The following is a 48,163-nucleotide window of genomic DNA, read 5'->3' on the forward strand; positions in this document are numbered from 1 at the left end:
TACGGTGGCTCAGGTTCCGGTTCCGGTTCCAGCCTGCGTTGCGGCAGGACCACCACCTCCGGTTCACGCTCCGGCAAGGATTCCAGCCTGTTTTCCATCTCCGGGTCGGTTTCCTTTTGCTCATCCGCCTTGCCGGCTATCTCCAGGTCCAGCGTGCAATCGGCCAACCGCACCCCGTATCTGGTGTCGTAGGTGAGCACTTTGCCGATCACGATGACCTCCTGTCCTGCGCTAAGCCCGGAAAGGGTGGCCAGGGCCTCTTCGCCGGTGAACATGCAGGAAACGAATTCCCCCAGTGTTTCCCTGCCCGTGAGGCGCAGGATCGCCCGGCCCCGTTCCCGGGGTTCCAGGTAACCCAGTTGACCAGCGATCTTGCCGGTCTGGTCCAGATATTTCGCTTCCGCCGCCGCGCGGTTGTCGCGGTATTCGCCCAAAATCCCGTCCGCAGTCACCGCGAAACTTAGGCCGCCCCGCCCTTTGCCGCAGGCGCTTAAAACCAGCAGCAGCGCCAGCAACACCGCCAATGTCCAAGTAACCCGCCGGGTCCACATCATCCTGGCTGACATCATCGTTCTTCCCTCGTATCTTTGTGGCAAAACGCTCCCGGATGGGAACGCCCGCCCAAATTCAGGCTGCGCGTGGGTGATTTTTTGTCAATCTCTTTGTTGCCGTTCTGAACCTGTGCCGGGTACATTTGCCGGGGTTCAGCACCCTCAAAGCGTTATGGGGCAACGCTTGCGAACAAAGCATCACCTGAAAGGAATTTGAAGCGTCCATTCCCTCCCTGGGTGAGAGGCAAGCTGATTATGGTGTGGAAAGATTTCCACACCTTCTTAAAAAGCTTCAGAAATGACGCTAGTCCTGTAATGATGAGGACTCGATCGCATCCCCGGCCTTTGCATAAAAAGGAGATGGATGAAAATGCTTGGATTTTTTTATTGACATAAAAATTGGGATATATAAATCTAGATTGCGTAGCTAAGAGGTTCAAAATGAAAATTGTATCTAATTTGACATATTCATATTCTGTTTTGGCGTCAGCGGGAAGAAGCAACCGGAGACTTTTCCTTTTGGAACCAAGCCAGGCCGCAAGGTCTTTGTTCCGATCGGCCGGATACAACCGCCACGTTTACAGAAGTTAGGAGGTATCGTGCAATCGATCCATACCAACAAAGCACCGGCAGCCATCGGGCCCTATTCCCAGGCTGTGCTGCGTAACGATTTACTGTTTGTATCCGGGCAGATAGGCATCGACCCCAACACCGGGCAATTGCCGGGAGGTTTTGAACACAGACGCATCTGGTCTTCGCCAATCTGAAGGCCATCCTGGATGCCGCCGGCAGCAGCTTCACCCATGTGGTGCAAGTGACCGTCTACCTTAAAGATGTCAACGATTTTGCCGCTCTGAACCAGATCTATGCCCGGAACTTCTGTGAGCCTTACCCGGCCCGGGAAACAATTCAGGCGGCCCGCATCTCCAAGGATGCCCTGATCGAAATCTCCCTCATCGCCATGAAATGAGCCACGCGCGAAATCAGCCACCTTGGTCCGGGGCGCAAATTCACCTTGACAGCCGGAGGCGTAAGCACCAAGTGGTGGCGTCCGGGTGTTCCGGCGGAGAACACCTGCCCCCGGAGGCCAAGGCGAAAACATGGCCGGAATTTGCCGGGGGCGGCTACCCACTGCCGTTCCAAAGCGGTTTGAGCCAGGTCATGAACAACGGCGGCCCGGAACCTCAACTACACCAAATGGAGAAACATATGCGTAAACTGGGAGTTTTGCTGCTTTGCCTGCTGCCCCTGTTGCTGGCGGTGCAATCTGTAGGCCTCCACACGGTTCAGAAAGGGGACACGCTTTACAGCATCAGCAAGGAACACGGCGTGACCGTGGAACAGATACGAATGCTTAACGATCTACCGGACAATGATATAAGGGTAGGACAGAAGTTGCTGATACACGAGCTCAGGGCAGGGGACGAAGAGGATGGCTTGGAGATTACGGAGTATCGAGAGGAAGAATCCTTCGGACCCCGCCGAACTGTCACCCCCGGGCAAGGCAACGCCATCTGGAAAATCGAGTATCATGTGCCCTACGGGTATGAACTTGGCGAAACGGATTTCACTGCTCCGGTTTATATCAACGGTAAACTTGTCACCGACCAGATCCGCAATCGGTTGGATTATTTCACCGCGGAGTATCTGTTCGAGGTACGGGAAGGCGATGTGGTGGAGTATCGGATCGCTGATCCCTGGGAAGCTAACTTGACTTTTGTGCTTCGCGACCATCACGACCGCGTGCTGGCCCAGCGCAACCCCTGTTCTTCCTTCGCGGGAACCTCTCCGGCACCGCAGGTGGTGAGGCTCAACCCTGGCGACCTGCCCGGCCCTGCCCATTACTCCCTTCCGGTAAACGGCGGCACCGCTCATCCCGTATCGGGCCGGCTGGAATGGCTTCAGCCCGCGGGTAAAGTGAACGGATACAGGGTCTGGTGGGGAAAAACCGGCCACCTGGACTCGTGGCCGACCAGACCCAGATGTTTTGGGCCCCACCGCAGCCGCAGGAATACAATACCGGTTACGAATGGCGGATCGTGCCCTACAATGAATACGGCGAGGCAACTGACTGCCCCGTATGGCGTTACCGTACCGCCCTGTTCACGTTTGCAGCCGCAACTGCCAGCCTTGGCGGGATCGCGGATTTCGATGACGACGGCACTCCCGACTTCCTCAATGTCGATCTGGACCAGGATTCGGATGACGGCCTGTATCCGCTTACGCTGTTCCGTGGTTTCTCCGGAATCCAAACGCCCCTTGGGATGAGGTCGGACGGCTATCCGGACTCTGGACCCTGCTGGCTGGATTGCGACCGCGACGGCGACCTGGATATCGTGCTGCTATCATTTGAGGATGAGGAATTCAGCCATCGGGTGTTTCTCAACACCGGGGGAAAGTTCTCCTCCCAACCGCTGCCGCGCAATCTTGGACCCCAACTGCCGCAAACCGAAACGGAGCGCAGGATATGGGCTTCCGAGCCTTCTTACGCCTACTTTCTGGACTCGTCCGGAGAGCCAGCGGCCTGGCTTGTGTTGGACGCCGACGGAGACGGAGACACGGACCTGCTGCCCAGCCCGCCAGCCTGGAAGCTCGATTTTATGCCGAAAACTGCCCCGAACCTGCCCGAGAATTATTCCCCGTATCCTTTGGAAATGGAGAACTCAGCCCTGACTGTGATGCTGCGCGACGGCAGCAGCTTCCCGCCAGCAACCAATGATCTTCCCAGCTACGATCATTCCGGCCTTCTGGGCTATTACTGGTGCGATTTCGATCTGGACGGGGACGCCGACCTCCTGAAAACCCTCGAAATGGGCAATTATGGCGTTGGCCTGGCAGAGATCTTCCGCAACGATTCCGGAAAACTCGTTCCCACCGGACAGGCCTTGAACGGATACCAGCCGGGCAAGCCTGAATCCGCTTTTTGGGTGGGGTCTTACCTGGATGAAGTCTGGTGGCACGACATCGATGCCGACGGCGACCCCGACCTGTTGGCCAGGCCTTATTCTGAAGGACCCAGCAACTTCAGGGTATATCTGAACCAGACCATACACAACTAATTACTGCAGACCCAGGTCCATGCATGGGCAAGATTTAGCGGAGTCATGCTCAAGCTGCCAGTTCGTGGCTTTCCTGCAAATCCCTGGCAACAGGTGCGCCCCCAAACTGATTCCTGCTGGCCTGGTTGTATCAATCCTGTCTGGAGGATTTGGCCGTACCCCTCCCTAAGCCGCCTCCCCTTCACATCCCCTTCACTTCCCGCTGACTTCCCAATGGTTCCATGGGAACTCTGGGGGAGGCGGGCAGGGGGCGGATAGGCTGGGAGAAAGGGCGGATCAGGTTTTTTTGCGGGTCTTGAGGATGCCGTTCGCGGCCAGTTTTCCTGTGAGGATGGACATGGGTACGCCAGCGGGGCTGTAGGCCCACTGGCCGGCCTGGTAAACATCCGGCAGGGGGGTGAAGACGGAACGGTCGGCGCGCTGGATCTGGTTGATCACGGGCAGATCCGGCGAAAATTCCCAGCCCACGATGGCTCCTTCGGAGCTGGCAATGCGGTTGTGGATGCTGAGCGGGGTAAAGGAAAAGCGGCCCAGCAGCTTGTCTTTCAGCATGGGATAGACCGAATCGGCCAGCACTTTGATCACCCGCTCCTCGATGGCGGCGACGAATTCCTCCAGCCAACCTGCCTCCTCCACCTTGTGGAACAGCTCGTATTCAGCCAGGAAGCTTACAATGAGCCCGGTTTTGCCTGGCGGGGCGGTGCTTGGGTCCTTGAGGCCGGGGATGGAGATCTCGAAGGTGTTGAGGGCGATGAAGCGGTCCAGCCAGGCCAGGATTTCAGCCTTGCCCAGCCGGTCGAAGTCGCGCAGCAAGTCCCGTAGTTCGCCGCGGTGCGTTTCGCCCAGGCCCCGGCGTGAGGGGGTGTGGAAAAAGTGGCCGTGGGCAACGCGGCCAAAACTTTCCAGGGGCGCGTCCACTTTCAGGAACAGCGTGAAGACCGATTCGCCCCCCCTGTGGCTCAGCATCTTTTCTTTCGCGGCGGAGAATCCCGCTTGCGCGGAGGGTTCCAGGCCTTGGATGTCAGCCAGCCGGTAGAGGGTTTTCAGATCGGCGGCCCAAATGAGGCTGGCATAGCGGTAGCTGAGTTCATGGCTGTCGGTGAGGGTTTTGGCTGCTGGCGCCACGCCGGTGACGGTGGTGTCCGTTCTGATCTCGCCGCCAAGCGCCAGGATCTTGTCGCGCAGGGCCTCCGCCAGCCTGCCCACGCCGCCTTTGGGGTAAAAGTAGTCCAGATAGAGCGAAAAATAGCTCAGGGCAAAGAAGGTGGGCGTGCCCTTGAAAAAGTGCTGAGAGATGATGTCGCGGAGGGCGGGATCGCTCACGCTGGCGTTCAGATGGTCCTCCACAGGATAGCCCATGCGGTTGATCCTGCCGATGGTGAGCAGAAAGCGGGGCAGCCAGGGCAGCAGCTTTTTGAAGATGAATTTTCTGTCGCGCCGGAGGTCCTTGAACACGGGATTTTCCACTCCGTAGAGCACGTCCATGTACTTCATGATCTGCCCGATGGTGCGCAGCAGCGTGTCTATCTCGGCCGCGCTGGCGGGATAGAGCTTTTTCAAAAAATCGCTGTAGCGGGGCAGGCTGTCCGGTCCGTCGAGATGCAGCACCTGGTCCTCGATGCCCAGCGAGACGGGGCTGGACACGACCTCGAGGCGGATGTTCAGGTCCTCCAGCATGGGCAGGATGATCCCCGCGCTTTCCAGGGCCCGCACGCCGGCGTCGAACAGGAAGCCGTCGCTGGTAAAAGAGTTCACCAGTCCGCCCAGTTCGCTGTTCTTTTCCAGCAGCAGCACTTTTTGCCCGGCGCGGGCCAGATAGGCGGTGGCGGTGAGTCCGGCCATGCCTCCGCCCACCACGATGGTGTCGTAGCTGTTCTCAGTCATGTTTCAATTCCCGAAAATATAATTGCTCAAAAGCGGCTTACTCCTTGATCCCGCTCAGGCGCAGCGATTCCGCCCACAATTGGCGGGCCGCTTCGCGGTCCAGGGCCGGCGGCGCGGGCACTTCCGCGGTGGTCAGGTTGAAAAATTTCCCGCTCACCCCCTCCAGGTCCCGGGTCACGCCCAAGGTGTAAAGCGCTTCCGCCGATACTTCGGCCGATTTCAGGGTCTTATCGAAAAAATTCCGCTTGAACCAACGGTAGAAGGCCCCGTTTTCCTGGCCCGTATCGCTTTTCACCGCCCCCGGATGCATGGTGTTGATGGTTACGCCGGTGCCTTGGAAGCGTTCCGCGAAAACCAGCATGGCCAGCATTTGGGCCAGTTTGGCAGCGCCGTAGCTTTTGAGGCCGGTGTAGCGGCGGCGGGACCAGTTCAGATCGTCCAGCCTGAGTCCCCAGGCGGCGAAACGGTGACCCTCTGAACCCACCAAAATGATCCGCGCGCGGGCTTGCGCCCTCAGCTTATCCTGTAAAACATGGTTGATGATGAAGGGAGCCAGATGATGCACCACCAGCACCTTGTCCAGGCCCTCGGCGGTAAGTTCCCTGTGGGTGAGATAGACACCCGCGTTGTGGATCAGCAGGTCGATGGGAGTTTCCAGCCGCGCCAGTTCGCCGGCCACGCGAAAGATGTCCGGCAGCACGCTCAGGTCGGCTATCCGGTGGTCACAGCGCACGCCGAACTCACCTTCGATCTCGCGGCGCAGGTCTTCGGACTTGGCGGCGTTCCTGTTCACGCAGAGGAGGTTGGCCCCCCGGGAGGCGAATTTGCGGGCGGTGACCCGGCCAATCCCGGAAGTGGCGCCAGTGATTACCACCAGCTTGCCCGCGCAGTCATCCGGACACAGCCGGGGCGCTTTGCCGTTGTTCCTGATCATGGCCAGGATATTCGACCACTTGTACTCGCGGATGTATTGCCTGGTTTTATTCGTCACAGTTCCGCTCAGCCGAATTTCTTCGCCACAAAGCGGCGGTACATCTTGTTGAAACGGGGGATGTTGTTGAAAATATCACCCCAGAGATCGTAATAATCGCGCTGTTCCCTGATCAGCCCGTCCTCGCTGAGCACCAGTTTGGTGGTCCCGTAAATGGGCGTGTTGGGATATTTTTTGAACATCATGGTCATGATCCAGTCGAACATGATCACGTTGTCGTTCTGGGCCGTGGCCAGGATCTCCATCTTGAGCTGTTTGGTGCGCTTGGTGAGCCGGTTGCACATGGCGATGAAGTTGTCTATGCCTTCCAGGCGCTGGATGGTATCCTGAAACACGATGTCCCGGTGGTAGTAAGGAAAGATGTGCGACCAATCCGGCCTGCCTTCGCGGTTGTAGGTCTTGCTCCACAACTCCCGGATGGTATCCTTGTCCAGCACCAGCCTTTCCTGTCCGTCAACCTTTGTTGGTGTGTCCATGTTATCCCTTTTAGTTTTCGATCGTTCCCTGCCGCCAGTGAAAAAAAAGTCCACCGGGAGTCAAGAAAAAAATCGGCGGGAAAGCCAGCCCGGCCCGCCAAGGCCGCTGCCGCTGGCCGGATTTGCCAAAACCCGGCCTTGCCAGAGCTTCAAAACGCAATATGCTATCCTAAGAAATCTGAAATGGTTACGCCCAGGGAGGTTACATGCCACTGCCCTTTAACATGAACCGCATGCTGGACACTGAGTTGCACTTTCCCCAGCGCTTCACCACCATGACCCCCAAAAACTACGGACTGGTCTTCTGGAACGAGGGCAACAAGGCCTCGCACGACAGCAACCACGCCGTGATCACCGATCACCTGGGGGCGGAAGCCTCGCTGCGGGATATCGAGTTCTTTTACAAAACCAAGGGCATCGTGCCCCGCGTCTATCAATCCTACAAGGCCAACGAACTGGAGAAGCTGCGCCCCGCCCTCGAACACCACAACTTCAAGATCGCCACCAAGCAGGGCGCGTTCTTTCTGCACGACCGGGACAGCCAGCTGGGCATCTCCGGCGATCTGCGCATCGAACGCCTCAAAAGCCTGAGCATCGACGTGATGGAAACCATCGCCATCGAATTTGGCGGAGATTGGACCATCAAGGTGGTGGAACGCCACCTGCTGCATCCCTCCTACCATCTTTTGGGCGGGTTCGTGGGCCAGGAACTGGCCTCGCTGGCCTCGGTGAGCGTGTTCGCCGGCTACAGCCGCGTGGACGACGTTTACACCCGCGACAAATTCCGCGGCCGCGGCTTCGGCGGCAGCATGATCCACTACCTGATCAATTACCACAAACAACTCCACGAAAACCACCTCTACCTCTATTCGGCGGATCCCGCCGCCATACGCATCTACGAAAAAGGCGGCTTCTCCCGCCAGCCTCAGAACTTTGAGTTCTGGACCGCCTGGAAAGAAGTTAGCTGAGCACTTTCCGGCTGTTACAAAGAACGCAAACATTGCGTTCCAGGGTGTTTTTATCTTTCCGCGGCAAGTCGGATATAAGTTTAACTGAAGATTAATTTTATTAAACATTAAAATTGAGGCGCACATTTCTCTTGACAGCTTATACCCCTATTAAGTATGATGACTTTGAGCGTTATTGTAGCTTTTTACAAACTTTGGGGAACACTCCACCGGGCTGTGGGCTGAAGGAGAAAACGATGAAAGCGTCAAGCTTGATGGCAGCACTTATAATTTTACTGTTTGTGAGTTCCTTTCTGCCGGCCGTGGCCTTCCCGGAAACCGAAGCCGGATCAGATACTGGCTACGCTCCCGACCTCGTCAAGATCAAACTCAGCTCCGCCGCCTATGAAAGGGCAGGCTTGCCGGAAGGCCTCTACGCGGAGGCTGCGGATTTCGGCATTGAGGAACTGGACCGGCTGCTGCTGCAGACCGGAGGCCAAAAGGTCATCCGCGCGCATCGCCGGGTGAAAGACACTGCCTGGGAGGAGCGAACCGGCTTCGACCGCTGGTTCCTGGTCAAGCTGGATGGCAGGATGGCGGTGGAGGAAGCCGTGAACGCTTTCAAATCCAGCGCCTGGATCGAATTCGCCCAGCCAGAGTATGAGATCCGGTCAGCTGTGGCACCTAATGACCCATTTTACAGCGACAACTGGGGCCACAATAACACCGCGCAACTCCCAGCCTGGTTTCCAGCTGGCGATCCAGCTGGAGGTCACACCGGAGCAACTGTGGGCACCGTTGGCTTCGATTCTGACGCCCAACTGGCCTGGGACCGCAGCCAATTCTGGGGATCCAGTTCTATCGTGATCGCCATCATCGATACCGGAGCGGATACTTCTCATCCAGACCTGCGTTTGGTGGCTGGCTACGATTACGGAGACGGCGACAGCAACGTGAACACCACCAACGCCCACGGCACCAACTGCGCCGGCATTGCTGCGGCCAGGGCCAACAACAGCCTGGGCGTGGCAGGCATTGCCGGAGGCTGCAGCATCATGCCGCTGAAAATCCTGGATTCAGCCGGGCATCAGTATTTCACCTATACCGACAACGCGCTGACCCACGCCGCTGACAACGGAGTGGAGATCATCAGCATGAGCTTTTCCGCCATTCCCCTGGGTACAGACGAGGGCGACATTCCCGCCACCGACGCCGCCCTGGAATACGCCTACGACCACGGCTGCGTGATGTTTGCCTCCACCGCCAACGACAACACCTCCACCATCGGCTATCCCTCCAACCACAACAAAGTGATCAGCGTGGGCGCTGCTGCTCCCAACGGAGCACGGAAAAGCTACACTTCCGTGGATGGCGAATATTGGTGGGGATCAAACTACGGCGTCAACACCCAGGACGACCCCAAAGCGGTGGACCTGATGGCACCCACGATCCTGCCTTCAACCGATCTGATGGGCACTGCGGGATACAATACCTCTGCCAGCCCAGGGGGCGATTACTACATGTGGTTCAACGGCACTTCCTGCTCCTGCCCCTACGCGGCTGGTGTGGCAGCTTTGCTGCTGTCCAAAACACCCACCCTCACCCAGACCCAGGTGAAGAACATCCTCTCTAAAACCGCCACCGACATGACAGTGGGAACCAGCGCGGGCTGGGACCGCTACACCGGCTACGGCCTGGTGAACGCGGACCGGGCGCTAGTGAACGTTTGGGACGGCAGCAGCAGCAACGCCTGGAACCTTGCCTCGAACTGGAGTTTGGACATGGTGCCCATCAGCACCCAAGACGTGCTGATCCCCAACTATCTGATTCGCTATCCCACAGTTTCCGTAAATCCGCAGCCCTGCGCCAGCGTAGTGGTGGAAACCGCGGCCAGCATTACCATCACCACCGGCTACCTGACCGCGTTTGGCGACTACACCACCTCCGGTTCGTTGGTGATGAACAACTCCACCGGCCACCTCTACGTGCTGGGGCAGCTTAGCTTTGAGAGCGGAGCGACCGCCTCCATAACCGCAGATGTGGACATCCATGTGGTGGATGATGTTTTCTTCCAGACAGGAAGCAACGTAATCATGAGCAACGGCAACCTCATCTTGTACGGAAACAAGTCGTCAGTCATCCGTGCCTACACCGCGGCAACGGTCTACAATCTTTTGTCAGACAAGGATTCCGGCTATTCTTCGGCCATCAGCCTGCTTTCCACGGCACCCATCACGATCAGCGGCAACCTCTATGTTTACGGGGGCAGCACCCTGAACCACTCTTACAGCGGCACCACCATCCTGAAAGGCGGCATGTGGGTATATGATAACGCCACCTGTGCCTTCAATTCCGGCACCCTCAGTTTGGAAGGCACCGGCACCAGTTACCTGCGCTTCTACCAATACGGGATCGGCAACCATCTGAAAAACCTGGCCATCAACAAAAGCACCGGCTACAGCGTGGTCCTCTATGATACCCTGGAAGTGGCCGGCAATGTGACCATCAACAGCGGCACCTTCAATCCTGGAACCTGGCCGGTATTCGTGGGCGGGAACTGGGACAACAACGCCGGCCCTGCGTATTTCACAGAGGGCTCCGGCACGGTGATTTTCAACGGAACCGGAAACCAGTACGTTTACACAGAGACTTTCAACGTCCTGAAACTGGATAAATCCACGGGGTCGATGTACATCACGACAGGCAACACCGTGGGATGCAACAGCTATGATTGGGACGCCGGGGCCTATGTGGTCAACGGTGGTACCTTCAACGTCCTGGACTTGGCCGACAGCGGCATCTTCGGCACCATCACCATCAGCTCCGGAACGGTGAATTACCTCCAGGACTCATCCCAGTATGTGGACATGCGCTGCACCCTCAACCTGAGCGGGGGGACATTCAACATCAACGGCGGCAACAGCACATCCTGGTGGGGCTTTGTGAATCCCTTCACGCTGAACATGAGCAACGGCACCCTGTATTTCTACCAGCCGATCTATATCCCCTCCTCCCACACAACAGTGGAGAATATCACCGGCGGCATCATCCGCACCTGCGGTTCTTTCAGCTGCCAGAGGGGTGATTTCACCCCCTCCGGTGGCACCCTGGAAATGTATGACTCCCTGGACATGAGCATCTCGATGGCAACAGGCAGCAACCTCTACAACCTGAACATCAACAAGAATCCCGCGAAGTCAGAGGCTCCAGACCATAGCGGCTTTGTGCAGAGGGAACGCGACGGCACCCCGCTGCCCCAGACCAGAAGCAACACAGCTTTGGCTGGTTCCGACCTGATCATCCTGCATGACTTTACGATCAGCACCGGCGGCTTCGATGCCAACGGCTATGACCTGACAGTCGGCGGCACCTGGGACAACAACGGCCTGAATACCTTGGCCTTCACCGCCGGAATCGGGACTGTTTATCTCAACCAGGCCGGTGACATCCAAAACGTATATGGCCCCAATGTCTTCAACATTTTGATCGACAACCACAGCGGCGCTGCGCTGACCTTCAACGACGCCACCACCATCGATTCCCTGGAAGTGAACAACATCGTTTCCTTCCACAATGCCAACACTATCAATAATGTGGACAACTCCAACCCCGGCGCCATCCTGGCCTTTTATTACAACTATGCCTCCACGATCGGTTCCTATACCGGCGGCGGCTCGCTGCGGGCCTGGATCAGCAGTTACGTGACCATCAACGACCTCACCCAGCCCGGACTATACGGCTCCTACATAGCGGGCAGCGGGCATCTGGAATTCCATCAGGACGCCTCGTCCTTTAGTGACATAAATGGCAACATGACTATCCAGGACAACGGCATAGTGGATATCTACGGAACTTACTCCGATTGCTACGTTGGTTATGATGGGGATTGCCTGCTCACCATCACCTCCGGCGAGCTCAATATCAAAGAAAACAGCTTCTACATAGAGAATAACGGTAACACGGTTGATTTTGCCGTCAGCGGAGGAACGATCAGGGTAAACGGCAGCTGGTACGACAGCTGGGGTATCTTTGACCCCAGCGGCGGAACGGTGGAAATGACCGGTGCCACGGACAACCACCTCACCTGCCATGCCTCGAGCTGGTTCCACACCCTGACCGTAAACAAGGTACTGGCCCGGGAAGCTGAACCCGGACCGGAATTTGAGACCGACAGGGAGGGTAACGTGACCCCCGTGACGCGGGCCTGCAACCTCACCATCCACGGATGCACCGTCAACGGCGGCTACATCCAGACGGCAGCGGGCGCCGTGTATCTGACCGGAGACCTCAATTCCGCGAATGGCGATGCCACGAATATCATAACCGCTGGAACCCTGCGCCTGAACGGCTCTTCCTTTATCTCGGCGGGAAATCTCACAATTTACGGCATCCTGGCCGTGGATCCCGCGTCCACGCTGTACATCGGCGGCACCAAAGCCCTCAATGTGTACAGCGGCGGCTACCTGCTGCTGGGCGGAAACAGCTCCAGTCCGGCCACCATCACCAAAACCGGCACCGGCACCTACGGCCTCTACATCCGCAACGGCGGGATGATCGGCGCTGTTTACGGGATCTTCGAATACATGAACGTCAACGGGCTTTACCTCTATTCCGGCTCCAGCGTCAACACCGATTACTGCCTGGAAAACTGCACCTTCCGCAACGGCGCTGGCAACGGACGCCTTCTCACCATCAGCAATAGCCAGAATTTCATTGTGAGCGGAGCCGTATTCCCCGCCAATACCTGGGGCGGATATTACAATGCCTATAAATCCGTGGATAGCGGCGTGGTCTATTTCAGCAACTGGAGCGGGGACTTCGGAGGAGAAGACCACGATTACGATCCAAACAACCGGATCTTCTGGGAAGGTTCCGGCTCGCCGGACATCGAAAATCTGCAGATCAGCCATCTGCCCGTCACCAACAAGATCCGGCTGGATTGGTCGTATCCCCTGGAAGATGCCAGCTTCAGGATCTACCGCAGCTCAGATCCCTACGGCATGTTCAACTTGGTGGGCACAACCGCCGACCTGTTCTGGGAACAGACTGTGCCCGGACCCTATTATTTCTACAGGGTGAGGGCCGTACTTCCCTGAGCGCCTTGACATACAAAAATGGGGTCCGGAAATTCCGGGCCCCATTTTTTGGGCTGGATCATTCTCAGGGTCCCACCGCGGTGACCCGGTAGAAGTAAAAGGATCCCGGAACCGCTTCCGACCAGGAGGTGCTGGCGCTGGTGGAGTGGAGGGTGAAGGTCCCGGCGGGATCGGCAGCCCGGTAGATGTTGAAGTGATCGACTGGTTCGGAGTAATCCCAGTCGAGGCTGATCTGGCCGGCGGAGTAAGCAATAAAGAGGTTTTGGACCGGCGGCAGCCCGCCCCCTTCCCAGCTGACGCGGCCATAGGGGTCATTCTCGTGGCTGGGGCCTCCGTAAGGGCCGTCCCAGGCCAGAAATTCCAGGCTGCCCTGGTTCAGAGGCTTGGAAACGTTGGAACCCGGCTCCGCAGGCAACACGGGGAAGCTGGCGCCGCTTATGCTGAGGTTTTGGCTGTTCCGGACGGTTAGCAGCGCTCCTCCCTGGGCTGTGACCTCGCCATATCGGAACGCGCAGTTCCCAAAGGTGAAGCTTTCCCCGACAGTGGCTCCAGAATCGATATACACACCGTTGGCATCCATGTATTCAAAGATGGCGTCGTGGGCGGTGATCGCTGCTCCGCTGGCTATCGTGAAGGCATAGTATCCGCCTGTGTTGCTTCTGGATACGGTTACAGGCTCGCTCTGGCTTCCCAAGAGGATCAGCTCTCCCCCGGAATTGACAGTTAGGGACTGGCCGCCGCGGAGGTAGAGCCCAGAGCCGGCATTGCCTCTCAGGGTGCCGTTCACGACCACATCACCGGTGCTGGTCAGGTAGCGGTCACCGAGGTTCAGGGTACCGCCGGCGGCGATGGTGGTGGTGCCAAATTCAGCCACGTTCAGATAACCGGCGGTTGACAGCGAAAGCGTGCCCTGGCTGATGTCCAGGTTGCCCTTAACTGGGATCACGGAGGAACTGAGAACGGAGGTGATGGGATCGGCCTTGTTCACCAGCAGGTGGTGAAACCAGCTTCCCGTCGCGCAGGAAAGGATGGAGCCGGAATTGCCGCCATAGAGTTCGACCGTCCCGCCGGTGGGCTGGAAATCGGAACGGGTGATGGCAAAACCTTTGGAACAGCGGATGGTTCCTCCGCTGACGGCGCTGGCCAGGCTGTAGGAAGAGGCGTTGATCAGGATGGCCTGGTCCGTCACATCCAGAGTTCCCCCGCTCAAGGTGAGGCTGGCGTCCTCACTATAGGGCCACCTGGAGGTTCCGGAGCCGCCCCGGATCCAGAAATTTCCGGCCTCGACGCTCACCTCTCCCAACAGATCGATGGCCTGGCTGGCGTCCTGGCTCAGGTCCACATTGCCGTCCTGAAGGTGGAAAATCCCCTTCACGCCGGGATCGGCGAGGTCCAAGGCTGTGAACGAGCCGCCGCTGACGCGAAGCCTGCCTTCCGTCCAGTCGTAGCTTTGGCAGCTGACGTCAATGCCGCCGCCGATGACCGCTTCCCGGAAAGAATAGTCCTTGGCCAGTTCCAGCTGGCAAAAATCCTCAGCAAAGGAGATCTCGCTGTCCAGGTTCGCATCGAACACCACCTTTCCTGTTCCTTCGATGAAGTCAGCCGCTCCGGACTGGTTGAACCAGTCTCCGGCAACGTTCATAACATTGGGGGCGGCAAAGATTCCCCTTAGTAGCTTGAAATCGCCGTTGATGTCCAGATCGCTCATGGCTGTCAGGGAGGTCCCCTCAGGTATGTAAACGCTGAGGTCCTGCAGGTATGAGCCGCTGGCGAGGAGGATGCTGGAGTTGCCTGCCCCGTTCAGGTAAACACCCCCGCCCTCGGGTGTGAAGCTTGAGTTCAACACGGTGAAGCTTCCGGCGATGCTGATCCCGCCATCCGTTATGGACTCCGTAAAGGAATGTCCGCCCGCGGTTTCGATCTTCACGCCGACGTCATGGAAGATCAGATTGCCGGAAACCATCTCCAGGCTGGCATCGGCAGCCCAGGCCCAGCGGGAGGGCTGGCCTCCGCCGTACAGGTTGAAAGTCCCGGAATCCATTGTTACATGGGCGTTCAGGTCCACATAGTCCGTGGCTTCAGTTCCCTGGTAATAGGTGATGCTGCCGCTGATCAGGTGGATGTTTCCATATATGCCGTTGTCGGCCAGGCTGTTTGCTGTGAAAGAGCCCCCGTTGATTCTGTAGCCCCCCTGGTCCCAGTCAAAGCAGGAGCACACAACCGACGCGCCCGGGATGCTCATTTCCCCGGAGGGCTTGTCCAGGATGAGATTGGAAAAGGTTTCGCTCCACACGGTCTGGTCCTCGCTGCCGTTCAGGGTCACGGAATTGGCGGAGTATTCCTTGAAGGCTGCCGGCCCCGCGTAGTTGTGCCAGTCTCCGCCCAGGGCGATGTTGTAGTAGTGATAGCTGGGTACACCCAAGACCCTGGTTTCCAGTACTCCGTCCCGGAGAGTAAGGCTACCTTTGAGCGCAAGGTCGGAGTACAGGGTGACGGTATAGGCAAGGGTGCCTGTTTTCTCGATGTCCAGATCGTTCAGATAGTTGCCCGGATCGCCGAGTCTGAGATACGCGCTGGCAATTCCCTCCATGCTCAGCAGGCCGTTGTCCAGCTGGCAGACCGCTCCAAGCTGGACCTCAAGATCACCTTGCAGGATCAGTTTGAAATCATCAGTCTGTTTCAGGGTGCTGCCTGCCTGCACTTCCAGGAGGTCCGTGATCGTGAGGTTGCCAAAACCGATATTGTATATGTCCGTGTAGTAGGGTGAATTTTTGGCTGAAACAAAGTTCCTGATGGTGGTTGGGTAAAATACTCGAATCTGGCTGTTGCCGTTTCCAAACATGATCAGATGGCCCTTATCCATGTTCACGTTTACGTAGTCATCAAAAGTAAGGTCCCCCTGCACCTGTATGCGGCCCGAATCTTCATCGGGGTGGAGCATGTTCACGCTGGCAAAGCCATCAAAGAGCAGATCGCCGTCAACCTGGAAAGGCGGCACCAAACCGCTCTCATTCCAGTCAAAGGTCAGGGTACTACTGACATTGGCATTGCCGCGCGCCCAGACGTATCCACCGGTGAGGATGAGCCCGCCGCTGAGGTCAACCAGCAGGTCGTTGCAGTTGGCTGCCTGGTTGCAAACGGGCGGATCGTCATCGCAATTATTGATATACACATCCTCCAGGTAGGTGGGAACGTGCCCCAGGGACCAGTTCGCGGCGTCATGCCAGTTTGAGGAAACGCTACCCAGCCATTCGTTGCGGTATCTATGACCAAGTGGGCTGGGAGAGGTATCAAAGCTCCTGCCGGCATTGGTGAGGGGTGGAGAAAGGCCCATGTCTGTATGATCCGCGTACAGAACCGCGCAAAACAACAATGATGCCACAGCCAGGCAGAGTCGCATGGCCTTCATTTCTGTCTCCTTTGACCCTGCTAAAAAACGCCGTTGTTCGACCTTAATTATGCACCTTGACAGCATCTGCCGGCAACGGGATGCTGTCAAGAATTTTTTCCAGCGCTCAAACATCGGCAGGCGTCAAATCCCTTTATGGCTCTCTTTCACATCAAGTGGGTGCGGGCGCTTAACCAGAAAGCAGCCTGGTTTGGACGATAGCCTGATTATTGGATCGGGCGGAGGGCCAGTACCGATTTTGCTTGACAGAATAAAGCCATGAAAAGGAAAGGATTGGACAGTGATGAGGGGCCTATAGCTCAGCTGGTAGAGCTTCCGGCTCATAACCGGATGGTCGGGGGTTCGACTCCCTCTGGGCCCACCATCTTTTTTAGCGTAGCTTCTGTTCGGCGTCTTTTCCCATGTCCAATGCCATTGTGCGGTAATCTCCTCCTGAACCCCTGCAAATCCGCCCCCTGTAAGTCCCCCGCCAAATAGCCGCGTTTCAGGCGGGCATCTGGCGGGAGGCGCAGCCGCGCCGCGGTTCCGGGGATTCAGGTGGCCGCATAAGCATAAGATTCAGCAACTTAGTGCTTTTTTAAACAAAGGGCTGGAACCGACCCAGATGCTTTTCCACCAGCAAGGCGTGGCGGAGGCCGCGGCTGGAGACAATCGCGCCCTCCAGACCGAAATGTCGCAGGATCTCTTCCAGGATCAGCGCGCTGGCCAGAATGATCCCTTCCCGGCCTGGAGGCAAACCCTTTATCAGAGGGCGTTCCGACTCCCTGGTCCGGCCGTAGAGATCGATCTGGCTCGCCAGTTCCGCTCCGGACAGCCAAAATCCCTGCACTTTCCCGGCCTCAAATGGCTCCAAAGCCAGGGCCACCGCCGCCAGGGCGCAGCTTCCGCCTCCGCAGGCGACGGTGAACATCCGCTTCGGAAAGGGAAACGCCTTCTCCAATAGATCCTGGATGTGGTTTCTGAGGCGATCCAGTTCCTCCGGGCGCGATGGATCGTTTACCATAAAGGATTTGGTGAGGGTAAGCGCGCCCAGGGGCAGGCTGTGGCTTGACCTCATGCCATGATCATCTCTGAAACTGAATTCCGTGCTGCCGCCGCCGGAATCGAGCACCAGACAGGCTTCATCCGCAGGCGCAAGCTCTGAAGCGGCCTCAAAGCTCAGCCACGCCTCCTCTTCCGGGGTGAGAACGCGCAGGTCCCAGCCGGCCAGGCATTTAAGTTGACGAGCGAAATGTTCCGCGTCCTCCGCCCGGCGCAGGGTTTCCGCGCCCACGCAAAGGATTTGTTCCACACCCAGTTCCCGGCAGGAGTTCCGCACTTCGCTCAGATAGGCCAGATTGCGCTCAGCGGCCTCTGGCCCGATCTTGCCTGTGGCGGCCAGTTCTTCACCCAGCCGCGTGACCTGGCTTAGTTCCCTGATGATCTGGCCCTCGGGGCCAACTCCCTGCGCGACAACGCATTTGACGGAGTTGCTGCCAATATCCACGACCGCCCGGACCAGGCTGCCTCCCCTCATCCCAAAGCCAGCAGCACCGCTTCCGGGGTGGCCGGGAACCGCAGTTCCGCGGCGGGATTAACGGCCCAGACAGCGAACTGAATGGCGAACCAGACGGCCAGGCCATAGATGTAAGGCGGCTCGCCGGTGGCCTTGCTGCCGAAAACGCTGGAGTATTCAGCGCCGGCAGGAACGACCTCCAATTCCAGCAGTTGGGGGATTTCACGCACCGTGGGGATCTTGTAAGTGGAGGGATTCACGGCCAGATATCGGCCCCTGTCGTCCAGCGGAAGTTCCTCGATCGTGCACCAGCCGGCGCTCTGAACAAAGGCGCCGATGATCTGGCCGCGGTCGATGGGCTCGCTGAGGCTGTTGCCGTTTTCGTGCACGATGAAGGTTTGCAGCACCTGGTGTTCGCCGCTGAGCAGGTTGATCTCGGCCTGGACCAGAGCGCAGCCGCAAACGTAGTAGTGAAAAGGATTGCCCTGGCCCCGCTCGCGGTCGAAGTGCAGGCCGGGAGTTTTGTAATAGCCGTAGGCGGCCAACGGCACGCGGGCATTGTAGGCTTCGCGCACAAGTTCGGCAAAAACCAGCCGCTGGTCCGGATCGGACTCACACCAGACCTGCCCTTCCTCAAAACGGATCTCGCCCACGCCGCAGTCCACGCCCCGCAGGCCCAGCAACTCGCGAACCACGGGGATGAGTTGGTCACGCACTTTTTCCGCGGCGATGCGGGCGGCGTTGCCGTTGAGGTCACTGCCGGTGGAAGCCGCTGTGGGAGAGGCATTTCCCACTCTCTGACTGTTGTTGCTTTCCACCCGGATCCGCTCCAACGGCAGGCCCAGAACCCGGCTGACCACCAACGCGCATTTGGTGCTGACCTCCTGGCCCATTTCCACCCCGCCGGTGGTGAGTGACGCGCTGCCGTCGATATAGACCCAGAGCAGCGCCGAGGCCTGGTTCAGCAAAGCCGTGGTGAAGGAAATGCCGAACTTGACCGGAACTATTCCCAGGCCCTGTTTGTGAAACTCGTGGCTGGCGTTGAAAGCCCGCACCTCTTCTTTCAGCTTGTCATAAGAGCTGTTCCGGCGCAATTTGTCCAGCAGTTCGCTCAGGTTGCTGTCGCGCACCGGCTGTCCATAGGGCGTGAGGTCGCCGGAGCGATAGGCGTTGGCCTGACGCAGTTCCAGCGGGTCGAGGCCCAGTTGGCGGGCGATGCGCTCCAGGATCGCTTCGATCACAAAGACCCCCTGGGGCGCCCCAAAACCCCTGAAAGCCGTATTGGGAGGAAGATTGGTGCGGCAGGCCCGGCCCCGGAAGCGGGCGTTTGGGATGTGGTAGGCATTGTCGGCATGAAAGAGGGCGCGCTCCAGAATGGCCACGGAAAGATCGGCATAGGCGCCGCCGTTGGAAAGCAGCTCCACGTCCAGGGCGCTGATCCTGCCCGTGGCGTCAAAGCCCACTTTCCATCTGCTTTTGAAGGGGTGCCGCTTGCCGGTGGAGCGCATGTCTTCCTCCCGGGTCAGCAGCACCTGGACCGGTCTCTTGGTAAGGAAAGCGCCCAATCCGGCCAGGCAGGCCCAGAGGGTCGCGGCGCGTTCCTTGCCGCCGAAAGCGCCGCCCAGGCGGGGCACGTCAACGATGATGTGGTGCGCCGGGATCCCCAGCACGTGGGCCAGCACTTCCTGCACCTCCATGGTGCTTTGGGTGGCAGTGAACAGCGTGAGGGTGTGCCCTTCGCCGGGAATGGCGCGGCAGCGCTGGCTTTCCAGGTAAAAATGCTCCTGCGCGCTGGATCCCGTGATCCCCTCCAGGGTGAAAGTCGCTTCGGACAAAGCTTTGGCCACATCGCCACACTCGATCTTGCGCTCCGGGATATACCACTCTTTCTTCGCGTCAGCCGCGTCGATCTCCAGAAGGGGCGGCAATTCCTCATATTCCAGCCGGATCAGCTTCGCGGCGTCCTCGGCCAGGGTTGCATCGGCGGAGAGCACCATCGCCAGCGGCTGGCCCAGATACATGATCCTCTCCTCCGGAAACAGCGGTTCATCCTTGATCACATGACCGATCTGGTTGGCGCCGGGGATGTCCGCGGAGGTTACAACCCTTTCCACTCCGGGGATCGAGGCCGCTTCGGAGACATCCAGTTTCAGGATCTTCGCGTGGGCGACAGGCGAGTAGAAAAACTTCGCGTGCAGCATGCCCGGCAGGGGCGCTTCGTCCGCGATGAAGCGAGAACTTCCGGTCAGATGCAGTTTTCCGCTGATGTGGAAAGGCTGTTTTTTCATCCCCGCCTCCCGTCCAGAAATTCCGTCAGATAGGCTAAAACGTGGTTCCTGAGAAGTTTGGAGCGGTACTCCCGGGAACCCCGGACGTCCGTGAGCGGCTCAAACTCCGCCGCCACATAATCCGCGATCTCCGCCGCGTGCAGACCCTGCAACTCCATGTTGTGCATGGCTTTCAGGAATTTTATGGAAAGCTTGGGCACCGCGGCCACACCGCCCGCGGCCAGGCGCGCGTTCACCACTTTTTCGTCCCTGGTTTCGATCAACACCGCCGTAACCACCGAGGAAATGTCCACCGCCTTGCGTTTGGCAGCTTTCAAGGCCCTGACAAAAACGTCACGCCGCGGCACCGGGATCAGCACGGCCTTCAGGATCTCGCCCCTGCGCAGAGCGGTTTGCCGGTAGTCCAGATAGAATTCGCTGAGCGGGATCTTCCTTTCCCCGGCCGCGGACCACAGCTCCAAACTGGCATCCAGCGCCAGCATCAGCGGCAGGGTGTCCCCGATCGGCGAGGCGTTGGCAATATTGCCCGCCAGGGTGGCGAAATTGCGGATCTGGGTTGAGGCGATGTGTTTCACAAGTTCATGCAAAACGGGCAGATCGGTCTTTACGATGCCGGATTGCAGCAGCATGGAATAGGTCACATTGGCCCCGATCCGGACCCCCTGGCGGGTGAAGCAAATGAAGTCCAGGCCGCCGATGGCGCTGAGGTCGATCAACAGGGGAAAGCTTTTGCGCTGCACGTTCATCTGCACCATGATGTCGGTTCCGCCGGTGATGAAAGTGAAATCCTTCCGCTCCTCCGTGATGGCGGCCAATTCTTCCAGGCTCCGGGGCAGCAGATAGTTTTGGCAATGGCGCAGAGGCCCGCCGCGCTGTTCACAAGCTTCCATCACAGCCTTAAAAGCGAAGATCTCGGGTTCCACGGCGCGGCACCAAGACGGCACGATCTGCTCCGGCGCATGGTTTTGGCTCAGGTCCCGCGCGGCTTCCAGAATGCTCTCGTAACCCGTGCAGCGGCAGAGGTTTCCCTCCAGCGCGAAGAGGATCTCCTCCTCGGTTGGGTGTGCGTGCGTGGCCAGCAGCGCGAACAGGCTCATCACAAAGCCTGGAGTGCAGTAGCCGCACTGGGTGCCGTGATGTTCCAGCAGTGCCTGCTGGATGGGATGCAGAGCTTCCGGCGTGCCCAGGCCCTCCACGGTGATCAGATGCTTGCCGTGCAGCTTGGCGGCATTGTAAAGGCAGGAGGTGACCGCCTCGTAAAAGATCTTGCCCTCCCGCGCGCTGGCCACCACCACGGTGCAGGCGCCGCAGTCGCCTTCGTTGCAGCTGCACTTGGTGCCGTGAAGTTGCAGCGTGTGGTGCAAGAAATCCATCGTGGTCTGGGCGGGCGCGATCTCCGCGAGCATGGGTTTGCCGTTCAGCCAGAAGCTGACGCGGTTGTGGCTGTAAGCGCGGCCGGAGGCGTCACGCAGTGTATCAACTGAGTTATCTTTCATGGTCTGACCTGCTTGAAAATTGGGTTTCTTACCCCATGTGAAGCCCAGCCATATTTGTCCAGCATTTTTTACGCCCGGAAAAAGTCCGGATCGTTCGCCGGTTTTAGGTTGACACAAATCCCCCGGTCGCGATAGTCTGTTTCCGGGTTGAGATTTTTCCAACACTTGGCCCGCTCTGTTCGTTGGTTAAGCAGAAGAAACACCAGGAGCAAACCATGATCGATCTTGACGCCTTTGTCCGCACGCACGAAAGATCGCTGCTGAACTTCGCTTTGCAGCTCTCGCGCAACGAGGACGACGCCTACGATCTGCTCCAGGACACCTGGCTCAAATGCCTGACCTTTCAACAGCTGCTGTCCGATCTCAGCGAGCAGAAACAGCGCAGCTGGCTTTTCACGGTGTTGAAAAACCGCTGGCTGGACATCTGCCGCCATCGCAAGCTGGAACGCCTTTCCACCCCTCCAACCGAGGCCGCGGCGCCTTCCGCCCTGCCTCAGTACCAGCTGGAGCATCTGCTGGATAAGCTGCCTCCCCTGGAACGGGATCTGGTTTACCAGAAATACTGGCTGGGTTGCAACAGCCGCCAGATCGCCCGGGACAAGGGGATCCCGGAAGGGACGGTGCGCTGGCGCCTGAAGCTGGGATTGGACAAACTGAGAACTTTGATCGAACAGAGAGATAAGGAGGAAAAATGTCTACTCTGATGCGCAACATCGGCATCCTGGATGCCCGCAAAGCCACTGTGGAACAGATCGCCGCCATCGGCAAAATGGTCAATATCGGCTGCATCGTCGTCAACCCCGCCTCCAAGGCGGAACTGATGAAGGTCAGCCTGCTCAACGTGGGCAAGATGTTGGAACTGGATGATGACTACCGGCTGCACACCGGGCCGCTGGAAATCACCCGCGGCATGCTGGAGGAAGCAACTTCACCCCTGAAATACTGCATCACCGGGCCCCTGAGCCTGGATTGCGACCTCACCCCGGAATTGCTGCAGGCCAAGCTGGCCGGGCTCTGCCTGATCGGGCCGGCCTCGGTTCCGGAACACCTGCACGGTGTCTTCATGTCCATCGCCAAAGACATCATCGGCCCCGTTTCCACCATTCCCTGCGACGGCACCAAGGTGTTGGGCCGGGTGGGCAGGATAAACATCACCAACGCCTGGCTGGAAGCGCTGGAAGATGGCACCAAAATGAGCCTGGCGGGAAAGCTGACCCTGGCCGAGGACCTGGATCCGGAGCTCTTTGCCCGCAAGATCAGCAGCCTCAAGGTGATGGGCGGCGCAACCTGCACCCTCAGCCAGGAAGAGATGCTGCGCAAGGTGCTCGAAACAGGAGAACAAACCCGCGTGCGCGTGATCCGCTCCGATTATCACTACGTTCCGGGCGGCACCCGCCTGGACGCTTTCACCGTGATGACCGTGAACAAAAACACTATCTCCTGCCCCGGTTTGCTGATCCTGGACGAGGAACTCACCGATGACATCATCCGGGAAAAGGACCTGCGCTTCGAGGCCGGGACCCTCTACTTTCCCAAAACCGTGATGCGGGAAATGTCGGCCCGCATCTCTTCCGGCAGTCACGGCATTCCTTACGAACCGGGCAAACTGACCCTCGTGACCTCGGAACAGATCATCACCCCGGCCCGCCTGGAATCCCTGCCCGAAGGCACACTGCTGCTGGTGAACGGGGTGCTCAAGTTCGACGAGGGCGTGAGCCTGGAAACCGCAGCAGCGAAGATCGCCATCCTGGACAACTACGGCGAGATCACCGCCAGCCGCGACCTGGCCAGCATCCTGCAGGGTAAACTGCGCCGGGATGAAGGCTCCATCACCTCAAATGAGGAAGCCGGCGCCACCGCCGATGCCGCCTACGACACCGTGATCGAAAACGTGGCCACCTACACCTTCTGATTAGCGGCCCCGGCATCATAACCGCTTCAGGACCCCGCCCCAGGCGGGGTCCTTTGTTTTGCCGTTCAGCGCAAAATAATCCCAACACTTTCCCAGTTCCGCGCGTTAGAGATATGTAAAGACACTTTCAAGGAGATGATAGATGAACAACGCCGCCTACAACGCCACGATCTTTCAACCGCGCCACCTCGGCGAGGAATTTCCCCGCCCGCCAATGCCAACCTTTGGCAACCCGGGACCCCAGGCCCCACAAAAAAAGGAGTCCGCCATGTGCATCCTGAAAATCTGGCGTGAGCACCGCGAGCAGCTGATCAAGCAGCGCCTGCGCCTGCTCTGACGCCTCCCCCACCCCCGCGCGGACCAAAGCACCTGAAGCCTCCCTTCGGCTCTTTGGTCCGCTTTTGTATCCGCAGCTTTGATTTTTGCCCTTTCGCGGCTGGACGGCCCGGCTGTTCCCAGTCTCCACTCCCTGTTTTTTTTCACGAGAGACCTGTACCACACAATGCTCCAAGCTGCAGTCACATTGACAAGTTGGAGTCATTTGCGCCAAAAGCCGCAACACCAAAACACCATTATCAGAGACGCGAAGAAATTGTGCGTGAAGCATTAATGCCAATTTCCCCCTATGAGTCCTTAAACCCCATGAAGACAGTGCAATCTTTGAAACTTGATCAGAGCTAAATAACTACTGCCTGGCTACTGCCCGGCAGAGGGCTGAATTACTCCCGCGATCGATACGGTTTTGAGATGTTTGCGTCAACCCTTTTCTGCCCGGCCGGGTCAGTTCTCTTTTTCTTGACGAAAAGTGGCCGGCCAGAGATTTTGGAAAAACAGTTGGCCAACGCGGCATAGCTTGGCCCCAGACAGCTTAAAATACGCCTTAGAAAGGGGATATAGACATGCTATCAACCAGGGACGCGATCCAGAAACTGCTGGACAAAGAACAGAGGACCCTGCAGATGGGCGGCGCCAAAGCCGTGGAAAAACAGAAAGCGGGAGGCAAACTGACCGCCCGCGAACGGCTCGATCTGTTGTTCGATCCCGGCACTTTCCGGGAACTGGACATGTTTGTGCGGCACCGCTGCGACAACTTTGGCATGGAGAAAACCGAGATCGCCTCAGACGGTGTGATCACCGGCCACGGCCTGGTGGACGGGCGTCCGGTGTTCGCTTTCTCGCAGGATTTCACCTCGCGGGGCGGTTCCCTGGGCGAGATGCACGCCGCCAAGATCTGCAAGGTGATGGACATGGCGCTGAAGAGCGGGGTTCCGCTGATCGGCATCCAGGACAGCGGCGGCGCCCGCATCCAGGAAGGCGTGGATTCCCTGAAGGGTTACGGCGAGATCTTTTACCGCAATTCCCGCGCCAGCGGCGTGATCCCCCAGATCACCGCGATCATGGGACCCTGCGCCGGCGGGGCGGTTTATTCCCCTGCCATGACGGATTTCGTGTTCATGGTGAAGCACACCAGCTTTATGTTCATCACCGGGCCGGACGTGATCCGCGCGGTAACCGGCGAGGAAACCACCCAGGAAGAGCTGGGCGGCGCCATGGCCCACAATTCCAAGAGCGGCAACGCCCATTTCGCCTGTGAGAACGACGCCGACGCCATCGAGCAGATCAAGATCCTGCTCTCCTACCTGCCAGCCAACAACATGGAGGACGCGCCCCGAACAGAGTGCGCGGACGATCCCTGGCGGCTCTGCCCCAATCTGGACACCATCATTCCGGACAGCCCCAAGGAAAGCTATTCCATGCACGAAGTGATCAAGACCGTGCTGGACGACGGCAACTTTTTCGAGCCGCACCTCTACTATGCCCAGAACATCATCGTGGGCTTCGGACGCCTGAACGGACGTGTGGTGGGGGTGGTGGCGAACCAGCCTAAAGTGCTGGCCGGCTGCCTGGATATCGACGCCTCGGACAAGGCCACCCGCTTCATCCGCTTCTGCGACGCCTTCAACATCCCTCTGCTCACCTTCGTGGACGTTCCCGGCTATCTGCCCGGCACGCAGCAAGAGCACAACGGCATCATCCGCCACGGCGCCAAGCTGCTGTGGTGCTATTCCGAGGCCACGGTGCCCAAACTGACGGTGGTCACCCGCAAGGACTACGGCGGCAGCTACATCGCCATGAGCAGCCGGCATCTGGGCGCGGACATGGTGTTTTCCTGGCCCGGCGCCGAGATCGCCGTGATGGGCGCCCAAGGCGCGGCCAACATCATCTTCCGCAAGGAGATAGAGGCTGCCGAGGACAAGGTGGCCAAACGCGCCGAGATGATCCAGATCTATGAAGAAGAGTTCAACAACCCCTACGTGGCGGCCTCGAGAGGCTATGTGGATGCCGTGATCCTGCCTTCCGAAACCCGCAAACGGCTGATCGACGCCCTGGAGATCCTCTCCAGCAAGAGCGAAAGCCTGCCGCCCAAAAAACACGGCAACATCCCGGCCTGAGAAAAGCCATGACAGACCGGAAAAAAGAACTCGCCGCCCTCGCCGGAGTGCTGGCCCTGATCTCCTCAGATGAGGCCATCTCCTATCCCCAGCGCCCGCTGGAAAACGCTCCCAGCGCCTGGCAGCATTACGGCCGCCAGCAAACGATGCTCTACCGCGAGCTCAGCCAACGCAGAATGATCAAAAGAAACAGATAGAAGGAGACACCATGCACAAACATGGCATCTTGGAATACAGCGCCATGCGCTATGAGGCCGACCGTCCCAAGGCGGCCAACCCGATCAAAATTCAGGACCTGTCGTTCCGCGACGGGCATCAATCCCTCTTCGCCACCCGCGGCCGCACCGAGGACCTGCTCCACGTGGCGGAGCTGATGGACCAGGTGGGCTTTTACTCCATGGAAGTTTGGGGCGGCGCCACTTTCGACTGCATGCACCGCTATCTGGGTGAGGACCCCTGGGAACGCATCCGCGCGCTGAAAAAACACATCAAGAACACGCCCTTTTCGATGCTGCTGCGCGGCCAGAACCTGGTGGGCTACCAAAACTACGCCGACGACGTGGTGGAGGCCTTCGTCCAGCGCGCCTGCGACAACGGGATCGACATCTTTCGCGTGTTCGACGCCCTCAACGATTTCCGCAATTTCCAGACCGCGGTGAGGATCATCCAAAAAAACCACAAACACTTCCAGGGCGCCATCTGCTACAGCCTCACGGAACAGCGGATGGGCGGCGACATCTACAACATCGAATATTACACCAAGAAAGCCAAACAGCTGGAAGAGATGGGTGCGGACACAGTCTGCATCAAGGACATGGCGGGCCTGGTGGCGCCCTACGACGCCTACGAGCTGATCAAAGCGCTCAAGGAAACCGTGAAAGTGCCGGTGCACCTGCACACCCACTTCACCAGTGGCATGGGCGATCTGGCGCTGTTCAAGGCCATCGAGGCCGGGGTGGACATCATCGACACCTGCGTGGGTCCCTACGCCTACCGCACCTCCCATCCGGCCGTGGAACCCTTTGTGAACGCGCTGTTGGGCACCAACCGCGACACCGGTTTCGACATCCGCCTGCTGAACAAGATCGGCAAGGAAATGGAAAAAGACATCCCCAAATACCTCCAGTTCGCCGACAACACCAAATTCAACATCATCGACACCGACGTGATCATCCACCAAACCCCGGGCGGCATGCTCTCAAACCTGGTGAACCAGCTGCGCCAGATGGACGCTTTGGACAGGCTGGATGACGTGTTCAAGGAGATCCCGAAAGTGCGTAAGGAACTGGGCCAGATCCCGCTGGTGACCCCCACCAGCCAGATCGTGGGCATCCAGGCCGTGAACAACGCCCTCTTTGACTCCAAGGACGGCGAATACGCCCGCATCACCGAACAGGTGAAAGACCTCTGCTTCGGCCTCTACGGCAAGACCACCCTGCCCATCGATCCCGAGGTGCAGAAAAAAGCGCTGAAAGGCTATCCCCGCGGCGAAAAACCCATCCACGTGCGCCCCGGCGATGTGATCGAGCCCGCTCTGGACCAGGTGAAGAAGGAAACCGAAGGCCTGGCCAAAGATCTGGACGACGCCCTCATCGTGGCGCTCTACAACCTCACCGGCAAGAAATTCCTGAAGATCAAATACGGCCTCGAGCCGCTTCCGGCCGAGATGAAAGCCACCACCCTGGAAGAGGTGAAGCGCCAGGAAGAGCTGTGCCAGAAGGCCAAAGCCGGCCTGCTGGTGGAGAAAAAGGAGCCGGTGGCCAAACCCGAAGGCCTGCGCCAGTTCGACGTCTTCATCGACGAAGAGCACTATCTGGTGGAGGTTTCCGAAAAAGGTGGCGCTCCGCGTGTGGTGCGTTCCGCTCCCGCCGCTCCACTGCAGGCTTCCAGGCCCGTGTCCCAAGCCGCTCCGGTTCAAGCGCCAACTCCCGCTCCCGCCGCTGCCAAAGCCGAACCCAAGCCGGCTCCGGCCTCTGCCGACGGCACCGCCATCCCCGCCCCCATGCCCGGCATGTTCGTGAAATATGAAAAACAGGTGGGCGACAAGGTGAAGATCGGCGAAACCCTGCTGGTGCTGGAGGCGATGAAGATGTACAACAACATCCCCAGCCCCGTGGCAGGCACGGTGGCGGCCACGCCTTTTTCCTCCGGCGACACGGTGGGCAAAGGCGACACCCTGATCGTAATCAAACCCGAATAGACGCCCTTCAAGGAGCCAAAATGCAGACCAAAAGCACGATCATGGACAAAGCCCAGATGGAACGCAGCGTCCATCGCATGGCGCATGAGATCATAGAACAGAACCGCGGCCTGGACAAGATCTGCCTGGTGGGCATCCGCAGCCGCGGCGTGCCCCTCGCGCAGAGGCTTTCAGAGTATCTGCGCCTGATCGAGGGCCAGGACATTCCCGTGGGCATCCTGGATATCACCCTCTACCGCGATGACCTTTCCACCATCTCGCACCAGCCCGTGATCCGCGGCTCGGAATTGGGCTTCGAGATCGAGGGCGCCGTCATCGTGCTGGTGGACGACGTGCTCTACACCGGCCGCACCGTGCGGGCCGCCATCGACGCCCTGCTGGATTTCGGCCGCCCCAAGCAGATCCAGCTGGCCGTGCTGATCGACCGCGGCCACCGCGAACTGCCCATCAAGGCCGACTACGTGGGCAAAAACGTGCCCACCTCCCGCGAGGAGATCATCAAGGTGGAATTCGAGGAAACCGATGGAGCCGATTCCGTCCGCATCGTTCTATCCTAAATACCAGGCCCGCTGGAAAAGCATCAGGAGCCTGCTCTGCGTGGGCCTGGATTCGGACGTCACCCAGCTGCCGGACTGTGTTTTGGGCGAGCCCAACCCCATCTGGGAATTCAACCGCCGCATCATCGATTCCACCGCGGACCACGCCTGCGCCTACAAGCCGAACCTGGCCTTCTATCTCAGCGACGGCCTCCGCGGCCTGGAAGCCCTTCAGCGCACGGTGGAGTATATACCAAAAGACATTCCCGTGATCCTGGACTGCAAGGTAGGCGACATCGGCAACACGATGGAGCAATACGCCGTCAGTTACTTCGACCGCATGGGCTTCGATGCCATCACCCTCAATCCGCTGATGGGTTCCGATGTTCTGAAGCCTGTTCTGAGGCGGCCTGGAGCCTTCGCCTTTGCGCTTGCCCTCACCTCGAATCCCTCCGCCGAGGAGTTCTTCCTCTCGGCCAAAATGGCCGGCAAGGTTTCCGGCTGGATCAATAATTATCCCCTGGAGCAGCTTGGAGCGGTGATCGGCGCCACCCAGGGGGGAGACCTGAAACGCATGCGGGAACAGCTGCCCGGCCGCGTCTTTCTCATCCCCGGCGTCGGCGCCCAGGGCGGAGACCTGGATTCGGTGCTCCAAAACGCCGTGGATTCCGCCGAAACGCCCAACATCCTGATCAATTCCTCGCGCGGGATCATTTTCCGCGAGAAAACGCCCCAGTTCGCCCAGGCGGCGGGATTGGCCGCGAAGGAACTGAAAGGCCTGGCCATTGTCTGAGCCAGAGCCGGAAGTTCAATCCGATAAAGCCACCTCCGCTGGAAGTATCATGCCAACTAGGCCAGGATTGCTGCTGGCAGTTCTCCTGCTGATCATCCCGATCATGCTTTGCGGCGATGCATACCGGATTCCCCCCTTCGAGAATATCAGCACCACCAGACTGCCCGACGGCAGTTATGAGCTCTGCTATGACCTTTATCCCCGGATGCTGGACTTCCCGGGGATGCAGGATACACTCAAAACCGTGCTGCTGCGGGTTTCAGAACTGGGCGGCGGGGTTTTTCTGAACATCCCCAGCTGGGATTGCCTGAGCGGGGATATTGGGGACAACCTCCTCATCGGAAAAGATAAAAGAGTCATCTGGAACGCCCCCGCGGAAAGCTGGTACAAGCCGGAGCTCGATTATGGACTGCGTCTGATGGCGGTGGAGCCCAGATACTGGTATCCGCAGAAAAGCATCATGGACCGCTCGCATGCGATTCTACGGTCTCCGGCTGTCACACCGGACCGTCTGCAGCAGCTGCCGGAGCCGGTATCCACTGCTCCACAGGAAGATAAGCTGGTCTACGTTCCCGGGGGAACTTTCAGCTGGCAAGGCTTCAGTTACCCCATTGCCGGGTTTTATTTGTCAGCCTTTGAGGTCACCCAGGGCGAATACGAAGCGGTGATGGGCCGCAACCCCGCCATCCAGTTCGGCGTGGGGCCTGACCACCCTGTCTATTACGTCAGCTGGCTGGACGCCGTGGTTTACTGCAACCTGCGCAGTATGAGGGAGGGCCTGGTTCCCTGTTACAGCCTGGCTGAATACGGAACCGACCCCCGGGTCTGGCCCCCCTGGTGGGATTATCTTCCGGATGCCGCCCAGGCCAACATCAACTGTGATTTTTCGGCCAGTGGCTACCGTCTGCCCAAAGAAGAGGAATGGCTGCATGCCGCCAGCGGCAGCGACGCCACTTATCACGCCTACCGCGATGCCATGCTGGCTGCCAGGGACTCTCTGGGGCAGGACACCATCTGCACACAGCCGGTGGGATCTTACGCTCCCAATGACGCCGGCATTCATGACATGCACGGCAACGTGGCCGAATGGACCTGGAACGCTTTCTCCTGCCTGAACGATCAGTTCAAGGGCCTGAGTACAGACCTGGACGGATTCTACAATCTGCACCTCCGGAATCACGCGGTCGCTTTCCGCTTGGGGCAGGGCGCCTACTGGCACATGACCGCTCATGATGCCTTCAAACCTTACCAGCACGAGCTTTTGTTGGGGGCAGGTCACGTCTACGATGCGGTGGGGTTCCGGGTCTGCAGAAGCGCAAAATAGTTTCAGCACAGGAATATTGGCACAAAGATCTCTCTCCAATCGAGTGGGGCTTTTGGTTGGATTTCAGACGTAGCCCCTCGATCGGTGGTCAGACAACAAAATTCGTTTTTCCCCAACCTCAGCTGAAGATCACAGATCTGTGATCCTCAGCTGGGGTTGGGGGTGTTTTAAGGGAACTTTTGCACACCTGACGAGGGGTTCCAATCGCTGCGCTCTCTACACACCATCGCTATCGTTCTGCCGCCCTCCGGGCTGATTCCAGATGGAAAGCAACCACTTGATACAGAACCAAGCTTGGTCATGAGATCAATACTCTCTGATCCTGCCCCTGATCCATAACTCCGGTCTCAGCGAGACCAACTCCGCCCCAACAGCCATAATTGGCTTCAGGCCCGGATCTGACCAGTTGGAAAACCCCCGCAGGCAACGGGAGGGTACTTACAGCCGGGCTTTGAGGTCGGCCACGAACTCCCGGATGTGGTCTTCCGTGGTGTTGAAACTGCACATCAGCCGCACCTCGTTGAGAGCTTCGTTCCACATGTAGAAATGGTATTTCTCCTGGAGGGCTGGCGTGATCTCGCGCGGGAGGATCACGTAGAGGGAATTCACCATCACCGGCTGGGTGATGCGCAGCTGCGGGATCTCCTTTAGCCGGTCCGCCAGCAGCGCGGCCATCTGGTTGGCGTGCAAAGCGTTGGAACGCCAGAGCTCGTCCTGAAGATAGGCTTCGAACTGCGCGGCGATGTAGCGCATCTTGGAAAAGAGCTGGCTGCCCTGCTTGCGGTAGAAACGCAGGTCCGCAGTCAGTTCTGGGGTAAAGCTGATCAGCACTTCGCCGAAGAGCAGGCCGTTTTTCGCGCCGCCCAGGCTCACCGTGTCCGCCCCGACGTCCCTGGTCATCTCTTTGAGGCTGCATCCCAGCGCGGCGGCGGCGTTGGCCAGCCGGGCTCCGTCGATGTGCAGAAACATCCCGTGTTCGTGGGAAAAATCCGCGAGGGCCTTGAGCTCAGCCAGCGAATAGAGGGTGCCGTATTCGGTGCTTTGGGTGATGGAGACCACCCGGCCCTGGGAGTGGTGCTGGTCGCGGTTGTTGAGCAGGTTCGGATGGATCAGTTCCGGGGTCAGTTTGCCGTCCGGGCTGTCGATCACTTTCAGCCGCGCCTGGGTGAATTTTTGCACGGCTCCGCACTCGTCCACGTTGATGTGGGCTGTGTTCGCGCAGAAGACCGCGTGATAGGAGCGGAGGTAGTTTTGCAGGGCGACCACGTTCGCCCCTGTGCCGGTGAGCAGGAAGGAGGCCTCACAGCCGCCGCCGAATAAATACTCCAGCTGTTTCAGTACCTTCTGGCTGAGGGGATCGTCCCCGTAGGCGGGGCAATAGCCCGCGTCCGCTTTGCGCATGGCGTCCCATACCTTGGGATGCACTCCGCTGTGGTTGTCGCTGCCAAAACTTGTTGCATGCATGTTCACTCCTTGAAAAACTTCATGGCTCCCGTTCGGCTCCCGTTCCCGTTGAGTCAGGGGAGTCCGTTTCCGGATCCGTAACTTCCACTTCCGCCGGTAGTTCCAGGTCTGGCAAGGCCTCCATTTTCCTTCTTTGGCGCAGCGTGGCGAAGATCACCAGAAAGGGCAGCAGCGCGAAGAGCAACGAGGAAAAGCCGGTGATGAGGTAGATCCAGGCCTGACGGCGGCTGGCGGCGGCGAACTCCAGGTTGAAGCTGTGCAGGTTGGAATCGTAGGCTTGGGCGAAGGCTTCCGTGAAACGCGCCCGTTGTCCCCGGCGGTTGTGCGCGGCCACGCTGTTCCAGAAGTTCCGCCAGGCCTCCGGATCTTTTTGGCGCATATAGCGCACGGCGAAATACGAGGTTAGATAGTACATTTCCCAGTCTTCCCGCTGCCGGGGATAGTTGTAGGCCAGCTTGAAGAGGTCCATGCGGTTGCCCCAGAAACGTTCCCTCACGTAATGATAATAACGGTCGAGGCCCAGCTGGTGGCCGGCTTCGGTGGCCAGGCCTTCGTGCAGCCAGAGCGGCGCTCCGATCAGCAATTCGTCCAGCAGCCAGTGGGTGTATTCGTGCAGGATCAGCCCGGCGTAGTTGTGGGGGATCTGATCGGCGCTGCGGGCGTAGATGCGGCGTTCCCGGCTGGAGTAGAAGGCCTCGCTGAATTCCACGATCGCGCCCCGTCCCCGGGCCAGGATCTGATAGCTGGCGCGGTCCGGAACGATGTAGATATCGGCTTTGTTGGCCGGGTAAACGCCCAAACCCATCTGCAGTTGGCCAACCCGGTTGTCCAGCTCGTCCACGAAGCCCTGCCCACCGGGGAAATCCCCCTCCGCGCTGTGGATCACGAAGTTGTCCGTGAAGGCCGCCACAGAATATTCCACGGCCGCCAAACCCAGCGTCAGCAGGCAGATCAGGACGATCCCGAGGACACGTTTCAGCTGGACAACTCCTTGCGGCTCAGCAGAGTGTAATACTCCGTGGCGTCCTTTTTGGCCACATTGCCGCCGGGAACCTTGTCGATCCTGAGCTCGTGTTCAAAGCCATAGAGCCTGAAGATCAGCAGATCGCCGTCCTTCACTTCGGCGGAGGCCTTGGCGGTTTTGCCGTTGAGGCTCACCAAGCCCTTGTCGCAGGCAGTTTTGGCGATGCTGCGGGTCTTGGTGAGGCAGAGCTTGTTGAGCAACTGGTCGATACGCATGGCAAACTCCCTTCTTCGGAGCTGGATTTCCATATTGATTAGCTGGTTAATGAGTTAAAAGGCGTTGGGTTTCCAGGGCTATCATCAGTTCTTCGTTGGTGGGCACCTTCAGCACCGTCACCCGGGAATCCGGAGTGCTGAGCAGTTCTATCTCGGAAGTGAATTTGGCGTTGGTCTCGTGATCCAGCCTGATGCCCAATGCTTCCATATCCCGGCAGACCTGTTCTCGCATGATGGGCATGTTTTCGCCCACCCCGCCGGTGAAGACCAGCAGGTCCAAGCCGTTCATGGCGGCGAAGTAAGAACCGATGTATTTCTTTATGCGGTAGCAATATACGTCCAACGCCTGAATGGCGGCAGGGTTGTTGTGGAGCAATACCTGGTCCTCGATCTCCCGCATGTCGTTGGAGATCTGGGAAAGCCCCAGCATGCCGCTTTTCTTGTTCAGGATGCTGTTCACCTCATCCACGCCCAGGCCCAGGTTCTGCTGCATGTGGACGGGCAGGGCGGGGTCGATGTCGCCACAGCGGGTGCCCATCATCAGGCCTTCCAGCGGGGTGAGGCCCATCGAGGTGTCCACGCTTTTGCCGCCGTCGATGGCGGTGATGGAGGCGCCGTTGCCCAGGTGGCAGGTGATGATCTTCAGGTCCGCGATGTTCTGGTTCAAAAACTCGGCCGCGCGCAGGCTCACATACTTGTGGGAAGTGCCGTGGAAGCCGTAGCGGCGGATCTTGTGGACCTTGTAAAAGTCCAGCGGCAGCGGATAGAGATAGGCGTGGGCGGGCATGGTTTGGTGGAAGGCGGTGTCGAACACCCCGCACTGCGGCACGGAGGGCATGTTGGCCTTCACAGCCGCGATCCCCTTGAGGTTGGCGGGGTTGTGCAGCGGCGCCAGCGAGATGCATTCCCGCATCACCTCCACCACGTGGTCGGTGACCACCACCGCGTCCGAATAGTGCTCCCCGGCGTGCACCAGACGGTGGCCCACAGCGTCGATCTCGCTCTTGTCGCCGATCACGCCGTTCACGCTGTCCAAAAGCGAATCGATGATCAGCTGCAGCCCCTGTTCGTGGTTCTCGATCACCATTTCCCGTTTTTTCTTGGTGAATTTCTCGCTTTTGTAGGTGAAGAGGGCGATGTCTTCCCCGATCTTTTCCGCGATGCCGTCCGCCAGCACGTGGCGGGATTCGATGTCGATGAACTGGTATTTGATGGATGAACTGCCGCAATTGAGCACTAAGATCTTCATTTGTTCCTCATATCGTGTTTTTTGTGCAAGGCGGCGTGGAGGGGCAAAATTGTCAACTGATTTGGCTTTTTCCCTTTGTCCGGCCCTTAGCCCCAGCCCATCCGCCTCCCGCATACTTCCCCCAGAGTTCCCGCCCGGCCTACGGGAAGTGTGCGGGAAGTTGCCAGGGGGTGAATAGGCTGGGGCTATGAGCGGTTTGAACTAAAAACCGGGGCGGAAAAGCCCCGGTCAGTAAAATTGGCTGGGCAGGCCTATTCCACGCTCCCTTCCCAGCCGCCGGCCCCTTCCGGAAGTTTGCTGGCGGGAGGATTGTGGACAGCCCTGGCCGCCCTCTGGAAAGCGTTTTCCTCGATCCCGGCCTTGAGGATGATCACCAGTTCGCGCTCCTTGATCTCGGTCTTGTAATAGCCTGTGAGATAACGTATTCCCAACACCCACCAGGGCAGGTCCTTGAGGATCGGGATGCCGGCGCGGACGCGGATGGTGTCGGTGTCGTAGAGTCCGCCGATCACGGCTTCCTCCCCGTCGTAGAGCACCAGTTCGGTTTGGGAAAGGCTTTTGTTGATGATGGTGCTGATATTTCCGGGGGTGCCACTGCTGCGTTCGATGCTCACCTTCATGTGGATCACCTCGGTGCCTTCCACCTCCACGATGGTGGGCTCCACGTTCAGGATCACGCCGGTGGCGAAAAAGCGGTCGGTGGTGTTGCCGGCCTCATCCACTGTTTTTACGGAGATGTCCTGTCCCACCTGGATGAAGCCTTTTTTTCCGGAGGTGACCATGATGTTCGGTTTGGCGATCACGCTGCCTTTCTGGTTCGATTCGATGGTGTTGAGCAGGGTGTTCAGATCGATCTGAAATCCGCCGAGGTTGAAAACCCCGCCAAGTCCCAGCCCAAAGATGCTCCCAGGCACCTGTCCGGCCCCGGAGAAATCGGCGTTGAGGGTCACCCTGCCGTTCAGGAGGGTGGACCAGTCCACGCCCAGGGATTGCAGGAAGGCGCGGTCGGCCAGCAGGGCGACGGCGTTGATGCGCACTTGTTTGGCCTGGGCGTCCGCCTGGATCTCAGAGACGCTGGGCGCTTGATCCGCGGTGGCCGCAGGCGTATCGGCAAAGGCGATGAAGCCAGGCTGGTCCGCCACAGTTAGCCCGTTTTTGAGGGCGATCAGTTCCACGGCCTGGCGCCAGGGCAGGCGGTTCACGGGTACGCCGATGGGGCCGCCGTAGCTGCTTTGGTTGAACATCTTTTTATTCTCGAATTTCTGGCTGGAAAGTTCCAGGATCCGCACCGCCTCGTTGAGGTTGGTGCCAGCGTTGATGGTCACCAAGCCTTCTTCGGGCGCTTTGGGGGTTTGGGCCGCCAGCGGGAGCAGGCACAGGGCAAGCAGCAGGATTAAGCTTAAGCTGTATTTCAAGGTAAACCTCACTCACTGTCTATTAACATGTTGTAATCTTCTTCCAGACCGTATTTGGCCAGCTTGAACACCACCTTGCCCACGGATTCGTCCACCTTGTAGAGATATCCGTAAGCCACGCGGCTGCCTTTGGAAAGGATGCGGATGATACCCTGGGCATCGCGGAAGAAGGCCATGCCGCGGGAAATGCCGATCAGTTTGGCGTCCTCGACGTTGAGGAGGGCGGGATCGACATCCCAGGGCAGCATTTCCTCGGAGATGCGGGGCATGAAGAGCGGATAGGCGGTGTAGGCGGGATCCACGGCTTTCATGCCGATCTCGGTGGCGTCCGGACCTCCGGTGATGAAATGGGTGCGCAGCACCATGGAAAAGGAAACTGTGTCGGCTTGGGCGGTGCCTTCGGAGCCGATGGAAAAGTCTTCCACGGTCATCACCAGACGCTGTTTCTCGATCTGGTTGGCCAGGTTCAGAAGGTTGGCGTAGCGCGTTTTTCCGCTGAGGATGTATTCGTTGTAGGTGGCCTGGCCTTCCTTGGCGTCGGCCACGGCGAAGTCGAAATTGACGTTGGTCTTCATCCACTGCATGATGTCCAGCAGATAGCCGTAGGTGATGGAAGGCGAATCTTCGCCCAGGATCAGCTTGCTCTGCTGGCCCATCATGGCTTGCTGGAGCTCATACTCCAGGCGCAGGGAGTCGATGGTGGCCAGCTGCAGTTCCAGGGAATCGATCGAGGCCTGGGCGAGGCGGTTGTGGTCCCGGGCAGCTTCGGTTTTCTTGTTCAGGGCGGCAAGTTGCCAGGTAACCAGAGCGCTCACCAGGATCAGGATCACGGCCAGGACGAGGGTGTTGCGGGTGCTGTTGCTCATTGTTCGCCTCCCAAACCGAGGCTGGCCATGTCCTCCTCCACCAGCGGGCGGATGGGATGGTCGGGGAAGGTGGCCAGGATCCTGGGGTACAGCCTCAGATAGCGCTTGTTGCCCCGGGCCTGGTCGATCCTGGCGGTGAGGAGCAGGGCGTAGGGATAGTGGGCGTCGTATTTGTGCACCAGCGGGTCGATCACGGCAATGGCCTGCGTGTATTCGCCCGCCCGGTAGAGCCGGTTGGCCAGATGCCAGCGGGCCATGGGTTCCAGCACATGGCCCCGGTGCTGGCGAAGAAAGGCGTTGCCCAGGCTGAGGGTGGCCTCATGGTCGCCTGTGTTCAAAGCCCGGATGAAGGCGTTGTAATCTGTGGCGGCCTGGCCTCCGGCGCTGTTTTGCGCTTCCGAGAGCGGCGGCATGTAGCGCGAGCTGATGGGCTTCAGGGCTTGGCCCGAAACGGGTGGCGCGGCCTTGGCCGGGGCGGGTGGGGTGGCCTTGGCTGGCTGGAGTGGCGCGGCCGGGGCTGCCGGCGGCGAAGCGCTTGCCTGCTCCGGCTTGGCCTGGCTGGCGGCGAATGCCTCCTCCTGCTGGCGGGCCAGTTCCTGCTCCTGCTTGGTCAGGGCGAGGGCGGCGGCCATTTCGGCCTCGATCTGGCCCACCCAATCCACTTCCGGAAAGTCCGAGGAGATCTCGAAGTTCCAGAGCGTGGTGCCACGCACCAGGTTCGAAGTAACTTTCTGGATGCGGCTTTGGGGCAGGGCGTCGGCAAAGATGATCACATTGTTGCGGTTGGTGGTCACTCCGCTGATCTGCAGGCGGGTGCCGTCGCGCTTGAAATTGGTAAGCCAGCTGATGGGGCGAGACTGGAAGAGGCGGTCGAGGGTGTCCAGCACCGCCGACCAGGCGTTCTTGCCTTTCAGCACCATCCTGATGGCCTCCATGTTCTTGCTGAAATGCCGCATCTCCTCCTGCATTTGGGCGATCTCGGCCGTTTCCAGCTTCAGCACGGCCAGCTCGTGGTCCAGCTCCCGCTGCAGCCTGTGGGTGGCTTCGAATTTCTTCTGCCCGTCCAGGTAGGTGACGGTGCCGAAGAGGGCCACCGCGAAGATGGCGAACATGATCAGGAAGCCGTGCCACGAGATCTTGAAAGGTTTCTGGGCCTCGAGGAGACGGCCAGGGAGGAAATTGCTGGGGGTGTAGCGCGTTTCCTCCGGGAACAAAGCTTTTTGCGCCAGCGCGATGGGCAGGGCGAACCGGGCCAGATGGACCGGCGTGGCCAGCTCCGGATCGAGGCTGTCCACCGAGAGCAGCGGAAAGCCCAGCAACTCGGCCGAGTCCGGCTGGCGGAAGTTGAAATAAGCCACCACCTCTTCCGAGGCCAGGTCGCCGCAGATGACGAACTTTTCCGGCTCCGGCTGCTGGGAATTGTCCAGCGCGAAGGAGACGCGGGAATAGATCATCTCCGGTTCCGGCAATTCCTGGGTGATGTTCAGCGGATAGATGTCCACCAGTTGGCTGTTGTCGAAAAGGAAGGCCCTGCGGTAGTCGCGGCCCAGGTGGATCAGCAGCGCCCTCTGGGCGTCGCCCAGGTTGTTCACCCGGTAGTGGTCGGCCAGAATGATGTCGTTGGAATCCGCCAGCTGGAAATAATACCTTTTCCGGTGCCGGTTGGCGTAGCCCACCAGGGAATCCAGCAGCTGGTTGGCGCCCTTGTGCAGCAGCAGCTGGTTTTCGGCGTTGATGGTGAAGCGCGAGGTCTGCCAGTCGCCCCGTTTCAGCTGGCGGGGCTCAAGGTTGGCCCTCAGGAAGGCCCTTTCATCGCTCTTGGTCTCCGGGACGCCGATGCCCCGCACCAGGTTTTCCTCGTTCACGTTCAGGGCGATCACGCCCCTCTGCAGCCTTGCTCCGCCGAAGAGGCGGTCCAGCTGCGCCGTGTTGGAGCCGGCGCCGCCCGGGGATAGATCGTCGATCCGGATCTCCCCGCTGGAGGCATCCTCCTCCCAGTTTTGGCCGCCGAAGTCCACAAGTTGTTCCTGCGCGCGGTACAGGGGTTTGTCCAGCTCTGCCAGGTCGAGCCGGGTGAGGCGGACAAGGTAGGAATCCCGTTCCAGGCAGGCCAGCCGCAGCGACTGCCCGTCCTCCGAGATCCCGAAGGCCATTTTGGGGTGTTTTCTCATTTACTGATCGATCCTCTGTAAAGTGGTGGCAAAACGCTCAGGACATCGAGATCAACTGATGCATGCGTTTCTTGTTGTTGGCAAAGCTCATGGCCGTCCTGGAGCTGATCACGCCCCGTTTGAGAAGTTCGTGCAAGTCCTGTTCCAAAGTGCACATTCCGTAGCGCCGGCCTTCCACCATCATCTGGTAGATCTCGCCGATGTTCTTGTTGCGGATGGCCGCCTGCACGCTGGCGTCCACGGAGAGGATCTCGCGGGTCATCACCAGTTTGCCGTCCAGGGTGGGGATCAGTTTTTGGGAAATGATCACGCTGAGCACGTCGGCCAGGCGGTTGCGGATGCGTTCCTGTTCCTCGGGCGGAAATTCCGCCACGATGCGGTGGATGCTGTCGATGGCGGAGCTGGTGTGCAGGGTGGTGAAGGCCTTGTGGCCGCTGTCGGTGATCTCCAGCACGGTGGAGATGGTGTTGGGGTCGCGCATTTCGCCCACCATGATGATGTCCGGGTCCTGGCGCAGGGCCTCGATCGCCCCGTGGGAAAAGGAAAGCACGTCCATCCCCACTTCGCGGTGGCGCACCAGGCAAAGCCGGGATTCGTGCACGTATTCGATGGGGTTGGCGATGATCACGATGTGGCCGTGGTTGTCGCGGTTGTTCATGTCGATGATGGCGTCCAGGGTGGTGCTCTTGCCGCTGCCGGTGATGCCGGTGATCAGGATGAGCCCCGTCTTTTCGGAGCGGAGGTTCATTCTTTCCACGATGGGGGCGGGCATGCGCAGCTGTTCCATGCTGAACACAAAGTCGTTGATGCGGCGGAAGTTCGCGCAGAGGTGGCCCCTGTCCAGATAACAGGTGCCGCGGTAGCGCAGATTTCCCTCGCCGTTGGGGATGGTGGCCGAGAAATCCAGCACCAGGTTGTCGAAGAGCTTCTGTTTCTGCATCGGGCTCAGCCAGCTGCTGATGATGGCGGTGGTTTCCAGGCGGCTGAATTCGCCGAGGGAGGGGATGGGTTTTTTGATGCCGGTGATCCTCATCCAGATCTGGTCGGCGGCGCCGGGCGCCCCGAAATCCAGGTCGGAGGCCTCGCGTGCGTGGGTGTCCAGCATCCATTCCTGCAATACTTCCCGTGCTTCCTTGCACCAGGCCCCGTTTTGCTCCAGCAGGGCGTCCACGCTGAGGCAGAGCTCGATCCCCTCGAGGCTGGGGTCGATCCGCTCACTCAGCTGCCGCTTGAAACTCAGGCTCACGGCTGTTCCTGCTCGCTTGCCAAAGCGGCGCTTTTGCTCAGCCGCAGCAGGTTGCGCTTCCACTTCAGCTGCAGGCAGATGATCAGGTTGATCATGTAGCGCTTGGTGAGGGTCTCGTCGTGATAGGCGAAGAAATCCAGCAGGCGCCTGCGGCTGAAATGCCTCACCTGGCAGTCTTCCCTGGCCAGCAGCTGGACCGTGGGCGCGCTGGGATTCACAAAGCTCTCCTCGCCCCAGAAATCGCCCGCCGCCAGGCTGTCCACCGGAACGCCGTTCACAAAGGCCCCGGCCCCGCCCTGTTCGATCCAGACCAGCGAACTGGCCTCCTCGTTCAGGGGAATCAGCTGACCCGCCTGCCAGTTCCTGAGGCTGCCGGTCATGCGGAAATCCCACTGTTCGTCGGGATTGAAGCCCCTCAGCAAGGTCTGCGCGATCTGGTTGCCGGGCAGGAAGCCGCTTTCAGGGCGGACCTCACCCTGGCCGGGGGAAGCCAGCACCGCCTCCAACTCATCCAGATTCAGGGGCTTGGTGAGAAACCAGCCGGCCCCGTTGCGCGTGGCCGCCTCTTCCAGCTCCCGGTCCGCGAATTCGCTCACGGCCACCAGGTCCGCGTCGGGCAGCAGCTGCCGCAGCCGGGTCAGCGTCTGCACGCCGTCCAGACAGGGCCACCGCATGTCCACGATCACCAGCCCGAACCTCTCCTGCCGGGCCAGCTGTTCCGCCTCCCCGCAGTTGTTCGCCACGCTGGCCTCGAAGCCGCGCTGCTTTAGCCATTCGCCCACATTCGCCTGAACCTGTTTGTCCTCGTCCAGCAGCAGTACTTTTCCGGGCATATTCACTCCCTGATCCAATCCATTTTGCCGTATTTGCCGTTCAATCCCTGATATAGTCAACCTTTGCCGGAACCATGGTGCCGGTGTAGAAATCCCAGATCTCATCGTCATTCAGCGCCCGGCTGAAAAGGCCCACTTGGTCCAGCACGCCATTGAAACACATGTCAAACTCGCTGTTCTCGAATTTGTTCGAGGGGTTTCCGTTCACCCTGGTGATCCGGGAGCCGATGCTCACCCCGTGCGGGCTCAGGGACGCCAATTCGCCCGAGCCCGTAACCGGATTGCCGTAGGTGGAGGAAACGGGGATGCCGTTGTAATAGGCCTTCAGCGCCCCTTTGTTGAAGGTCAGGGCAAAAAACTCCCAGGGATAATTGCGGTAGCCCTGTCCGGAACTGCCGGTGGAGTTGGCCACCAATTTGTCCTTGAAGGGAAAGCGCACTTCCAGCCAGTTGGTGGGGGCTCCGTTGGCCAGACCCACGCTGAAATGCAGCCTGCCGGTCCAGGCATTGTACCAGATGGCCGCGGTGGGCGCGGCACCAGGGTACGACTGGGGTTGAACCGACGGCAGCCAGACCAGGGCGGCTGACCTGTATTTGAGGTCTCTATCCAGCTTGGCGAAGCAGACCAGGGTGAAGGTGGAATCCACCTCCATCGAGTGGTTCAGATCGTCGTTGGGCGCGTAGGCCGCGTCGTTGAAATCATCATGCCAGAAGCCGCATTTCCAGCCCGCCACCCCGTCCCCGGGGGTGGGGAAAGTATGCAGGCCGTTGAAATCGTAAGCGTCGTTGTTGTGGCCGGAGGTGTCTTTCATGTTCGCCTGGCCGGGAAACTGGGCCTGGTTCATTTCGTAATAAAAGCAGTCAGGGGTCTCCACTTTGAAGTAGTTGAAGGCCAGCTCGGCGGGATAGATGATGTCCTTGCTTTGCAGAGAGCCGGAAACGTTGGTCACGGCCTGAAAGCGGATCTCCTTGTTGTTTCCGGTGAAGGTACCGCCGATATGGTGAAACTCGATCCGGTTGATCATGGCGTTTCCCACCGGGAACAGGGGTTGGGTGATCTGGTTTCCGTTCACGGTGTTGGTCCCGTTGAAGGTCACCACCACGGATTGGTATTCCTTTTTCACCCAGTCCTTGATGTTGGGGATGGCGAAGGCAGTGGCATAGCGCAGGGCGTAGTCGCTCACGTTTTCCGTTTCCCGCTTTATCTGGTCGTCCCGCAGCACCTCCGGTAGCTTCAGCATTTTGGTCTGCATGCGCAGGGCGATCCCCGCGAAGACGGTGCTCAGCAGGATCACCAGGATCAGCATTGCTCTTCCCATGGCTCAGTTCGTTCCTTCCTGCAGATAGGTGTTCATCAGAAAACACTTCAGCTGCAGCCTGTTGGTTAGGGGACGGGAATCCATCAGGGGACCCGGCCGCCGGAAGGTCATCCGCAGTTCCGCGGCCCGGATGGCGGTCGTTTCGGTGCTGGGATTGTTGTCGATGTTGAAATATCTGAAGCCCAGATCGTCCACCCAGAAGATGTAGCCCATGTTTTCCAGCACGGGGTCGTCCTCGATGTTGGCGTCCGTGCCCTGGCGGATCTCGATGGCTTTGCCCAGGGCTCCGTTGGATTCCCTCAGCGAGATCGACACGAAGTTTGGCTCACCCGAGGTTGGGCCGATCGCGTTGTTGTTGTAATCCCAGTAGCTGCGAAAAACAAAGGCGTCGCTGTCCGCCCTCACCACAGCCAGTTTCGGGTCTTCGATGCCCAGCCCGGCCAGGCCGATGACATGGTTCAGCCGGGTGCTGGCTTGCTCCATGTGGTCAGCCATGCTGGCCGCGTACATGTTTCGCTCCGCGGTTTCCGTGATCTGATACTGGAAGGTGATCAGCATGATCAGCACCAGGCCGCCCAAGATCACGGCCCCCAGCACGTCCAGGATCACGCTCACAGCCCCTCCACCGAGAACGGCACGTAGATGCGGCTGAGCCTAATGGGATGCCGCTGCCCCGCCGGACCGGTCACCAGCACCGTCACCAGGACGTTGGGCTCGTACTGCGCGGTGGTGCTGCCGAATTGGTCGCAGGGCTCGGCGTTGATGTCCAGGTGAAACTGCGCGCCGTAATGGGCAAGGGCGTATTCACGCTGGGTGCCGCCATACTGGATGATGATCTGGGAATATTTCAGGTTGGTGGTCTGCGGGGCGAACAGCCTGGCGTCGATCTCGTCCAGAACTTCCTGCGCCAGCTGCATGGACTGCACGGTGTGGGAGGCGTTGGTCACCTGGTCGGCGGCCGTGGCCATGGCCTGGTGATGCACGATCGCGGTGGTGGCGAAGAGGATCACCGCCATCACCGTGATGAACATTTCCAGGAAGTTCATCTAATCCTCCGCGGTGGCGAACAGCACTTCCGTGATGTCCGTCAATCCTTCGCGGATGCGGTCGATGCCGCTTTGCCGCATGGAGAGCATCCCGTGTTTTTCCGCCAGGCTGCGGATGCGTTCCTCGTCGATCTCGTGGCCGGAGACCACGATCTCGTTGCGGATCTCGGGATAGAAATACAGCGCTTCGGCGATGTTGATCCGGCCGGAATAGCCCTGATGGCATTTGGAACAGCCCACGGGCTCGAAGACGCTCCCGCTGGCCAGTTCCTCGCGGCTGAGCCCCAGTTTGAGGGCGGCCTCCCAGTGTTCCTGCCCCAGCGGTTTGCGGCAGTGGACGCAGAGCTTGCGCACCAGGCGCTGGGCGATGATGATGTTGATGGAATAGGCCAGCAGAAAGGGTTCGATGCCCATCTTGTAGAGCCGGGTGATGGCGCTGGGGGCGTCGTTGGTGTGCAAAGTTGTCAGGGTAAGGTGCCCGGTGTTGGCCAGCTTCACGGCGATGTCGGCCGTCACCCTGTCGCGGATCTCGCCCACCATCACCACGTCCGGGTCGTGCCGCAGGATGCTGCGCAGGGCTTGCTCGAAATCCATCTTGTGGCTGATCTTCAGTTGCCTCGCGCCCCGGATCACATACTCCACCGGGTCTTCGCAGGTGAGCACTTTGATCGAGGGCTTCAGCACGTGGTGCAGCGCCGCCATCAGCGTGGTGCTTTTGCCGCTGCCGGTGGGCCCCGTGAGCACCACTATCCCCTTGGGCGAGGTGATGGCCTTGATCAGTTCCTCCCCGGCCTGCTGCTGGAAGCCCAGCTTGCGGAAGTCCTTGATCACCTTGCGGTCGTCCACCACGCGGATGGTGATGCTTTCGAAGCGCCGCTCATATTCGGCCGAAACCAAAGGCAGGATGGACACCCGGAAGCGGATCAGGTGTTCGTCGATCAGCCTTTGCGCGTAGCCGTCCTGGGCGGTGTCGCGCTCGAAGCGGTCCACCCCGATGGAGCGGTCCTTCACCACGGCGGCCAGGGCTTCCGGCGGCGTGTTTTCCTGCCGCAGCCACAGCTGCAGCTTGCCGTCGATGCGGAAATAGATGTCCACGCTCCGTTTGTCCGCCGGGATGATGTGCAGGTCGCTGGCGTCGCTGCGCACGGCGTCGATCAGCGCGCCTTCAAAGAGGTTCACCAGCAGGCTGCGGTTGATCTCCTCGTCCAGCGCCTGTTCGCTCAGTTCCGGCTGGCTGTCGTCGCTGCCGATGAAAACTTCCCCGCTCTCCGTGAGCATCTGCAGAAATTCGTTCTTGTGCGGGGCGATCTTCTCGGTGAGTTCCTCGATCACGCCCAAACGGCACCAGTAAACGTCTATCCGCTTGTAGGGCGTTTTCTGCGGGATCTCCTGGATCAGCTTGTTGGTGGGGTCCGAGGCCAGAACCTTCAGGCCGTCGCGGTGCACCCCGTTGCCCGTGGTGAAGGGCAGGATGCGGTGGTAGAGCAGCTTTTTCTTCAGCTCTTCGGGAAATTTGGCCAGGATCTCCCGGTTCGCCTTGAGCACCTTTTCGCTCAGGCTCTCCGGATCCACTTCCAGTTCGTCGAAGGAATAGTAACAGGCCAGGCTGGAATAAACCCGGTCGTGCGGGATCAGGAAATCGGATTCCAATATCCCCGCCAGCGCGCCCGGGGTAAGCGTGCCAAATTCTTCCATCCGGCGCAGCGCCTTGTCCACGATCTCGTGGGGAAAGCCGCTTTGTTCCACCAGATAGCGCGCGAAATTTATGTGTTTTGCCATGTATGTCCTTAATAGGTGGGCGGCGATATGTTCGCCACCTCAGCCGAAACCAGCGTCAGGAACGTGATCATCACGCCCACGAACAGCCACACGATGGTTTGCACCAGCTCGATCGTGTTGGCCATCCGGTAGGTGGTTTCCGCCTTGTAAAAGCTGGCGATCTGCTGCGCCGCCGAAAGCAGGTTGCCCGTCTCCTGCCCCGTTTTCAGCCGGGTGAGGGTGGTGCGGGGAAAAACCCCCGCCGCCTCCATCGCCGGAACGAAGGCCTCGCCTTCCCGCAGCATCAGCGGTATCGTGATCCGCTTGATCTGGTCTTCCATCCAGCCGTTGCGGCAGGCTTCCGCCGCCATCCGGATGGTTTCGATGTTGTCGCCCGCCCCGCTGTAGATGGTGCCGAACACCCGGAAGTAGATCTCCACGCTCATCTTGTGGATCAGCGGACCCAGGATGGGGATCTTCACCAGGTTCCGGTCCCGCCAGATGCGCCCTTTGGGCGTGCTCCACCAGCGCCACAGGATCAGGATCACCCCCAGCGTCGCCAACCCCAGGATCCACCACACCTCGCCCAGCCAGTTGCTGAAATCCAGCGTGGCCTTGGTGAGCGTGGGGGTCTCCATGTCGTATTTCTGGAACAGGGTGGCGGTGGCGGGAAAGATCTCCAGCACATAGTAGCCGAAGGCCGCCAGCGTGGCCAGGATGGTGATCAGGGGGGAAAGCAGCGCCTTGCGCACGGTTTTGCTGATCTCCACGTCGCGCTCGATGAATTCGGCCGTGGAGTCGAAAATGTCCGCCATGTTGCCGGATCTGGTGGCCAGGCCCAGCATGAAGGCCGGAAACCGCCCGAACACGTTGGAAAAACTCTGGAAAACTTCCTTGCCCTCGGCCCCCGCCTTCAGCTGCGTCTCGATCTGATACAGCGTCTCCTTCATCTTGCGGTTGCTCTGCTCCTCGGCCAGCAGCTCCAGGATCTTGCCGAAGTTCATCTTGTCCCGCAGCATGTTCGCGCTCAGGCGGATGAACATCAGGATGTCCGCGATGGAAGGCTTGCCCGGAAGGTCGAACCAGACCCTGCCGATCTTGAAATTCTCGTAGCCCAGGCGCCGCAACCCCTCGGCCACGTCCTCTTTGTTGTAGGCCGATTGCCGCCCGCTGAAGGGCGCCCGCCCCGCCATCCTCACCTTGTACAGCCAGTCCCGCTTCTGCTCCAGCCTGGAGATCGTGATCTGGTAACGCTGCCGCAGCTCCGCCAAATGCCGCTTCGCTTCCCTGCCACCGGAGGCGGTGAAAGTGCCGGTTACCGGCTTGCCCTCTTTGTTCGTGCCCCGGAAGCGGTATTCATAGATCATTCGCCACGGCCTCTATCCTCTAAAACAGTTGCGGGGACCCCGATGTCCCCGATGCCGGAAAAGTGGCGGCTTTCCGCCAGTTATATCCGAAAAAAGTATATACTTATTCTGCTTTTCCAAAAGACCCAGGAATGGCCAGTAAGCCATTCCTGAGTGTTGATAGATATAGTTGATACAATACTACAAGTTATGAGCCTGTTTCTTCAGTGACCCACGCTGTCGCACCAGTTGTTACGCCAGTCTCAGTTGTGATTTCGCCAGTAACCAGATCAACGGTGGCTTGCACCCAGGGATAATCAGCTCCTCTGTTTTCCAAGCCTATACCCTGCATAACTACGGTATTGGCATCGGCCGCGGACATCAGTTTGAAGTTTCCGGTTTCGGTTCCAAGGGTTTCATCTGTTTCAGTAAAGCCAACATAACTGGCAATATCAGCAACAGCTGAAGCTGCAACGAAATCTCTTCCCGCTCCGCCTTGGGCGGTGGGGGTCTTCCACCACTGCATGGCGCTGGTCCCGTAGGTGCTGAGTTCCGTGGCCACGGCCTGGCGGCTGTTGTTAAAGGCCTGGTTGTTGAAGATCGTGATCCCCACGGCGATGGCGACGCCGACGATGATCACACCGAGTACGATGAGAAGAAGTTGTTGGGTTCCCATGTTTTTTTCTCCTTTTTTTTGCGCCCTGTGGGCGACTTGGTTTTATTTTTTCCCGATAGCTGGGAAATTTTTCAGGATTTTTAGGGTAAGCGGGGTTGTTACTTGCTCTTGGCGAACCTTGGCACCTCTATGCGCTGGTCCAAATGCCCTACCCGGATACCTGAATATCGCTCCCGCCATTCTGTCAAGAAAATAATGCGCTTCTTCCAAAACTCTTAACTTTTGCGGGACAGCCAGATGCCAAAAATAGCTCCCGTGTTGGGTGCAATAACCATGCTTAATTGCCTGTATCACGGCTGCTTATGAATCTGCGTAATTCTTCCCCGGCCCACCCCAAAAAAAACTCCTCCCTCCGCCCGACCTGTCATTCCGGGGAAGGGGCCCCGGAATCCAGACACCATCCCACTACCCCCGCCCTGTCATTCCGGGGAAGGGGCCCCGGAATCCAGTCATCATCCCTCTACCCCCGCCCTGTCATTCCGGGGAAGGGGCCCCGGAATCCAGTCATCATCCCTCTACCCCCGCTCTGTCATTCCGGGGAAGGGGCCCCGGAATCCAGTCATCATCCCTCTACCCCCGCCCTGTCATTCCGGGGAAGGGGCCCCGGAATCCAGTCATCATCCCAC

Annotated in this window: 36 protein-coding genes, 1 tRNA gene and 2 pseudogenes (1 of these 39 running past the window's edge); 15 read left to right on the plus strand and 24 right to left on the minus strand. The window is 59.2% G+C overall.

Annotated features, from left to right (window positions below; all coding sequences use genetic code 11):
- Window positions 1–569, minus strand: partial view of an OB-fold putative lipoprotein gene (locus LHW45_02065; protein MCB5284364.1) — the 5' portion only. It extends 388 nt beyond the left edge of the window; only the first 569 of its 957 coding nucleotides appear in the window; it begins with the start codon at window positions 567–569; its stop codon lies off the left edge, out of view.
- A gap of 581 nt (window positions 570–1,150) precedes the next feature.
- Between LHW45_02065 and LHW45_02070 the strand changes: the two are divergent.
- Window positions 1,151–1,521, plus strand: a pseudogene (locus LHW45_02070) (RidA family protein).
- 239 nt (window positions 1,522–1,760) lie between these two features.
- Window positions 1,761–1,895, plus strand: a pseudogene (locus LHW45_02075) (LysM peptidoglycan-binding domain-containing protein).
- 18 nt (window positions 1,896–1,913) lie between these two features.
- Here LHW45_02075 and LHW45_02080 read toward each other — a convergent pair.
- On the minus strand, window positions 1,914–2,426 hold the full coding sequence (locus LHW45_02080; GenBank protein MCB5284365.1) for a hypothetical protein: 513 nt from the start codon (window positions 2,424–2,426) through the stop codon (window positions 1,914–1,916).
- Window positions 2,427–2,533: 107 nt separating this feature from the next.
- On the opposite strand from LHW45_02080, the gene LHW45_02085 reads away from it, so the two are divergent.
- On the plus strand, window positions 2,534–3,610 hold the full coding sequence (locus LHW45_02085) for a hypothetical protein (protein MCB5284366.1): 1,077 nt from the start codon (window positions 2,534–2,536) through the stop codon (window positions 3,608–3,610).
- Window positions 3,611–3,886: 276 nt separating this feature from the next.
- On the opposite strand, the gene LHW45_02090 is transcribed toward LHW45_02085, so the two are convergent.
- From LHW45_02090 to LHW45_02100, 3 genes are read right to left on the minus strand one after another with little or no spacing between them, the layout of a single operon-like run.
- Complete coding sequence (locus LHW45_02090) at window positions 3,887–5,494, minus strand: NAD(P)/FAD-dependent oxidoreductase (GenBank protein ID MCB5284367.1); 1,608 nt, start codon at window positions 5,492–5,494, stop codon at window positions 3,887–3,889.
- 37 nt (window positions 5,495–5,531) lie between these two features.
- Window positions 5,532–6,485 (minus strand): SDR family NAD(P)-dependent oxidoreductase, encoded by a 954-nt coding sequence (locus LHW45_02095; protein MCB5284368.1) that lies wholly within the window; start codon window positions 6,483–6,485, stop codon window positions 5,532–5,534.
- A gap of 8 nt (window positions 6,486–6,493) precedes the next feature.
- Window positions 6,494–6,961: a nuclear transport factor 2 family protein gene (locus tag LHW45_02100; GenBank protein ID MCB5284369.1), complete on the minus strand. Its 468-nt coding sequence runs from the start codon at window positions 6,959–6,961 to the stop codon at window positions 6,494–6,496.
- Between the two features lie 206 nt (window positions 6,962–7,167).
- Between LHW45_02100 and LHW45_02105 the strand changes: the two genes are divergently transcribed.
- Window positions 7,168–7,929, plus strand: coding sequence for a GNAT family N-acetyltransferase (locus LHW45_02105; protein ID MCB5284370.1), 762 nt, complete (start codon window positions 7,168–7,170; stop codon window positions 7,927–7,929).
- A 236-nt stretch (window positions 7,930–8,165) separates the two neighbouring features.
- The gene (locus LHW45_02110) at window positions 8,166–13,004 is read left to right on the plus strand and encodes a S8 family serine peptidase (GenBank protein MCB5284371.1); all 4,839 of its coding nucleotides are present in this window, start codon (window positions 8,166–8,168) and stop codon (window positions 13,002–13,004) included.
- Between the two features lie 64 nt (window positions 13,005–13,068).
- Here LHW45_02110 and LHW45_02115 read toward each other — a convergent pair whose 3' ends face one another.
- Window positions 13,069–16,413, minus strand: a complete 3,345-nt coding sequence (locus LHW45_02115) for a hypothetical protein (protein ID MCB5284372.1) — start codon at window positions 16,411–16,413, stop codon at window positions 13,069–13,071.
- A gap of 288 nt (window positions 16,414–16,701) precedes the next feature.
- On the opposite strand from LHW45_02115, the gene LHW45_02120 reads away from it, so the two are divergent.
- Window positions 16,702–16,777 (plus strand) — tRNA-Ile (locus tag LHW45_02120).
- 213 nt (window positions 16,778–16,990) lie between these two features.
- Here LHW45_02120 and LHW45_02125 read toward each other — a convergent pair.
- From LHW45_02125 to LHW45_02135, 3 genes are read right to left on the minus strand one after another with little or no spacing between them, the layout of a single operon-like run.
- Entirely contained in the window at window positions 16,991–17,929 is a 939-nt protein-coding gene (locus LHW45_02125) for a hypothetical protein (protein MCB5284373.1), read from the minus strand.
- Window positions 17,926–20,196, minus strand: coding sequence for a molybdopterin-dependent oxidoreductase (locus LHW45_02130; protein ID MCB5284374.1), 2,271 nt, complete (start codon window positions 20,194–20,196; stop codon window positions 17,926–17,928). The genes LHW45_02125 and LHW45_02130 overlap by 4 nt, the downstream gene beginning before the upstream one ends.
- Complete coding sequence (locus LHW45_02135; GenBank protein MCB5284375.1) at window positions 20,193–21,692, minus strand: FAD binding domain-containing protein; 1,500 nt, start codon at window positions 21,690–21,692, stop codon at window positions 20,193–20,195. The genes LHW45_02130 and LHW45_02135 overlap by 4 nt, the downstream gene beginning before the upstream one ends.
- Window positions 21,693–21,907: 215 nt before the next feature.
- On the opposite strand from LHW45_02135, the gene LHW45_02140 reads away from it, so the two are divergent.
- From LHW45_02140 to LHW45_02180, 9 genes are all read left to right on the plus strand, one after another.
- Window positions 21,908–22,396, plus strand: a complete 489-nt coding sequence (locus LHW45_02140; GenBank protein MCB5284376.1) for an RNA polymerase sigma factor — start codon at window positions 21,908–21,910, stop codon at window positions 22,394–22,396.
- Window positions 22,384–23,604 carry a hypothetical protein gene (locus LHW45_02145; protein ID MCB5284377.1) on the plus strand — a complete coding sequence of 407 codons (1,221 nt, stop codon included), beginning with the start codon at window positions 22,384–22,386 and terminating at the stop codon, window positions 23,602–23,604. Before LHW45_02140 ends, LHW45_02145 begins: the two co-directional genes overlap by 13 nt.
- 142 nt (window positions 23,605–23,746) lie before the next feature.
- Entirely contained in the window at window positions 23,747–23,941 is a 195-nt protein-coding gene (locus tag LHW45_02150; GenBank protein ID MCB5284378.1) for a hypothetical protein, read from the plus strand.
- A 562-nt stretch (window positions 23,942–24,503) separates the two neighbouring features.
- The gene (locus LHW45_02155) at window positions 24,504–26,057 is read left to right on the plus strand and encodes a methylmalonyl-CoA carboxyltransferase (GenBank protein MCB5284379.1); all 1,554 of its coding nucleotides are present in this window, start codon (window positions 24,504–24,506) and stop codon (window positions 26,055–26,057) included.
- 8 nt (window positions 26,058–26,065) lie between these two features.
- Window positions 26,066–26,254 carry a hypothetical protein gene (locus LHW45_02160; GenBank protein ID MCB5284380.1) on the plus strand — a complete coding sequence of 63 codons (189 nt, stop codon included), beginning with the start codon at window positions 26,066–26,068 and terminating at the stop codon, window positions 26,252–26,254.
- A gap of 11 nt (window positions 26,255–26,265) precedes the next feature.
- Entirely contained in the window at window positions 26,266–28,257 is a 1,992-nt protein-coding gene (locus LHW45_02165) for a pyruvate carboxylase subunit B (GenBank protein ID MCB5284381.1), read from the plus strand.
- Window positions 28,258–28,277: 20 nt separating this feature from the next.
- Window positions 28,278–28,814 (plus strand): bifunctional pyr operon transcriptional regulator/uracil phosphoribosyltransferase PyrR, encoded by a 537-nt coding sequence (gene pyrR / locus LHW45_02170; GenBank protein MCB5284382.1) that lies wholly within the window; start codon window positions 28,278–28,280, stop codon window positions 28,812–28,814.
- The gene (gene pyrF / locus LHW45_02175; protein ID MCB5284383.1) at window positions 28,780–29,586 is read left to right on the plus strand and encodes an orotidine-5'-phosphate decarboxylase; all 807 of its coding nucleotides are present in this window, start codon (window positions 28,780–28,782) and stop codon (window positions 29,584–29,586) included. The genes pyrR and pyrF overlap by 35 nt, the downstream gene beginning before the upstream one ends.
- Window positions 29,587–29,635: 49 nt before the next feature.
- Window positions 29,636–30,910 carry a formylglycine-generating enzyme family protein gene (locus LHW45_02180; protein MCB5284384.1) on the plus strand — a complete coding sequence of 425 codons (1,275 nt, stop codon included), beginning with the start codon at window positions 29,636–29,638 and terminating at the stop codon, window positions 30,908–30,910.
- 438 nt (window positions 30,911–31,348) lie between these two features.
- Here the strand turns inward: LHW45_02180 and LHW45_02185 are convergent, their stop codons facing one another.
- The 15 genes from LHW45_02185 to LHW45_02255 form a co-directional block, all read right to left on the minus strand.
- A complete protein-coding gene (locus LHW45_02185; GenBank protein MCB5284385.1) occupies window positions 31,349–32,374 on the minus strand; it encodes a threonine aldolase in 1,026 nt (341 codons plus the stop codon).
- Between the two features lie 19 nt (window positions 32,375–32,393).
- Window positions 32,394–33,296, minus strand: a complete 903-nt coding sequence (locus tag LHW45_02190; GenBank protein MCB5284386.1) for a hypothetical protein — start codon at window positions 33,294–33,296, stop codon at window positions 32,394–32,396.
- Between the two features lie 53 nt (window positions 33,297–33,349).
- A complete protein-coding gene (locus tag LHW45_02195) occupies window positions 33,350–33,613 on the minus strand; it encodes an RNA-binding protein (GenBank protein ID MCB5284387.1) in 264 nt (87 codons plus the stop codon).
- Between the two features lie 46 nt (window positions 33,614–33,659).
- Entirely contained in the window at window positions 33,660–34,862 is a 1,203-nt protein-coding gene (locus tag LHW45_02200) for an acetate kinase (GenBank protein MCB5284388.1), read from the minus strand.
- A gap of 251 nt (window positions 34,863–35,113) precedes the next feature.
- Window positions 35,114–36,277 carry a type II and III secretion system protein gene (locus LHW45_02205; GenBank protein MCB5284389.1) on the minus strand — a complete coding sequence of 388 codons (1,164 nt, stop codon included), beginning with the start codon at window positions 36,275–36,277 and terminating at the stop codon, window positions 35,114–35,116.
- 8 nt (window positions 36,278–36,285) lie between these two features.
- Complete coding sequence (locus tag LHW45_02210; GenBank protein MCB5284390.1) at window positions 36,286–37,143, minus strand: hypothetical protein; 858 nt, start codon at window positions 37,141–37,143, stop codon at window positions 36,286–36,288.
- Complete coding sequence (locus LHW45_02215; GenBank protein MCB5284391.1) at window positions 37,140–39,314, minus strand: hypothetical protein; 2,175 nt, start codon at window positions 39,312–39,314, stop codon at window positions 37,140–37,142. The genes LHW45_02210 and LHW45_02215 overlap by 4 nt, the downstream gene beginning before the upstream one ends.
- Before the next feature lie 37 nt (window positions 39,315–39,351).
- On the minus strand, window positions 39,352–40,560 hold the full coding sequence (gene tadA / locus LHW45_02220) for a Flp pilus assembly complex ATPase component TadA (protein ID MCB5284392.1): 1,209 nt from the start codon (window positions 40,558–40,560) through the stop codon (window positions 39,352–39,354).
- The gene (locus tag LHW45_02225; GenBank protein MCB5284393.1) at window positions 40,557–41,393 is read right to left on the minus strand and encodes a response regulator; all 837 of its coding nucleotides are present in this window, start codon (window positions 41,391–41,393) and stop codon (window positions 40,557–40,559) included. The genes tadA and LHW45_02225 overlap by 4 nt, the downstream gene beginning before the upstream one ends.
- A 40-nt stretch (window positions 41,394–41,433) precedes the next feature.
- Complete coding sequence (locus tag LHW45_02230; GenBank protein ID MCB5284394.1) at window positions 41,434–42,711, minus strand: LamG domain-containing protein; 1,278 nt, start codon at window positions 42,709–42,711, stop codon at window positions 41,434–41,436.
- A gap of 3 nt (window positions 42,712–42,714) precedes the next feature.
- The gene (locus LHW45_02235; protein ID MCB5284395.1) at window positions 42,715–43,326 is read right to left on the minus strand and encodes a hypothetical protein; all 612 of its coding nucleotides are present in this window, start codon (window positions 43,324–43,326) and stop codon (window positions 42,715–42,717) included.
- Window positions 43,323–43,757 (minus strand): hypothetical protein, encoded by a 435-nt coding sequence (locus LHW45_02240; GenBank protein MCB5284396.1) that lies wholly within the window; start codon window positions 43,755–43,757, stop codon window positions 43,323–43,325. The genes LHW45_02235 and LHW45_02240 overlap by 4 nt, the downstream gene beginning before the upstream one ends.
- Window positions 43,758–45,536: a GspE/PulE family protein gene (locus LHW45_02245; GenBank protein MCB5284397.1), complete on the minus strand. Its 1,779-nt coding sequence runs from the start codon at window positions 45,534–45,536 to the stop codon at window positions 43,758–43,760.
- Window positions 45,537–45,544: 8 nt separating this feature from the next.
- Window positions 45,545–46,882: a type II secretion system F family protein gene (locus LHW45_02250; GenBank protein ID MCB5284398.1), complete on the minus strand. Its 1,338-nt coding sequence runs from the start codon at window positions 46,880–46,882 to the stop codon at window positions 45,545–45,547.
- A gap of 187 nt (window positions 46,883–47,069) precedes the next feature.
- Window positions 47,070–47,537, minus strand: a complete 468-nt coding sequence (locus LHW45_02255; protein ID MCB5284399.1) for a hypothetical protein — start codon at window positions 47,535–47,537, stop codon at window positions 47,070–47,072.
- Window positions 47,538–48,163: the final 626 nt, after the last annotated feature.

The organism is Candidatus Cloacimonadota bacterium, assembly GCA_020532085.1.
Lineage (GTDB): Bacteria > Cloacimonadota > Cloacimonadia > Cloacimonadales > Cloacimonadaceae > Syntrophosphaera.

Bases quoted from the DNA above. Each gene is read 5' to 3' on its own strand.
- LHW45_02080 (MCB5284365.1), bottom strand. From the start codon at position 2,426: ATGAGCGGTGCCGCCGTTTACCGGAAGGGAGTAATGGGCAGGGCCGGG.
- LHW45_02085 (MCB5284366.1), top strand. From the start codon at position 2,534: ATGTTTTGGGCCCCACCGCAGCCGCAGGAATACAATACCGGTTACGAA.
- LHW45_02090 (MCB5284367.1), bottom strand. From the start codon at position 5,494: ATGACTGAGAACAGCTACGACACCATCGTGGTGGGCGGAGGCATGGCC.
- LHW45_02100 (MCB5284369.1), bottom strand. From the start codon at position 6,961: ATGGACACACCAACAAAGGTTGACGGACAGGAAAGGCTGGTGCTGGAC.
- LHW45_02105 (MCB5284370.1), top strand. From the start codon at position 7,168: ATGCCACTGCCCTTTAACATGAACCGCATGCTGGACACTGAGTTGCAC.
- LHW45_02110 (MCB5284371.1), top strand. From the start codon at position 8,166: ATGAAAGCGTCAAGCTTGATGGCAGCACTTATAATTTTACTGTTTGTG.
- LHW45_02115 (MCB5284372.1), bottom strand. From the start codon at position 16,413: ATGAAGGCCATGCGACTCTGCCTGGCTGTGGCATCATTGTTGTTTTGC.
- LHW45_02125 (MCB5284373.1), bottom strand. From the start codon at position 17,929: ATGAGGGGAGGCAGCCTGGTCCGGGCGGTCGTGGATATTGGCAGCAAC.
- LHW45_02130 (MCB5284374.1), bottom strand. From the start codon at position 20,196: ATGAAAAAACAGCCTTTCCACATCAGCGGAAAACTGCATCTGACCGGA.
- LHW45_02135 (MCB5284375.1), bottom strand. From the start codon at position 21,692: ATGAAAGATAACTCAGTTGATACACTGCGTGACGCCTCCGGCCGCGCT.
- LHW45_02140 (MCB5284376.1), top strand. From the start codon at position 21,908: ATGATCGATCTTGACGCCTTTGTCCGCACGCACGAAAGATCGCTGCTG.
- LHW45_02145 (MCB5284377.1), top strand. From the start codon at position 22,384: ATGTCTACTCTGATGCGCAACATCGGCATCCTGGATGCCCGCAAAGCC.
- LHW45_02150 (MCB5284378.1), top strand. From the start codon at position 23,747: ATGAACAACGCCGCCTACAACGCCACGATCTTTCAACCGCGCCACCTC.
- LHW45_02155 (MCB5284379.1), top strand. From the start codon at position 24,504: ATGCTATCAACCAGGGACGCGATCCAGAAACTGCTGGACAAAGAACAG.
- LHW45_02160 (MCB5284380.1), top strand. From the start codon at position 26,066: ATGACAGACCGGAAAAAAGAACTCGCCGCCCTCGCCGGAGTGCTGGCC.
- LHW45_02165 (MCB5284381.1), top strand. From the start codon at position 26,266: ATGCACAAACATGGCATCTTGGAATACAGCGCCATGCGCTATGAGGCC.
- pyrR (MCB5284382.1), top strand. From the start codon at position 28,278: ATGCAGACCAAAAGCACGATCATGGACAAAGCCCAGATGGAACGCAGC.
- pyrF (MCB5284383.1), top strand. From the start codon at position 28,780: ATGGAGCCGATTCCGTCCGCATCGTTCTATCCTAAATACCAGGCCCGC.
- LHW45_02180 (MCB5284384.1), top strand. From the start codon at position 29,636: ATGCCAACTAGGCCAGGATTGCTGCTGGCAGTTCTCCTGCTGATCATC.
- LHW45_02185 (MCB5284385.1), bottom strand. From the start codon at position 32,374: ATGCATGCAACAAGTTTTGGCAGCGACAACCACAGCGGAGTGCATCCC.
- LHW45_02195 (MCB5284387.1), bottom strand. From the start codon at position 33,613: ATGCGTATCGACCAGTTGCTCAACAAGCTCTGCCTCACCAAGACCCGC.
- LHW45_02200 (MCB5284388.1), bottom strand. From the start codon at position 34,862: ATGAAGATCTTAGTGCTCAATTGCGGCAGTTCATCCATCAAATACCAG.
- LHW45_02210 (MCB5284390.1), bottom strand. From the start codon at position 37,143: ATGAGCAACAGCACCCGCAACACCCTCGTCCTGGCCGTGATCCTGATC.
- LHW45_02215 (MCB5284391.1), bottom strand. From the start codon at position 39,314: ATGAGAAAACACCCCAAAATGGCCTTCGGGATCTCGGAGGACGGGCAG.
- LHW45_02225 (MCB5284393.1), bottom strand. From the start codon at position 41,393: ATGCCCGGAAAAGTACTGCTGCTGGACGAGGACAAACAGGTTCAGGCG.
- LHW45_02230 (MCB5284394.1), bottom strand. From the start codon at position 42,711: ATGGGAAGAGCAATGCTGATCCTGGTGATCCTGCTGAGCACCGTCTTC.
- LHW45_02240 (MCB5284396.1), bottom strand. From the start codon at position 43,757: ATGAACTTCCTGGAAATGTTCATCACGGTGATGGCGGTGATCCTCTTC.
- LHW45_02245 (MCB5284397.1), bottom strand. From the start codon at position 45,536: ATGGCAAAACACATAAATTTCGCGCGCTATCTGGTGGAACAAAGCGGC.
- LHW45_02250 (MCB5284398.1), bottom strand. From the start codon at position 46,882: ATGATCTATGAATACCGCTTCCGGGGCACGAACAAAGAGGGCAAGCCG.
- LHW45_02255 (MCB5284399.1), bottom strand. From the start codon at position 47,537: ATGGGAACCCAACAACTTCTTCTCATCGTACTCGGTGTGATCATCGTC.